This window comes from Pectobacterium sp. S5, assembly GCF_051707265.1.
Lineage (GTDB): Bacteria > Pseudomonadota > Gammaproteobacteria > Enterobacterales > Enterobacteriaceae > Pectobacterium > Pectobacterium polare.
Window position 1 is genome coordinate 575,864 of sequence record NZ_JAULSZ010000002.1, and the last position, 55,519, is coordinate 631,382.

General features: G+C 46.9%; 55 protein-coding genes, 5 tRNA genes and 3 pseudogenes (1 of these 63 only partly in view). 22 read left to right on the plus strand and 41 right to left on the minus strand.

Annotation, left to right across the window (positions count from 1 at the left end):
• From fliI to fliR, 10 genes are all read left to right on the plus strand, one after another.
• On the plus strand, positions 1 to 1,152 hold the 3' portion of the coding sequence (fliI, locus tag QWJ20_RS12195) for a flagellar protein export ATPase FliI (protein ID WP_095994902.1). The gene continues 219 nt to the left of window position 1, outside the view; only the last 1,152 of its 1,371 coding nucleotides appear in the window; the start codon falls outside the window, past its left edge; the stop codon is at positions 1,150 to 1,152.
• Between the two features lie 8 nt (positions 1,153 to 1,160).
• Positions 1,161 to 1,607: a flagellar export protein FliJ gene (gene fliJ, locus QWJ20_RS12200; protein WP_095699926.1), complete on the plus strand. Its 447-nt coding sequence runs from the start codon at positions 1,161 to 1,163 to the stop codon at positions 1,605 to 1,607.
• Complete coding sequence (locus tag QWJ20_RS12205; protein WP_433992640.1) at positions 1,604 to 2,899, plus strand: flagellar hook-length control protein FliK; 1,296 nt, start codon at positions 1,604 to 1,606, stop codon at positions 2,897 to 2,899. The genes fliJ and QWJ20_RS12205 overlap by 4 nt, the downstream gene beginning before the upstream one ends.
• A 155-nt stretch (positions 2,900 to 3,054) precedes the next feature.
• A complete protein-coding gene (gene fliL / locus QWJ20_RS12210; RefSeq protein ID WP_010279620.1) occupies positions 3,055 to 3,534 on the plus strand; it encodes a flagellar basal body-associated protein FliL in 480 nt (159 codons plus the stop codon).
• 5 nt (positions 3,535 to 3,539) lie between these two features.
• On the plus strand, positions 3,540 to 4,553 hold the full coding sequence (gene fliM / locus QWJ20_RS12215) for a flagellar motor switch protein FliM (protein WP_120358590.1): 1,014 nt from the start codon (positions 3,540 to 3,542) through the stop codon (positions 4,551 to 4,553).
• Positions 4,546 to 4,959, plus strand: coding sequence for a flagellar motor switch protein FliN (fliN, locus tag QWJ20_RS12220; protein ID WP_010279616.1), 414 nt, complete (start codon positions 4,546 to 4,548; stop codon positions 4,957 to 4,959). The genes fliM and fliN overlap by 8 nt, the downstream gene beginning before the upstream one ends.
• Complete coding sequence (fliO, locus tag QWJ20_RS12225; RefSeq protein ID WP_433992641.1) at positions 4,959 to 5,381, plus strand: flagellar biosynthetic protein FliO; 423 nt, start codon at positions 4,959 to 4,961, stop codon at positions 5,379 to 5,381. Before fliN ends, fliO begins: the two co-directional genes overlap by 1 nt.
• A 77-nt stretch (positions 5,382 to 5,458) precedes the next feature.
• Entirely contained in the window at positions 5,459 to 6,154 is a 696-nt protein-coding gene (gene fliP, locus QWJ20_RS12230) for a flagellar type III secretion system pore protein FliP (RefSeq protein ID WP_174870070.1), read from the plus strand.
• A 20-nt stretch (positions 6,155 to 6,174) separates the two neighbouring features.
• Positions 6,175 to 6,444, plus strand: coding sequence for a flagellar biosynthesis protein FliQ (fliQ, locus tag QWJ20_RS12235; protein ID WP_010279609.1), 270 nt, complete (start codon positions 6,175 to 6,177; stop codon positions 6,442 to 6,444).
• A 2-nt stretch (positions 6,445 to 6,446) separates the two neighbouring features.
• Positions 6,447 to 7,241, plus strand: a complete 795-nt coding sequence (gene fliR, locus QWJ20_RS12240) for a flagellar biosynthetic protein FliR (RefSeq protein WP_249681897.1) — start codon at positions 6,447 to 6,449, stop codon at positions 7,239 to 7,241.
• A gap of 373 nt (positions 7,242 to 7,614) precedes the next feature.
• Here the strand turns inward: fliR and flgL are convergent, their stop codons facing one another.
• From flgL to flgB, 11 genes are all read right to left on the minus strand, one after another.
• Positions 7,615 to 8,568 carry a flagellar hook-associated protein FlgL gene (gene flgL / locus QWJ20_RS12245; RefSeq protein WP_205556447.1) on the minus strand — a complete coding sequence of 318 codons (954 nt, stop codon included), beginning with the start codon at positions 8,566 to 8,568 and terminating at the stop codon, positions 7,615 to 7,617.
• Between the two features lie 31 nt (positions 8,569 to 8,599).
• Positions 8,600 to 10,294 carry a flagellar hook-associated protein FlgK gene (gene flgK, locus QWJ20_RS12250; protein WP_433992642.1) on the minus strand — a complete coding sequence of 565 codons (1,695 nt, stop codon included), beginning with the start codon at positions 10,292 to 10,294 and terminating at the stop codon, positions 8,600 to 8,602.
• 126 nt (positions 10,295 to 10,420) lie between these two features.
• Positions 10,421 to 11,383 (minus strand): flagellar assembly peptidoglycan hydrolase FlgJ, encoded by a 963-nt coding sequence (gene flgJ / locus QWJ20_RS12255; RefSeq protein ID WP_249681895.1) that lies wholly within the window; start codon positions 11,381 to 11,383, stop codon positions 10,421 to 10,423.
• Positions 11,383 to 12,492, minus strand: coding sequence for a flagellar basal body P-ring protein FlgI (locus tag QWJ20_RS12260; RefSeq protein WP_039485727.1), 1,110 nt, complete (start codon positions 12,490 to 12,492; stop codon positions 11,383 to 11,385). The genes flgJ and QWJ20_RS12260 overlap by 1 nt, the downstream gene beginning before the upstream one ends.
• Positions 12,493 to 12,508: 16 nt before the next feature.
• A complete protein-coding gene (gene flgH / locus QWJ20_RS12265; RefSeq protein ID WP_014915904.1) occupies positions 12,509 to 13,222 on the minus strand; it encodes a flagellar basal body L-ring protein FlgH in 714 nt (237 codons plus the stop codon).
• A gap of 180 nt (positions 13,223 to 13,402) precedes the next feature.
• Positions 13,403 to 14,185 (minus strand): flagellar basal-body rod protein FlgG, encoded by a 783-nt coding sequence (gene flgG, locus QWJ20_RS12270; protein WP_011093286.1) that lies wholly within the window; start codon positions 14,183 to 14,185, stop codon positions 13,403 to 13,405.
• A gap of 27 nt (positions 14,186 to 14,212) precedes the next feature.
• Positions 14,213 to 14,968, minus strand: a complete 756-nt coding sequence (locus QWJ20_RS12275) for a flagellar basal body rod protein FlgF (RefSeq protein ID WP_433992643.1) — start codon at positions 14,966 to 14,968, stop codon at positions 14,213 to 14,215.
• A 21-nt stretch (positions 14,969 to 14,989) separates the two neighbouring features.
• The gene (gene flgE / locus QWJ20_RS12280) at positions 14,990 to 16,255 is read right to left on the minus strand and encodes a flagellar hook protein FlgE (RefSeq protein ID WP_433992644.1); all 1,266 of its coding nucleotides are present in this window, start codon (positions 16,253 to 16,255) and stop codon (positions 14,990 to 14,992) included.
• Between the two features lie 74 nt (positions 16,256 to 16,329).
• Positions 16,330 to 17,013, minus strand: a complete 684-nt coding sequence (gene flgD, locus QWJ20_RS12285) for a flagellar hook assembly protein FlgD (RefSeq protein WP_010279557.1) — start codon at positions 17,011 to 17,013, stop codon at positions 16,330 to 16,332.
• A 15-nt stretch (positions 17,014 to 17,028) separates the two neighbouring features.
• Complete coding sequence (gene flgC / locus QWJ20_RS12290; RefSeq protein ID WP_010279553.1) at positions 17,029 to 17,433, minus strand: flagellar basal body rod protein FlgC; 405 nt, start codon at positions 17,431 to 17,433, stop codon at positions 17,029 to 17,031.
• 28 nt (positions 17,434 to 17,461) lie between these two features.
• Positions 17,462 to 17,878, minus strand: a complete 417-nt coding sequence (flgB, locus tag QWJ20_RS12295; RefSeq protein WP_205556442.1) for a flagellar basal body rod protein FlgB — start codon at positions 17,876 to 17,878, stop codon at positions 17,462 to 17,464.
• A gap of 165 nt (positions 17,879 to 18,043) precedes the next feature.
• Between flgB and flgA the strand changes: the two genes are divergently transcribed.
• The 3 genes from flgA (at position 18,044) to QWJ20_RS12310 (ending at position 19,593) form a co-directional block, all read left to right on the plus strand.
• The gene (gene flgA, locus QWJ20_RS12300) at positions 18,044 to 18,712 is read left to right on the plus strand and encodes a flagellar basal body P-ring formation chaperone FlgA (RefSeq protein ID WP_205556441.1); all 669 of its coding nucleotides are present in this window, start codon (positions 18,044 to 18,046) and stop codon (positions 18,710 to 18,712) included.
• A gap of 141 nt (positions 18,713 to 18,853) precedes the next feature.
• Positions 18,854 to 19,150, plus strand: a complete 297-nt coding sequence (gene flgM, locus QWJ20_RS12305; protein ID WP_010279542.1) for a flagellar biosynthesis anti-sigma factor FlgM — start codon at positions 18,854 to 18,856, stop codon at positions 19,148 to 19,150.
• A 5-nt stretch (positions 19,151 to 19,155) separates the two neighbouring features.
• Positions 19,156 to 19,593, plus strand: a complete 438-nt coding sequence (locus QWJ20_RS12310) for a flagella synthesis protein FlgN (RefSeq protein ID WP_205556440.1) — start codon at positions 19,156 to 19,158, stop codon at positions 19,591 to 19,593.
• Positions 19,594 to 19,648: 55 nt separating this feature from the next.
• Here the strand turns inward: QWJ20_RS12310 and QWJ20_RS12315 are convergent, their stop codons facing one another.
• The 15 genes from QWJ20_RS12315 to QWJ20_RS12385 all read right to left on the minus strand — a co-directional run bounded on the left by QWJ20_RS12315 (position 19,649) and on the right by QWJ20_RS12385 (position 36,206).
• On the minus strand, positions 19,649 to 20,056 hold the full coding sequence (locus tag QWJ20_RS12315) for a flagellar protein FlhE (RefSeq protein WP_433992668.1): 408 nt from the start codon (positions 20,054 to 20,056) through the stop codon (positions 19,649 to 19,651).
• Between the two features lie 8 nt (positions 20,057 to 20,064).
• Complete coding sequence (flhA, locus tag QWJ20_RS12320; RefSeq protein WP_205556438.1) at positions 20,065 to 22,149, minus strand: flagellar biosynthesis protein FlhA; 2,085 nt, start codon at positions 22,147 to 22,149, stop codon at positions 20,065 to 20,067.
• Positions 22,142 to 23,293 (minus strand): flagellar biosynthesis protein FlhB, encoded by a 1,152-nt coding sequence (gene flhB, locus QWJ20_RS12325; RefSeq protein WP_433992645.1) that lies wholly within the window; start codon positions 23,291 to 23,293, stop codon positions 22,142 to 22,144. The genes flhA and flhB overlap by 8 nt, the downstream gene beginning before the upstream one ends.
• A gap of 242 nt (positions 23,294 to 23,535) precedes the next feature.
• Positions 23,536 to 24,180, minus strand: a complete 645-nt coding sequence (cheZ, locus tag QWJ20_RS12330) for a protein phosphatase CheZ (RefSeq protein ID WP_010279523.1) — start codon at positions 24,178 to 24,180, stop codon at positions 23,536 to 23,538.
• 9 nt (positions 24,181 to 24,189) lie between these two features.
• A complete protein-coding gene (cheY, locus tag QWJ20_RS12335) occupies positions 24,190 to 24,579 on the minus strand; it encodes a chemotaxis response regulator CheY (protein ID WP_039485752.1) in 390 nt (129 codons plus the stop codon).
• A gap of 38 nt (positions 24,580 to 24,617) precedes the next feature.
• Positions 24,618 to 25,670 carry a protein-glutamate methylesterase/protein-glutamine glutaminase gene (locus QWJ20_RS12340; protein ID WP_095699943.1) on the minus strand — a complete coding sequence of 351 codons (1,053 nt, stop codon included), beginning with the start codon at positions 25,668 to 25,670 and terminating at the stop codon, positions 24,618 to 24,620.
• Positions 25,670 to 26,542, minus strand: a complete 873-nt coding sequence (gene cheR / locus QWJ20_RS12345; RefSeq protein ID WP_039485757.1) for a protein-glutamate O-methyltransferase CheR — start codon at positions 26,540 to 26,542, stop codon at positions 25,670 to 25,672. Before cheR ends, QWJ20_RS12340 begins: the two co-directional genes overlap by 1 nt.
• A 517-nt stretch (positions 26,543 to 27,059) precedes the next feature.
• Positions 27,060 to 28,745 carry a methyl-accepting chemotaxis protein gene (locus tag QWJ20_RS12350; RefSeq protein ID WP_433992646.1) on the minus strand — a complete coding sequence of 562 codons (1,686 nt, stop codon included), beginning with the start codon at positions 28,743 to 28,745 and terminating at the stop codon, positions 27,060 to 27,062.
• Between the two features lie 135 nt (positions 28,746 to 28,880).
• Positions 28,881 to 29,378, minus strand: a complete 498-nt coding sequence (cheW, locus tag QWJ20_RS12355; RefSeq protein ID WP_039359892.1) for a chemotaxis protein CheW — start codon at positions 29,376 to 29,378, stop codon at positions 28,881 to 28,883.
• A 31-nt stretch (positions 29,379 to 29,409) separates the two neighbouring features.
• Complete coding sequence (gene cheA, locus QWJ20_RS12360) at positions 29,410 to 31,410, minus strand: chemotaxis protein CheA (protein WP_433992647.1); 2,001 nt, start codon at positions 31,408 to 31,410, stop codon at positions 29,410 to 29,412.
• 39 nt (positions 31,411 to 31,449) lie between these two features.
• Positions 31,450 to 32,505: a flagellar motor protein MotB gene (gene motB, locus QWJ20_RS12365; protein ID WP_039485767.1), complete on the minus strand. Its 1,056-nt coding sequence runs from the start codon at positions 32,503 to 32,505 to the stop codon at positions 31,450 to 31,452.
• Positions 32,502 to 33,389: a flagellar motor stator protein MotA gene (gene motA / locus QWJ20_RS12370; RefSeq protein WP_039485770.1), complete on the minus strand. Its 888-nt coding sequence runs from the start codon at positions 33,387 to 33,389 to the stop codon at positions 32,502 to 32,504. The genes motB and motA overlap by 4 nt, the downstream gene beginning before the upstream one ends.
• Before the next feature lie 134 nt (positions 33,390 to 33,523).
• A complete protein-coding gene (flhC, locus tag QWJ20_RS12375) occupies positions 33,524 to 34,102 on the minus strand; it encodes a flagellar transcriptional regulator FlhC (RefSeq protein ID WP_005970730.1) in 579 nt (192 codons plus the stop codon).
• 3 nt (positions 34,103 to 34,105) lie between these two features.
• Positions 34,106 to 34,456 (minus strand): flagellar transcriptional regulator FlhD, encoded by a 351-nt coding sequence (gene flhD / locus QWJ20_RS12380; protein ID WP_010279486.1) that lies wholly within the window; start codon positions 34,454 to 34,456, stop codon positions 34,106 to 34,108.
• Positions 34,457 to 35,261: 805 nt separating this feature from the next.
• Entirely contained in the window at positions 35,262 to 36,206 is a 945-nt protein-coding gene (locus tag QWJ20_RS12385) for a DMT family transporter (protein ID WP_404826156.1), read from the minus strand.
• A gap of 309 nt (positions 36,207 to 36,515) precedes the next feature.
• Between QWJ20_RS12385 and QWJ20_RS12390 the strand changes: the two genes are divergently transcribed.
• Complete coding sequence (locus QWJ20_RS12390) at positions 36,516 to 38,231, plus strand: methyl-accepting chemotaxis protein (RefSeq protein WP_095994918.1); 1,716 nt, start codon at positions 36,516 to 36,518, stop codon at positions 38,229 to 38,231.
• A gap of 67 nt (positions 38,232 to 38,298) precedes the next feature.
• Here QWJ20_RS12390 and dsrB read toward each other — a convergent pair whose 3' ends face one another.
• On the minus strand, positions 38,299 to 38,502 hold the full coding sequence (dsrB, locus tag QWJ20_RS12395) for a protein DsrB (RefSeq protein WP_039485779.1): 204 nt from the start codon (positions 38,500 to 38,502) through the stop codon (positions 38,299 to 38,301).
• Between the two features lie 210 nt (positions 38,503 to 38,712).
• On the opposite strand from dsrB, the gene QWJ20_RS12400 reads away from it, so the two are divergent.
• The 3 genes from QWJ20_RS12400 to QWJ20_RS12410 all read left to right on the plus strand — a co-directional run bounded on the left by QWJ20_RS12400 (position 38,713) and on the right by QWJ20_RS12410 (position 41,197).
• On the plus strand, positions 38,713 to 40,128 hold the full coding sequence (locus QWJ20_RS12400) for a diguanylate cyclase (RefSeq protein ID WP_433992648.1): 1,416 nt from the start codon (positions 38,713 to 38,715) through the stop codon (positions 40,126 to 40,128).
• A 276-nt stretch (positions 40,129 to 40,404) separates the two neighbouring features.
• Positions 40,405 to 40,623, plus strand: coding sequence for a KTSC domain-containing protein (locus QWJ20_RS12405; protein WP_072012404.1), 219 nt, complete (start codon positions 40,405 to 40,407; stop codon positions 40,621 to 40,623).
• A gap of 217 nt (positions 40,624 to 40,840) precedes the next feature.
• Entirely contained in the window at positions 40,841 to 41,197 is a 357-nt protein-coding gene (locus QWJ20_RS12410; protein WP_226308743.1) for a hypothetical protein, read from the plus strand.
• Between the two features lie 54 nt (positions 41,198 to 41,251).
• Here the strand turns inward: QWJ20_RS12410 and QWJ20_RS12415 are convergent, their stop codons facing one another.
• Positions 41,252 to 42,151 carry a LysR family transcriptional regulator gene (locus QWJ20_RS12415; RefSeq protein ID WP_433992649.1) on the minus strand — a complete coding sequence of 300 codons (900 nt, stop codon included), beginning with the start codon at positions 42,149 to 42,151 and terminating at the stop codon, positions 41,252 to 41,254.
• 111 nt (positions 42,152 to 42,262) lie between these two features.
• Between QWJ20_RS12415 and blaCAR the strand changes: the two genes are divergently transcribed.
• Complete coding sequence (blaCAR, locus tag QWJ20_RS12420) at positions 42,263 to 43,276, plus strand: CAR family subclass B3 metallo-beta-lactamase (RefSeq protein WP_433992650.1); 1,014 nt, start codon at positions 42,263 to 42,265, stop codon at positions 43,274 to 43,276.
• Positions 43,277 to 43,753: 477 nt separating this feature from the next.
• Here blaCAR and QWJ20_RS12425 read toward each other — a convergent pair whose 3' ends face one another.
• From QWJ20_RS12425 to uvrY, 7 genes are all read right to left on the minus strand, one after another.
• Positions 43,754 to 44,410 (minus strand): hypothetical protein, encoded by a 657-nt coding sequence (locus tag QWJ20_RS12425; RefSeq protein WP_433992651.1) that lies wholly within the window; start codon positions 44,408 to 44,410, stop codon positions 43,754 to 43,756.
• Positions 44,411 to 44,478: 68 nt separating this feature from the next.
• A tRNA-Leu gene (locus QWJ20_RS12430) sits at positions 44,479 to 44,565 on the minus strand.
• An 8-nt stretch (positions 44,566 to 44,573) separates the two neighbouring features.
• Positions 44,574 to 44,647, minus strand: a tRNA-Cys gene (locus QWJ20_RS12435).
• Positions 44,648 to 44,698: 51 nt separating this feature from the next.
• Positions 44,699 to 44,774: transfer RNA gene (locus QWJ20_RS12440), tRNA-Gly, on the minus strand.
• A gap of 139 nt (positions 44,775 to 44,913) precedes the next feature.
• A complete protein-coding gene (gene pgsA, locus QWJ20_RS12445; protein ID WP_095699951.1) occupies positions 44,914 to 45,462 on the minus strand; it encodes a CDP-diacylglycerol--glycerol-3-phosphate 3-phosphatidyltransferase in 549 nt (182 codons plus the stop codon).
• Between the two features lie 58 nt (positions 45,463 to 45,520).
• Positions 45,521 to 47,353: an excinuclease ABC subunit UvrC gene (gene uvrC, locus QWJ20_RS12450; RefSeq protein WP_433992652.1), complete on the minus strand. Its 1,833-nt coding sequence runs from the start codon at positions 47,351 to 47,353 to the stop codon at positions 45,521 to 45,523.
• The gene (gene uvrY, locus QWJ20_RS12455) at positions 47,346 to 48,002 is read right to left on the minus strand and encodes a UvrY/SirA/GacA family response regulator transcription factor (protein WP_010279369.1); all 657 of its coding nucleotides are present in this window, start codon (positions 48,000 to 48,002) and stop codon (positions 47,346 to 47,348) included. Before uvrY ends, uvrC begins: the two co-directional genes overlap by 8 nt.
• Positions 48,003 to 48,645: 643 nt before the next feature.
• Here uvrY and QWJ20_RS12460 point away from each other — a divergent pair.
• Entirely contained in the window at positions 48,646 to 48,870 is a 225-nt protein-coding gene (locus QWJ20_RS12460; RefSeq protein WP_010279363.1) for a DUF2594 family protein, read from the plus strand.
• A gap of 93 nt (positions 48,871 to 48,963) precedes the next feature.
• On the opposite strand, the gene QWJ20_RS12465 is transcribed toward QWJ20_RS12460, so the two are convergent.
• The gene (locus QWJ20_RS12465; protein WP_014915937.1) at positions 48,964 to 49,251 is read right to left on the minus strand and encodes a hypothetical protein; all 288 of its coding nucleotides are present in this window, start codon (positions 49,249 to 49,251) and stop codon (positions 48,964 to 48,966) included.
• A gap of 467 nt (positions 49,252 to 49,718) precedes the next feature.
• Positions 49,719 to 49,794 (minus strand) — tRNA-Lys (locus tag QWJ20_RS12470).
• Positions 49,795 to 50,130: 336 nt separating this feature from the next.
• Here QWJ20_RS12470 and cycA point away from each other — a divergent pair.
• Positions 50,131 to 51,543, plus strand: coding sequence for a D-serine/D-alanine/glycine transporter (gene cycA, locus QWJ20_RS12475; protein ID WP_349718722.1), 1,413 nt, complete (start codon positions 50,131 to 50,133; stop codon positions 51,541 to 51,543).
• Between the two features lie 171 nt (positions 51,544 to 51,714).
• Here the strand turns inward: cycA and iraP are convergent, their stop codons facing one another.
• Together iraP and QWJ20_RS12485 are read right to left on the minus strand one after the other, a co-directional pair.
• Positions 51,715 to 51,981, minus strand: a complete 267-nt coding sequence (gene iraP / locus QWJ20_RS12480) for an anti-adapter protein IraP (protein ID WP_433992653.1) — start codon at positions 51,979 to 51,981, stop codon at positions 51,715 to 51,717.
• A 393-nt stretch (positions 51,982 to 52,374) separates the two neighbouring features.
• Positions 52,375 to 52,644 (minus strand): annotated as a pseudogene (locus QWJ20_RS12485) (LysR family transcriptional regulator); the annotation flags it as partial.
• A gap of 379 nt (positions 52,645 to 53,023) precedes the next feature.
• Between QWJ20_RS12485 and QWJ20_RS12490 the strand changes: the two are divergent.
• Positions 53,024 to 53,099: transfer RNA gene (locus QWJ20_RS12490), tRNA-Asn, on the plus strand.
• A gap of 179 nt (positions 53,100 to 53,278) precedes the next feature.
• Positions 53,279 to 54,358: pseudogene (locus tag QWJ20_RS12495) on the plus strand (tyrosine-type recombinase/integrase); the annotation flags it as partial.
• Between the two features lie 56 nt (positions 54,359 to 54,414).
• Here the strand turns inward: QWJ20_RS12495 and QWJ20_RS12500 are convergent.
• A pseudogene (locus QWJ20_RS12500) lies at positions 54,415 to 54,507 on the minus strand (hypothetical protein); the annotation flags it as partial.
• A 57-nt stretch (positions 54,508 to 54,564) separates the two neighbouring features.
• Positions 54,565 to 55,519 (minus strand): IS5 family transposase (locus QWJ20_RS12505; protein ID WP_433992654.1); only part of this gene is annotated, 955 nt, incomplete at its 5' end.

Consider the following 55,519-nt stretch of genomic DNA (forward strand, 5'->3'; position numbering starts at 1 on the left):
GGGCAAAAACTCTTTCTTATGCCGCTGGAAGAAGTTGAAGGTATTACCCCCGGAGCACGTGTCTACGCCCGCGTCGGCCAAGACAGCAGCAGCCAGGGGAAGCAATTACCATTAGGCCCTGAATTACTGGGCCGAGTACTGGATGGTAGCGCAAAACCGCTGGATGGTTTACCTGCGCCGGATACAGGCTATCGCGCAGCGCTGATTACGCCACCGTTTAACCCATTACAAAGAACGGCTATCGACAGTGTTCTGGATGTAGGTGTTCGAGCCATCAACGCATTGCTTACCGTGGGCAGGGGGCAGCGAATGGGTCTGTTTGCGGGTTCCGGGGTGGGTAAAAGTGTGCTGTTGGGTATGATGGCACGCTATACTCAGGCTGATGTCATCGTTGTTGGACTTATCGGTGAACGTGGCCGAGAAGTGAAAGACTTTATCGAGAATATCTTGGGCACGGAAGGACGAGCGCGCTCCGTCGTTATTGCCGCACCGGCTGATGTTTCTCCATTATTAAGGATGCAGGGTGCCGCGTATGCCACGCGTATTGCTGAAGATTTTCGCGATCGCGGGCATCACGTTCTGCTCATCATGGATTCGCTCACACGTTATGCCATGGCACAGCGTGAAATTGCTTTAGCGATTGGCGAACCGCCAGCAACCAAGGGTTATCCCCCTTCTGTCTTCGCTAAATTACCTGCGCTAGTAGAGCGCGCAGGAAATGGTATTCATGGAGGTGGTTCAGTCACCGCCTTCTATACTGTTCTAACAGAAGGTGACGATCAGCAGGATCCTATCGCTGACTCCGCTCGTGCCATCCTTGACGGGCATATCGTATTGTCACGTCAATTAGCTGAATCAGGCCATTATCCGGCAATTGATATTGAAGCATCGATTAGTCGTGCGATGACAGCGCTGATCGATGAAGGTCATTATGCTTCTGTAAGGCAGTTTAAACAGTTACTATCCAGCTACCAACGTAACCGTGATTTAGTCAGTGTTGGTGCCTACGCCGCAGGCAGCGACCCTATGCTTGATAAAGCAATTCGGCTTTACCCGCACCTGGAAGCCTTCTTGCAGCAGGGTATGTTTGAACAAAGTAACTATGAAGAGTCCTGCCAGGCGTTGCACACTATTTTCCCTCGTAACGAGTAGGAGAGCAGATGAAAACCCAGTCACCGCTGGTTACACTACGCGAACTGGCGCAGAAGGACGTTGAGAAAGCAGCAGGCCAGTTGGGTCAAGTGCGTCAGGCACATCAACAGGCCGAGCAGCAGCTCAATATGCTGTTAAACTATCAGGATGACTATCGTCAAAAATTGAACTCGACGATGTCCTCTGGTATGGCAAATAATAGCTGGCAAAATTATCAGCAGTTCATCCGAACGTTAGACGGTGCAATTGAGCAACACAGGCAACAGCTCTCGCAGTGGACATCACGTTTAGATTTAGCAATGAAGACTTGGCAAGAAAAACAGCAACGTTTGAACGCATTTGAAAAGCTGCAGGATCGCGAACTGACAAGACAGCTTGCCAAAGAGAACAAAATAGAACAAAAACAAATGGATGAATTTGCCCAACGGGCCTCACAGAGGAAAGCAGAATCATGAATCTGTCCGCGTTACCTATAGCTACCACTGCCAGTGATACAAGCGGTTCTTCCGCTTCGTTACTGACACAGGGTGAGCTGCCAAAAGATTTTGTTGATCTGTTGAGCAAACGCATATCACAAGTAGCCGATACTTCGGGTAAAAAAACGCTCGATAAAGTAGACGAAGAAGCCCTGCTAAGCGCGTTAGGGAAAGATAATGCTTCGCTGAGCCGTGACGATTTAAATGCCCTGCTTTCTTCCTTCAGTTCTCTTACGGGAGCAACGATTACAGCGGGTAAGCAAAATCCAGAAATTATAGGGCAGGCGAAGTTTAAGAATCTGGACAAAAAAGAGAGTGACAGCACGGCAAATGACACTATCGCCATGCAGGCACTGCTTGCCATGTTGCAGACAACGCCGCTTCCTACACAACCTGCCGCTGATAGTATTGCAGCAACTGCCGTAAATGCAGGGTTAATGATTCCAGGGCTTACTGACGCTAAACGCCAGAATGAGGCGTCCGCATCGTTACTAAGCAATACGGGTGAAAGTGCTAAAGGCACGCTGGCAAAATTGCTCGACACGTCAGTGATGCCAGATAAAGATGCAGGCATATCACGCGATCTGCATCATGCAGCCAAGCAAACCTCATCAGCAACAACCGAATCTGCGGATGAGGCTGCAAAGTTTGCGCTAACGACGCCAAACTCCCTTGCAGGCGATCGCAATGTGTCTGAATCAGTCTCTACGTTAGGCAACGGCGCGTCTCAAACAACGCCGCCTGTCGCACAGGCGATGCATATTCAACCGGCATCGGTGGGAACAACCACCCCAGCCCCTCAGGCAACTAACGCACAACTGAATGCACCATTTGGTTCACCGCAATGGCAAGATGCATTGGGCCAGCAAATCATTATGTTCAGCCGTAATGGTCAACAGACCGTAGAGTTACGTTTGAACCCACAGGAATTGGGCGCCCTGCACATCAGTCTAAAAATTGATGATAACCAAGCTCAAATTCATCTGGCTTCAGCAAGCGGTCAGGTTCGTTCAGCGCTGGAAGCTGCGCTGCCTCACCTGCGTAATGCGATGGCAGAGAGCGGAATTAACCTTGGCCAAAGCAGCGTAGGTAGTGATTCCTCTGCCTGGCAGCAGCAAATGGCGGGTAATAATAACGATGGCAACAACCGTGGCCCGTCTTACCAACAGCAATTTGGCCATTCATCAGACAGCACAAGTGAATTATTAGACGTACCAGAACAGTTGAGATCAATGGCATCATCGGTCAACGGCGTTGATATCTTTGCCTGAAAGTGAAGTAAACGAATAAGTTAGCACGATTTTCCCTGCCTATTCTCTGTATTGAACATTGCAATAGGCAGGATAATCATCGACATTACGCATTTATTTATTGTTGGTTTCATCCAGCAGTAAATATCGATAAGTAACGGGAACTATCTTTGGCTATGTCTGATATGCAAGTTCGACCAGGACGTAAACGGTCTATTTGGCTAATACTACTGATTATCGTTGCTCTCGCTGCAACTGGTGCTGCGGGCGCCGCCTGGTGGCTATTAAATCAGAAAAACGCAGCAACGGCTGAGCAGGAAGCACCGCCACCGCCAGAGCCTGTTTTCATGCCACTGGATACTTTTACCGTTAATCTCGTCAATGCAGATAATGACCCTGACCGCGTGTTGTATGTTGGATTCACGCTGCGTTTACCAGATGAAGCAACGCGTACACGGTTTACGAATTATCTGCCAGAAGTTCGCAGCAGACTGTTATTACTGCTTTCTCGTCAGGACGCGATTGCACTTGCCAATGAGCAAGGTAAACAGAAGCTGATAGAGCAAATTAAGCAAGTGCTAAGCCCACCATTAGTTCCTGGTCAACCTAACCAGGTCGTTACTGATGTTCTGTTCACGGCCTTTATACTGCGGTAACCATTATGGGCGATAGTATTCTTTCACAAGCAGAAATTGATGCATTATTAAACGGCGACAGCGGCGATAGTGACGCTGAAGCAAATGCGGCATCAAAAACGGATGGCGGCGTTAAGCCCTATGATCCGAATACTCAGCGACGCGTTATCCGTGAGCGTTTACAGGCGTTAGAGATCATTAATGAACGTTTTGCTCGCCAGTTCAGAATGTCATTATTTAACCTGTTACGCCGTAGCCCTGATATCACCGTAGGTGGAATCAAGATCCAGCCTTACCATGAGTTCGCCAGAAATCTTCCGGTACCGACGAACCTGAATCTGATTCACTTAAAACCGCTACGTGGTACTGCATTATTTGTATTTTCACCAAGCCTGGTATTTATCGCCGTAGATAACCTTTTTGGCGGTGATGGGCGCTTCCCGACGAAAGTTGAAGGACGTGAATTTACCCACACAGAGCAGCGCGTAGTTAAGCGTATGTTGCGCTTGGCTCTGGAAGCCTATGGCGAAGCCTGGAATGCGATTTACAAACTTGACATCGAATACGTACGTTCAGAAATGCAGGTCAAGTTTACCAACATCACGACGTCGCCCAACGATATTGTCGTAACGACACCGTTCCATGTTGAAATCGGCTCACTGACTGGCGAATTTAACATCTGTATTCCTTTTTCAATGATCGAGCCGCTGCGCGAACTGCTCGCGAACCCGCCATTGGAAAACTCTCGTCAGGAAGATCAGAGCTGGCGTGACACCCTAGCCAAGCAAGTACAGCATTCCGAATTGGAACTCGTTGCAAGCTTTGTTGATATTCCGCTGCGATTGTCCAAGATTCTGAAGCTGCAGCCCGGCGATGTGTTACCGATCGACAAACCTGACAAAATCGTTGCTCATGTTGACGGCGTGCCTGTGCTGACCAGCCAATATGGCACATTAAACGGGCAATACGCCCTACGTGTTGAACATTTGATTAACCCTATATTGAATTCTCTGGATAACGAGGAACAGCCCCATGAGTGACACCAAGAAACCGTCCGACGACAAGGAATCAGTGGACGATCTGTGGGCTGATGCATTTAACGAGCAGCAGGCTGCAGAAAAACCGGCCGCGACAACGGAAGGCATTTTTAAGTCTCTAGACGGTCATGATCCGCTGGGTGCCCTGCAAGATATCGATCTGATATTGGATATTCCTGTCAAACTCACCGTTGAGCTTGGCCGAACCAAAATGACGATAAAAGAGCTGCTGCGCCTGACCCAGGGGTCTGTTGTTGCACTTGATGGTTTAGCGGGTGAACCGTTGGATATCCTGATCAACGGCTATCTGATCGCTCAGGGTGAGGTTGTTGTTGTATCTGACAAGTACGGTGTCCGTATTACAGATATCATCACGCCATCCGAACGTATGCGCCGCCTGAGTCGTTAATGGCAACAGCCTCGATGTCATCCCCGGCCCCAGTAGCAAGTCAGCAATCAACACTTGTTACTGAGCCACCACTTACCGGCAGCATGTTACTGACACAGGTTGGTAGCGTGCTCGCTGGTATTTTATTATTTATTCTGCTGATTGCCTGGCTGGCTCGCAAACTCGGCTTTACTCCCCAAGCCAAGCAAAACAAGTTGCTAAAAGTGGTATCCAGTTGCCCTGTCGGGCAGCGTGAACGTGTCGTCATTGTAGAGGTTGATAATACCTGGCTGGTGTTAGGTGTTACGGCTCAGCAAATCACGCCGCTGCATACACTTCCGGCACAACCAACCAACGACAGTTCCTCCACTGGCGATACCAAGCCGGTAGATTTCAATCAACTGTTAAAGAAAGTTTTAAAGCGTCCGGAAAAATCGGAATGAGTGCCTTGCCTAATTATTTTCGTATCACCGCCCTGCTTCGCACACTGCGCTATGGTTTAGCCATCAGTTTATTATTCATGGCACCATCCGTATGGGCGCAGCTTCCCGGAATTGTGACGCAGCCGCTACCTAACGGTGGGCAGAGCTGGACGCTATCAGTACAAACGCTGGTTTTCCTCACGTCATTAACGTTTCTTCCTGCTGCATTGCTAATGATGACCAGCTTCACCCGTATCATCATTGTACTGAGTTTGTTACGTAATGCGCTGGGTACACCAACCGCACCACCGAATCAGGTATTGCTCGGGTTGACGCTTTTCCTGACATTTTTTGTCATGTCGCCAGTATTAAACCGCGTTTATGACGAAGCCTATCTTCCCTTCAGTCAGGATCAGATCAGCATGGAAGTCGCCATAGAACGTGGCGCGGAACCCGTGCGTGAGTTCATGCTGCGGCAGACCCGGGAAACCGATCTGGCGTTATTTACCCGACTGGCAGCAATTCCAGAGATTCAGGGGCCTGAAGCAGTACCTATGCGTGTACTTCTCCCCGCATTTGTGACAAGTGAGCTAAAAACCGCGTTCCAGATTGGTTTCACCGTGTTTATTCCTTTCCTTATCATCGACCTCGTTGTTGCCAGTGTATTGATGGCGCTGGGTATGATGATGGTTCCTCCGGCGACAATTTCGTTGCCTTTTAAACTCATGCTTTTCGTATTAGTCGATGGCTGGCAGCTGCTACTCGGTTCATTAGCCCAAAGTTTTTATAGTTAGACGAATAGAGGAATGGGACTATGACACCAGAATCGGTGATGGCGCTTGGCTATGAGGCAATGAAGGTAGCATTGGCGTTGGCGGCGCCTCCGTTGATGGCAGCACTGCTCAGCGGGCTGCTTATTAGTCTCTTACAGGCTGCCACTCAGATAAACGAAATGACGCTGTCGTTTATCCCTAAAATTCTAACGGTCTTCTTCACCTTAGTGATCGCTGGCCCTTGGATGTTAAACCTCATGCTGGACTATATGCGTACGCTATTCGGCCAGTTACCTAATATTATTGGGTAGGCATGCTGACGTTTAACAGTTGGGACATGGTGAATTGGGTCAGTCAGTTTTTCTGGCCTTTTGTCAGAATTCTCGCACTGATCAGCACCGCTCCTGTCTTTAACGAAAGAGCGATTGGCAATCGGGTAAAAATCGGTCTGGGCGTACTGATTACCCTACTCGTTGCGCCCTATTTGCCGTTAAACACCACGCCTATTTTTTCCGTCGCGGGCGTATGGCTGTTAATACAGCAAATTCTCATCGGTGTTACGCTCGGTCTGTCAATGCAGTTAGCATTTGCCGCTATTCGCCATGCCGGCGAACTCATTGGCTTACAAATGGGGCTTGCTTTTGCGACCTTCTTTGATCCCACTGGCGGCCCGAATATGCAGGTAGTCGCCCGCTTCCTGAATATTCTTGCAATCTTATTATTCTTAACATTTGATGGGCACCTCTGGATGATTTCGCTATTAGCAGATAGTTTCTATACTCTGCCAATCAGCGCCAATCCTATTAACAGCCATGCTTTTCTCGCTCTTGCTCGTGCCGGTGGACTGATTTTTATTAACGGATTGATGCTAGCGCTGCCAATCATAACTCTATTGCTAACCATTAACCTGGCATTAGGCATGCTTAACCGCGTCGCCCCCCAACTCTCAATATTTGTCGTTGGCTTTCCGATTACCCTCACAGTGGGAATTATGACGCTGGGTTTATTACTCCCACTCGTTCCCCCCTTTGCAGAGCATTTATTCAGCGAAGTATTCGACTTACTCGCTGATATTCTCACTCAGCTATCAAGTCCTAGCTCCCAATAGTAGAATTAAGAAATCCGTAGTGGTCGACGTTAGGCCAATACTGATATCGTGCGCGTATATTTATTCCTCACTTCAACATCCTATCGCGACTTGTCATATGGCTATGCAAAGCTGTAACTTTACCAAATCACGCGTAGGAAGTTGCGCCAGACATCGATGCACTAGAACAACCGATGTACTAAAACAATCTATGCTCTAAAGAAACAGGTGTTATATAAACGAGATGCCAGAGAGAAGTGGGGGACGATCGGAGGAATAAAAAATGGCATGTCATCCATTCAATATAATGAAGGGAGTGACACGCCTAAAAAATACGCCCGGTTTAAGCGTATTCAAACCGTAAAGTAGAATAGAAAAATATCGTCTATTTCTACTATCGCATCTGGAATAGCGACATTCCTTGCATATTCTGGAAAGCCGTATAAGAGGCCTGTAGAGAAGACTGCTGCATGATATAAGACGAAATTGCGTCATACCAATCAGTATCCTGCAGCTGCCCCAATGCAGTCTTATTGGCTACATCACGATCTTTACCAATAGCATCAAGGTTATCAATCTCATTGAGCTGAATACCCAACTCTGCACGAACGGCTGAAATATTATTAAAGGAATTTTTTAAACCACGGTTTGCCGTCTCTAATGCCGCTGCCACACTGGCTTTTGTTGCATCGTCAGCATCAGCAACAGGCGTTTCAAGCGCTTTAATTGCAATATCCAAAGTCTCAAATAAATCTGACTGGATACTACCATCCGGTTCTGCTTGAGCATCACCGGTTGTTCCATTGAACACCGCGGAACCAACATGGCTAACCGTCATATTTCGTGACGCATCTACGCGTTGTGAGATCGCCTGATTACCACCCAAATACTCAACGCCTGTGGCCCCATCAACAAAAGGAATTTTGTCGGTGTTATAACCAGCAAAAATATAATTACCGTTACCATCAGTGCTGTTAGCCATATTCAGCAATTCAGCTTTCATGCCACGCAGGGAAGTCGCGACCGACTTGCGATCGTCATCACTCAGAACACCACCGCCTTTGATTACTTCGGTCAACGCGCTGCTAATCGTGGTCGTGCTTTTGTCCAGAATAGACTCTTCCAGAGACATACTTTGCTTCGCAAATGTGCGAGCTAGCGTGTACTGACCATTCTCCGACTGGGCCTGGCCAAGCATAATCGCTCCCGCCGCAGCGATCGGGTCATCTGATGGATTTACGACACGTTTACCGGTTGACAGCTGCTCACCCGTTTTTTGCCACGTTGCCTGACCATTCATAATGCCTTGCATATTTTGCTGGTATATCATGCTGGTACTTAAGCGCATGGTATCAATTCCTCTTAATCAAATGGTCAAACTAGCTACGTGCGGCTAATAAAGCGTCGAATATGGATTGTGCTGTTTTGATGACCTGAGCATTTGCCATATAGTATTGCTGGTAACGCATCAGATCGCCGTATTCCTCATCCAAGTTCACACCGGATACAGACTGCTGCTCTGCCGTTAGTTGTTTAACAACGTTTTGCTGTGATGTGTTATTTATCTTCAGCGTACTGGTCTGGTTACCGATCATGCCCACCAAGCTCGCGTACGCGCCAGAAGCACTCGCTTTACCACCTACAATTTTTTCATTTTGTAGCGCAAGTAATGCCTTGGCATTGGTATTATCACCTACCCCACCAAACACGGGATTGCCGCTTCCATCCACAACCGGATTGCCAGCAGAATCAAGCTTAACGGATGCCGCAGCAATCTTATTAGGGTCAGAAATAGCAACGGACATATCGGTAATGACATCATTAACTGGTTTGAGCAAGAAACTGTCGTTCGTTGCTGGCGTACCCGAGATAGTCATCTTGATACCATCAAAATTCAGGCTGTTATCAGAGGTATCCACGGTTGCCGTAAATTTTGAGTTGTCAGATAAACGGGTAACTTGCCAGCTAGCGCCATCATATTTAACCGAATAATTGGCCGCTTGTACGTCTTTGGTATCAGTGTAAGACGGAGTCAATACGGCATTACCCCCGTTCTTGCTGTCATTTAGAACGACAGCCTTACCAAACGAAAAGAAATCGCCGCCTTTGACCCCATCGTGGTCAAAACCTTTTTGGTGCTGGGCATTAAATGCATCAGCAAACGCTAATGCTAACTGCCCTAACTGATTACGCGCCTCATCTAGCGTCTCGGAACGGAAAGAGATCAAACCACCTAATGAGCCACCGGTTAATGTACTCTCATTCAACGTGACAACATCGTTTGTCCGGTCTTTATATCCGATGGTGAGGCGAGATGGGTCGATGCTGGAACTAATTGCAACTAATTGATTGCTCGTACCTGCCTGAACCAGATTTGTACCGTTCTTTAATGCAACGTTATAGACGATTCCATCCTGAACAGTGACGTCAACGCCTACCAATTTATTGAGCTGATCGACAAGAAGATCGCGTTGATCGAGCAAATCGTTAGGCATAGTGCCACTATTTGCGCCCATTAGTTTCGTGATTTCGTTGTTTAACGAGGCGATCTGATCGGTATACGTATTAATTTGGCCAACAGTACTTTGAATCTGTGTATTCAGCCCGCTGTCCATGTCACGCAGGTATTTATCCGTGACCTTGAATTGGTTTACCAGCCCTTCAGCTTTGCCCAGTACAGTTTGACGAGTCGACGAATCACCCGCGTTACTGGTGAGGTTTTGCAGGTTAGAAAAGAAACCCTGTATGGTTGATGAAAGGCTCGTTGCGCTGCTAGCCAGCAGATTATCGATCTTAGAAATTTGCTCGTAGTAAGCAGAAACCGAGCTGCTTGTCGTTTGCGCAGAACGCAGCTGGTTGGTGATGAATTCATTGTACTGACGATTAATGCTAACAACATTAACACCGTTACCAATATACCCAGCGGATGTGCTGCTGCTAGTTGCTTGCTCAAGAATTGCATTTTGCCGACTATAGCCAGTAACAGCCTGATTACTAATGTTGTTACTCACGGTACTCAGCGCAACCTGTGCACCTTTTAAGCCACTCATCGCGGTGTTAATTAAATTGGACATAGGGTGTTGTTCCTTTTACACAGGCTTTTTTCGCCCTGCGCGATTAACCAAATGCTGAAAGCAGCAAATACGCTACATAAGTTAATTACTTTATCGGTCAGGAAGCGCAAATCTTGAATAAAAAAATTAAAATAGCCGACTCAAATCGTGAGTGTAAGCTTTCGCCACTTTCTCGCCAGAACTCTTCATTTGCTGGATCATGCTAACCAGTTTTTGGGCATATTGTGGGTCCGTTGCATAACCCGCCTTTTGTAACGCATGAGCCGCTTGCTCAGCCGTTCCGGCGTTCATCACTGCAGAATAGCGTGGGTTATTGGTCAACAATTTCACATAGTCACCAATAGCTTCAATATAGGAATCGTACACTCGGAAGCTGGCTTTTACTTTTTTGGCTACGCCTTGCTCATACTCTGTCGTCGTTATTTCTGTTGTCGGCCCATTCCAGCTACTGCCTGCTTTGATACCGAACAGATTATGACTTGGTCGCCCGTCCTCGGTAGGGATTTCGCGTTGCCCCCAGCCAGATTCAAGCGCAGCCTGGGCGATGATAAGGTGATGAGGTATACCGCTATGTTGGCTGGCAATCTGAGCAGGTAAGGAAATCTGAGACACAAAATTACTATTGGATAGCGGTAACGCTGAACCCGTAGTGGGCAATTTGGGCAGCGCTTTACGTACCATCTGTTCCACGGCCGCGATTGGCATGCTTTTAAGCACATCACCATCAAATGTTAATGGAACAGATGGAACAGCAGCTTTAGCTGCCGTGGCCTCTGGGGATTGTCGGGTCAATTGCTCAACCATAACATCCGCGAGCCCAAGCCCCTTGCCCTTAGTCGAGATCTCTTGAGCAATTTGCTGGTCATACATTGAGGTATACAGACGCGTCTGATCGCTGTTGAAAAGCCCATCCTGCGGAATCGCAGAACGCATGCTTTTCATCATCAATTGTACAAACACGCCTTCCATTTGTTGCGCAACCGCCCTGATACCCTCTTTGCTTTGAGGATTGCCTGAAACTTCACGCTTCAGCGTATTCAGGGACTGCGCATCATAAGCCGCGTTATTCAGCGTCTGCATATCACTCATCAGATAATTTCCAGTTTGGCACGCAAGCAGCCGGCACTTTGCATCGCCTGCAGAATAGACATCAGCTCCATCGGCGTTGCACCCAAGGAATTCAGTGCACGCACGACGTTGTTGAGGTTGGCGCTGGAATTGACACGCTGTAAAGCCCCACCCGCTTGCTGAACCGAAATCTCTGTTTGCGGCGTAACCACCGTCTGACCACCGCCAAATGGGGTATTAGGTTGGCTAACGTTGGCCTGCTGATTGATCGTCACAGAGAGGTTACCCTGAGCGATAGCACAGCTATCCAGCGTGACATCGCGGTTCATCACGACGGATCCGGTACGAGAATTAATAATCACCTTGGCATCCTGAATACCGACGTTGATTTCAATATTCTGGACATCGGCCAAAAAGCGAACCTGAGAACTGTTGCCATGCGGAGCAAGTACCTGAATAGTACGAGAATCCAGCGGAGTTGCTGTACCACCGTATCCAGAACGATTAATTGCATCGCTGACTTTCTGCGCCATCGAGAAGTCGTCGTTCTTCAGTTGCAGCATTATCGTATTTGATGTGCCAAACGTGCTTGGCAACTCCCTCTCGATGACGGCACCATTGCTGATTCGACCGCCAGCAAGTTGGTTAACCTGAACACTGCTTCCACCGGCAGAAGCACCAGCACCGCCAACCAAAACATTCCCCTGAGCGAGGGCATATACCTGGTTATCGACCCCTTTCAATGGGGTCATCAGCAACGTCCCGCCACGCAAGCTCTTCGCGTTACCGAGTGAAGACACCACGATATCAATATTTTGGCCTGTTCTGCCAAAAGGCGGAAGTTCCGCCGTTACCATCACCGCCGCCACATTCTTCAACTGCATGTTGGTACCGGCAGGAACAGTAATCCCTAACTGGGAAAGCATGTTAGTTAAGCTTTGCGTGGTAAACGGCGTCTGCATGGTCTGGTCACCAGAGCCGTCCAGACCAACAACTAAACCGTAACCAATTAACGCATTACCGCGTACGCCCTGGATATTCACCAGATCGCGAATTCTCTCTGCCGACGCAGGGGCAATATTCAGCGTCAGTAACGTCAGCAGTACAGTGAAAAATGATGCAATCCGCATGGCAGGCCTCTTAAGCTTAGAACGGAGAAACATTGAGGAAGAACCGCTGTAACCAGCCCATGTTTTGCGCTTCGTTAATATAGCCATTACCGACATATTCAATGCGCGCATCCGCAACCTGGGTTGATGGCACCGAGTTGTTACCACTAATGGTTCTCGGATTAACTACCCCAGAGAAACGGATAAACTCTGTTCCCTGATTAATTGCAATTTGTTTTTCGCCAACGACCTGCAGATTGCCATTAGCTAATACTTGACCAACCGTGACCGTAATCGTGCCACTGAAGGTGTTGTTCGCATTCGCACCGCCCTGCCCAGTGAAGTCATTCGTTCCTGTTGCATTCAGAGACGCACGATTATTACCCAACGGCCCGTCAAGATAACGCGGTACCACCGTTGCACCGAACGTTGACGAACCATTACGAGCAGCATTGGCTGACGAGCTTTTACTGGCGCTCACATTTTCCTGCAACACGATCGTCAATGTGTCGCCAATATTACGTGGGCGACGATCTTCAAACATTGGCTGATAGCCATAATTCATCGGCTGCACGGTTTGGAAGATAGAACCATTAGGACCCGCTAATACAGGCGATCCAGGCTGAGCAGTCGTAGGCCCAGTGACAACTTTATCATGCGGAATATAGGCGCAACCGTTAAGTGCTAACATCGCGATCAATGCCAACAGACGGTGTCGGCGGAGTGGTTTGATAACCGACTTTGCATTCATTATCACTGCGGATATCGCCTTAAATTAATCTATTTCACATATTCACGGGGTAAATCAAAACCATATTGGCCCACTCATCGGGTGCCTATGGTCATCATTACCCCGTTAAACACTGTCTGCATTGCTACTATCAGGCAACCAGAGCACCCGCTCTCGCTCCTGAAATTAGCGGGTCACCCATTACAGCTGAGTCAATTTCTGCAACATTTGGTCAGAAGAAGAAATTGCTTTACTGTTGATCTCATAGGCACGCTGAGTCTGAATCATCGATACCAATTCCTCTGCCACATTGACGTTGGAGGTTTCGACATATTTCTGATACAGCAGGCCCGCGCCATTCAAACCTGGGTTTGTTTCATTCGGCGCACCTGAACTCGCGGTTTCCAGATACAGGTTCTCACCCATGCTCTCAAGGCCGCTATCATTAATAAAGGTCGTCAGTGTCAGCTGGCCAATCTGGTTTGTTGCCGCCTGTCCCTGCACTTTAACGCTGACAATACCGTCACGACCAATATTCAGTTCGGTCGCATTCGCCGGAACAGTAATCGCGGGCTGAACCTGATAACCGCTAGACGTCACTAACTGACCGTTACCATCAAGCTGGAAGGCGCCGTCACGCGTATAAGCCGTTGTCCCATCAGGCAGCTGAACCTGAAAGAATCCCTGACCTTTAATCGCAACGTCTTTAGAGTTACCCGTTTCGGAAAAGGTCCCTTGAGTATGAATACGCTCTGTTGATACCGGACGAACACCTGTACCCAGCTGCAAGCCGGACGGTAGCATGGTTTGCTCTGAAGATTGAGCACCAGGCTGACGAATTGTTTGATACATCAAGTCTTCAAATACCGCACGCTGACGCTTGAAACCATTGGTGCTGACGTTTGCCAAGTTATTGGAAATAACGTCCATATTGGTTTGCTGAGCATTCAAACCGGTTTTTGCAATCCACAAAGAACGGATCATTTATTCACTCCTGTGCGCACTCGGCGCTTAACCCATTGCTAATATCTGATTAGCGCGTTGTGCATTATCGTCGACGCTGCTAATGATTTTCATCTGCATTTCAAAGCGACGAGCATTGGCAATCATATCGACCATAGTATCGACCGTGTTCACATTACTGCCCTCGATCACACCTGGCATAATACGCACGGAAGGATCGTTTTGCAGAACATTACCACGTTGTTGCTGAGCCTGCTGCGTCAAGCGGAATAATCCGTCATCAGACCGCTCAACTTCTTGTCCGGTAGCCTTAACAAGCTTCAAACGCCCCAACTGGGCAATCGTATTCGGCGGATCCCCAGCGTTAAGTGCAGAAATTGTACCATCAGCAGAAATGCTGATCTGAGCCTGCGGAGGAATGTCAATCGGTCCACCGTCGCCCATCACAACACGCCCCTGAATAGTCAACTGCCCATCAGCGTTGATCTCCATATTACCATTACGGGTGTACGCTTCACCGCCATCAGCCGTTTGCACTGCCAGCCAACTCTCTTTCGGTAAAGCGACATCCATTGCACGGCCAGTATAATTCATCACGCCTTCAGTCATATCAGCGCCAGGCGTTGAAGCGACAACCAGCGTTCGGGTGGGCAGTGTCAACCCATTTACCGGTACAGCACGCAGTGCAGAAAGCTGTGCCCGGAAACCCGGCGTTGAGGCGTTAGCCAAGTTGTTCGCAGTAATTGCCTGCTTTTCCAATGACTGACTCGCGCCACCCATTGCCGTATAAATCGCGTGATCCATGCAATGTCCCCGTTAGGATAATTAACGCAGGCTAACCAGCGTTTGCAGAATGGAATCCTGCGTTTTGATGGTTTGCGCATTCGACTGATAGTTACGCTGCGCAACAATCATGTTGACCAACTCTTTACTCAGGTCAACGTTTGAACTTTCGGTAGACTTGCCGATCAGTTTACCCAGACTTCCGGTACCTGCCAGACCAACAACAGCCTGACCAGAGCTCGCAGTTTCAGACCAGGCGTTATCCCCTTCTGGTGATAAACCTTCTGGGTTAGCAAAGCTAGCCAGCAGGATCTGACCCAGCGCCTGCTTCTGACCGTTGCTGTAGCTGCCTTCGATCGTGCCGTCGTCATTGATAGCAAAACCGGTCAGCGATCCCGGGCCGAAACCGTTCTGGGTTGGGCTCTTGTAGCTATACTCTGTGTTTTGCTGCACGCTACCAGTGAAGTCGAGGCTATATGTCCCCGTTGCTGCACCATTGGTGCCTACAAGGTTTATTGTGAATCCAGGAACTGTTGTCGTAGTCGGCGTCGTTGCAGGAGGAACCGGGGGTGTTGTTACGGTCTGAGACAACAAAGCACCATTCGCCCCAAAATTCATCGTCCCAGCATTTTGATACGAGGCTGGAGTGACAGGAGTGATTGAGTCATCCTTAGCATACGTCTGCCACGTATTATCCGCTGTTTTAACAAAATACAGCGTAAAGTTATGCACGTTACCCTGACTGTCATAGGTTGTTAGTGCGGTCTTACTATTATAAGTGCCTTCTGCGCCAGGATTGGTAGCCCAGGCCGTTGTTGGAACAGCATCTGAAGATTTCAGGTTAGCTTTAATCGATGCGGTGGTTGTTGCGTTCGCCAGCATGTCCCCATCAGGAACAGTCAACGGGACTGGGTCGGCACCCGTTTGAATGACTGGTGGTGTACCTGCAACCGGGTAACCCGTCAGTTGCATACCTTGCGCGTTGACGATATTACGACCGTTCAGCATGAACTGACCATTACGGCTGTAATAAGTCGAACCGTTGGTGTCCTGCAGACGGTAAAAACCACCGCCGCTAATCGCAATATCCAGGTCTCGTGAGGACGAAGTTACCGTACCATTACCAAAATCCTGCAATACCGATGCAACCTTCACACCCATACCGACTTTAGAACCCGCAAACATATCCGCAAATGTGACGGTCCCGGATTTAAAACCCACTGTCGCTGAGTTAGCGATGTTATTACCAATAACATCCAGGTTATTAGATGCCGCGTTTAAACCACTGACCGCCTGAGAAAAACCCATGTCGCTCTCCAGAGAATTGATTAAGTCATATTCCAGATAGTGAATTTCACTGGAATAACATGAAATTTACACCGTTACAGAATCTGCCGGACATCGTCCATGGTAGCTCTGCCGCGCAGCCCTAAATCCAGTAATGCACCGTTCTCGCCGCGAACGACACTATTTACAACCGCATAGCTCAGTGGCTGAACAACTTGCTGTGCGCCACCAGTACTGGCAGCAACAGTGAAGGTATAAGCCCCATCAGGCGCAACCGTGCCATCAGAAAGTTTACTATCCCAGTTGAATGAGTGAACCCCAGCAGAAAGCGTGCCCAGTTCGATCGTACGAACAGCTTTACCTGTCGCATCATTAACGGTGACGGTAACAACCTCTGCTGCTTTTTCCAGTTCCACGCCAAAGGGGGTACTGGTTTCTTTACCAACAAGAATGTCTTTTCCAGGGATCATGACACTGTGACCAATCAGCGTTGTTGCCTGCATGGATTGGTTGTTATTGATCTGACCAGAGATGGAACCCAATGTGGTATTCAACTTTTCAATACCGCTGACCGTATTAAGCTGAGCAAGTTGGCTGACCAACTGATCGTTGCTCATCGGGTTCGTCGGATCCTGATTCTTCAACTGCGCAACCAGAAGGGTCAGAAACTGATTCTGTAGATCAGCGCTGCTGTTCTTCTCTACCGCCGTTGTCGACGAAGTACTCGACGTGCTCTGTGTTCTCGTTGCCGAGGACGTATCATTAATTGTTACAGACACTATTTCGTCTCCCGATTATTGCCCGATCGTTAACGTCTTCAGCATCATCGATTTTGTTGTATTCAACACTTCGACGTTTGCCTGATAACTGCGCGATGCAGAAATGGTGTTTACCATCTCAGCCACTGGGTCAACATTCGGCATGCGAACGTATCCCTGCCCATCAGCTAGCGGATTGCCCGGTTCGTAAACCAGACGAGCAGGTGATGGATCTTCAATAACATTGGAAACGCGTACGCCCCCCGTAGACTGCCCCGGAGCGGCATTCACTTCGAATACCACCTGCTTGGCGCGATAAGGCTCGCCATCAGGGCCCGTTACGCTGTCTGCGTTAGCCAAGTTACTGGCGCTCACATTCAGACGCTGAGATTGCGCAGAAAGCGCTGAGCCTGAAATTTCGAATATATTTAATAACGACATGAATCTTTACCTTCCTATCGCGCTACGATCATGAACCTGACTGCAGGACCGTCATCATGCCTTTAATCTGTCCACCCAGAACGGTCAGGCTGGATTGATATTTCAGGCTATTATCGGCAAAATTAGTGCGTTCGCGGTCCATATCGACCGTATTGCCATCCAACGCAGGTTGATCGGGTACGCGATAGAGCAAATCAAGTTCCGGCGGCTGAAAATTCTGTGCCGGTATATGCCGTACAGATGTGGTCTTCAGCGCGATACCCGTACCGTTCACCCGCCCTTGCTCCATCGTTTTACTGAGCTGGCTGGCAAAATCGATATCCCTGGCCTGATAGCCTGGCGTATCCGCATTGGCAATATTCGCGGCCAGAATTTCCTGCCGCTGGGCACGCAAGTTCAACGCTTCCTGCTGAAACCGCAACGAGGCGTCTAATTTATCAAGCATGCTCCCTCCGCAAGTTAGAATTTGGAGTGAGTAGGATAATTCTCATGATGGCTATGCCATCGAACGAATAGACACCAAATGCAGCGCTATTTATTGCCTTAACCTCACGCTGACATCGTTACACTTAATGCCCGATATAATCAGGATCAGGAGAGCCGAGCAGGAATGAAAACAATACATTATTACCTCTATCTGGCGGCGTCCTGTTTTTTCACCCTTTGTGCCCCTGTCAATGCGAACGACCTTCCTGCACAGATCAATCAATTTTTTGCCTCACGCTTTCAGGGAAGCACGAATACCGTAAACGTTGTGGTAAAATCGCCAGAGTCGCAATGGCCACAGTGCGAAGCGCCCCAAATCACGCTGCCCGGAAATACGAAAATGTGGGGTAATGTGAGCCTGTCCATACGTTGCGGGCAACAGCGTCGCTTCATTCAAACCGAAGTTCAGGTAACAGGGAATTATGTCACCAGTGCTCGACCTATAAATCGTGGAACCACGCTGACGGAAAAAGACATTCGTTTGACAAAAGGCAGGCTCGATTTATTACCGTTGCGCCCTATACTGACGTTACCTAGCGCACAGGGCGCAGTCCTTTTGCGCGATCTCACACCTGGTCAGGTTATTACCGCCTCCATGATCAGGCGTGCCTGGGTCGTAAAGGCAGGTCAGTCAGTGCAGATTATCGCCCAAGGGGAAGGCTTCACAATTAATGGCGAAGGAAAAGCCATGAACAACGCGGCAGCCGGGCAAGCGGTTAGAGTCAGAACGGCAAATGGACAAATAGTCAGCGGAATCACAAACGAAGATGGGATTATTCTGATCTCACAGTAATTAATTAAAGATTTGCTCACGTTTGCCGATGATAGTTACAGAGTCATTACTGATGACGTTTTAAAATTGAACACCAATGTGATGATAATTCTGTAACACATTGATGATTAACCATTTATCCTCAAATCAGAGGGATGTATTATGAGTATTGATCGCACCCAGTCACTGAAGCCGGTCAGTCAAGTTCAGCAACGCGAATCTGGCGATGTCGCTAAAGCTAAACGTAAACAAGCTGAAGCTCAGTCTGAAGTTAGCGCAACACAGGTAAAACTGAGCGACGCGCAAGCAAAATTGATGCAACCGGGTACGCAGGACATAGACATGAATCGCGTTGAAACCTTAAAGCAGGCAATTCGTGATGGCTCACTTAAAATTGATGCCGGAAAAATCGCGGATGCGTTGCTTAAAGAGACGCAGGATTTTTTAGCAGGTAATTAATATTTATGGAAAATCTACAATCGATTTTGGATCAACTGCTGAGCAACCTACGTGAGCTCGATGTTGTTATGTCCGAAGAGCAAACACTGCTTTGCGCTGGCCATATTAATAGCATCGCACTACAACAGGTAACAGAGAATAAAACGTCTTTGCTGGCGACGATGCAGCATTTGGAAACGCAGCGCCATAAAACTGAATCGACTCTTAAGTTGCAAGCGCCTTATGACGGTATTGAAAAGCTAGCGACTTACTGGCAGCAAGTGCAAGAGTTAACCAGACGTTTGAATGATCAGAATCAGCACAATGGCCTTCTGCTTAGCCGGCATATTGCCTACACGAATGAAGCCATCAATATATTGAAGCCCCGCCATGGCCAAGGATTGTATGGTCCAGATGGTCAGTCGAAAGGCGTGACAGTTGGCGGTAGGAAAATTGCATTCTAAAAGTCTCTGCGCTTTGGGCAGAGACTTTTTATTATCTAAACAACCACTTAGAAAACTACTTATAGTTTACTGCAATATCGATTGTACGCACGCTGAACGAATGATTAATACGTCCACTCCCTTCAATGTAGTAGACAAAACGAAACTCATTATTAGCCGCTAATCCGTCAAATGCTCGAGTTTGCCCGTCACCACTTCCGTCTAAGTCAACACAGCGCTGCGGCGATTGTGAACACAGTTTCACAACAAGCCCTACTGGTATCGCGGAATCAATTACGTGCCGCCAATATATTGTCGTAATCGTTTCATCTGGATTAACGGCTATATTAGGAGCAAAAGCTGACGTCGTAACCATTTCACCACGATGATCAAGTTTTATTCCCGGCATGCTTCCGTTCCAACTACCTGGCGTCGCGATGGCACAGAGCGGGAATGCCAGCACGACTGCAGCCAGAGAATGCATCATATTCCTCACTTCTGAGCTTCCCCTATCACTGATGTCATGCGAATCTGGCGATGATCGCTGATTTCTAAATTAGACAGTACGGCCATGTTTGGCAGACTACGATGTAGGAATCGGGCAAGCAAAGCGCGCAAAGCATGGTTCACAAGCAGCACCGGCGGAGCACCCAACATTTCCTGTCGCTGTAGTGCTTGTTTCGCCTGTTCAAGCAGACGATCGGCAAGTCCCGGTTCTAGGCCACCGCCGCCTTGAAGCGCCTGTAACAGAAGGCGCTCCAACGACCCTTCCAGACCGATAACCTGAAGTTCGCTGTCTCCTGGGAACCACTGCTGGGTAATCGCACGTCCCAGAGCAACCCTAACCACTGTGGTGAGTTCATAAGGATCTGGCTGCACTGGCGCATGTTCAGCCAATGTCTCCATGATGGTACGCATATCCCTAATCGAAACTCTCTCACTAAGTAGATTTTGCAAAACCTTATGCAAGGTCGTTAACGTCACTACGCCCGGAATGAAATCTTCTGTCAGCTTTGGCATTTCCTGCGCAACGCGGTCCATCAGTTGCTGAGCTTCCTGTCGTCCAAACAGTTCACTGGCGTGTAATGCAATTAAGTGATTCAGGTGCGTTGCCACCACGGTACTTGCCTCTACGACCGTGAACCCTTGAGCTTGGGCCTGATCTTTCAGGGCATTATCAATCCAGACCGCTGGTAACCCAAACGCAGGATCCTGCGTGATATCGCCAGATAAAGAACCAACCGCATTGCCCGGATTGATCGCCATCCAACGACCGGGATGAGCCTCACCGCTACCCACCTCGACACCTTTCATCAGTATGCGATAGCTGGCAGGCTGAAGTTCCAAATTATCCCGGATATGAACCACCGGCGGTAAATATCCCATTTCCTGAGCAAACTTCTTCCTGATACTACGAATCCTGCCCAGCAGCTCGCCATCTTGCTGCGCATCAACCATTGGGATTAATCGATAACCAACTTCCATACCCAGCGGGTCTTCAAGCTGTACGTCAGACCAACTGGCTTCAATAACCTGATGCTTCTCCATTGATGCTGCTATAGGTTGCATCACGGGTTCTTTCTGCTGTTCTCCACGCATCCACCAAGCAAGTCCTAACAACGATGCGGTAAATAACAGAAAGACAAAGTTGGGCATTCCAGGAACCATCCCAATAAGCCCAATAACCGCCGCACTCAGCACCATCACTCGTGGGTTATTGAATAGCTGGGTGACCATCTGCTGGCCAACGTCCTGATCGGTACTCACGCGAGTAACAATTACACCCGCGGCGGTAGAGATAATCAGAGCAGGAATCTGGGCAACCAAGCCATCACCGATGGTAAGCAGCGTATAGCTTTCTGCGGCCTGCCCTACCGGCATGTTGTGCTGTACAACACCGACGATCAATCCACCAACAATGTTGATGACCATGATAATCAGTCCCGCGACAGCGTCACCGCGCACAAACTTACTGGCACCGTCCATTGAGCCGTAGAAATCTGACTCCTGAGTGACTTCAGCCCGGCGCTTTTTCGCTTCTTCTTCACCAATGATCCCAGCATTAAGATCGGCGTCGATCGCCATCTGTTTACCTGGCATACCATCCAACACAAAGCGGGCACCGACTTCAGCGATACGTCCGGCACCTTTGGTGATAACCATGAAGTTGATTAAGACAAGGATGATAAAGACCACGATACCAATGGCAAAATTTCCGCCTACCAGAAAGTGACCAAATGCTTCAACAACTTTACCTGCGGCAGCCGTCCCTGTATGTCCTTCCAGCAAAATGATACGGGTAGAAGCGACGTTGAGCGAAAGACGCAATAAGGTAGAAAACAGCAAAATCGTAGGGAACGCAGCAAACTCCAGCGTCCGCTGCGTAAACATCGCAACCAGCAATACCATGATGGACAGTGCAATGTTAAAGGTAAATAACAGATCCAGAATGAATGGCGGCAGCGGCAATACCATCATGGAAAGTATCAGCAGGATCAGTATTGGTCCGGCTAATATTTGCCATTGGGTACCTTTCATATTACTCGGTAAACGAAGCAAAGAGGCCAAATTAGCCATCAGTAGTATTCTCTTTAGCAAAATCCAGTGCATCCGGCACTGGTAGATGTTTCGGTTTTCTAGGAATTAATCCACCTTCCCGCTTCCAGCGTTTCAGTTGATAAACCCAGGCTAAGACTTCTGCAACGGCGGCATACAGCGCGGCTGGAATATGCTGCCCGACCTCTGAATGACGAAATAGCGCTCGCGCCAATGGTGGTGCTTCTAAAATAGGAACGCGATGTTCGGTCCCCAACTCACGAATACGTAACGCGATCTCACCAGCCCCTTTAGCCAACACTCTCGGTGCATTCATTTTTTTCTCATCATAGCGTAATGCTACCGCATAATGCGTCGGGTTAGTGACTATCACATCGGCTTTAGGGACATCAGCCATCATTCTACGCTGAGCAATTGCTCTCTGCTGCTGACGAATACGGCCTTTAACATGAGGGTCACCTTCGTTCTGTTTATGCTCATCACGAATTTCCTGCTTACTCATTCGTAACTTTTTGATGTGGCTCCACACTTGCCAGAACACATCAAAAGCGACCATGGGAATGAGCCCCATAATAATAAGGAAACCACACATCACGGCCAGTTCCAGCGCATCCCCCATCGCCGCAATCGGCGCTTCGGATACCAGATGCAATATCTTCGGCCAGTTATGAATCAAGAACAAGGTACTAATGATCCCGACCATGACTGATTTCAATATTGCCTTGAAGAGCTCAGCCAGTGATTGAGCGGAAAATAATCGTTTCAGCCCAGAAATAGGATCTAATTTTTTGAAGTCAACTTTTAATGACTTAGTACTAAAGAGTACCCCACCCAGCAGCATCGGCGCAGACAGCGCAACCAACACAGCCCCTAGCATGATTGGTATCAACGCCGATACTGCCTGACGCAGTAATGAGCCAGCATGCCGTAGCATTTGGGTGTCATCACCAATCGTTGCATAATCAAAATTTAACGACTGTGAGACAATTCTGGCCAATCGGCCAGCCATGGCTTCGCCTCCCATCCACAAAATAGCCAAACCTGCGACCATCATCAGAACAGAAGTCAGCTCTCGAGATCGCGGGATTTGCCCTTCTTCTCGTGCCTTTTCCTCTTTTTGGGGAGTGGGGGCTTCTGTTTTTTCTAGATCGCTATCTTCAGCCACGATGTGTTCCTGTTACGACTTTCAGGATAGGAATTTGCTGCCTAGCATGACAAATACGAGAAAGTTTTATGGCTGGAACAACGAGAAAAACCGACGCTTCTTTAACGAATAGTAAGGATGCACAGGCGGGAAAATCGAGTTTAGCTATTTATGGCCATAAATACTGGCCATAAATAACCGGGCGATGGTGTTCATCATTCTTTCAAAAAAGGGAATCGTTCCCTTTTTTGAAGCAAGATTCATTAGAACCCAAGGCTATCCAGAAGGTCATCAACCTGATCCTGATTGGCAACGATACCTGCTGCACCTTTATCCAACTGAGGTCCGTTCAGCAGACCATCATTTGCACGCTTAGGCGCGTCTGGTTTTTCTGGGATATTTTCCAGCAATACCATCAGCAGTTGTTTTTCAATCTCCTGGACAACATCCATCATACGCTTGATTACCTGACCAGTAAGGTCCTGGAAATCCTGCGCCATCATAATTTCCAACAGTTGGGCGTTGGTAAACGAGGTATGCTGTGGTACATCTTCAAGATAGCTACGCGTATCCGTCACTAATTCGCGCGCATCAGCCAGCTCGATTGGATTTTCAAACCATTCATCCCAACGAGTTTTCAGAGATTTGGCATCAGCTTCTAGTTGGTTTTGACGTGGCTGTGCAGCTTCTACGCAGTTCAGAGCACGCTCTGCCGCTTGCGCAGTCATCTGGACAACATAGTCAAGACGATCGCGGGCATCAGGAATTGCCTCTGCTGCTTCTGCTATCGCATTATCCAGACCCAGCTCTTTCAAACTGTCACGCAGCATACGAGTCAATTGGCCGATACGCGAAATGATCTCGGTTGCTGAAGCTGTGTCGTTCACGGACGGCATATGTGGCGTCATAAGATCCCCTTACATACCCAATTTTTCGAAAATCTTACTCAGTTTTTCTTCAAGGGTAGCTGCAGTAAATGGTTTAACTACATAGCCGCTAGCACCTGCTTGTGCCGCAGCGATAATGTTCTCTTTCTTAGCTTCTGCCGTTACCATCAGCACGGGAAGGCTGGAAAGCGCGCCGTCAGCACGAATAGTCTGTAATAGCTCCAGTCCATCCATGTTGGGCATATTCCAGTCAGAAATGACGAAATCAAAAGTACTGGAGCGAAGCTTGTTCAGTGCATCAGCACCATCCTCTGCCTCTTCTACGTTATTAAAGCCCAGTTCCTTCAGCAGGTTACGGACAATTCGGCGCATCGTCGAAAAATCATCCACTACCAAAAATCTGAGTTCTTTATCGGCCATACCTACTCCTAAAATATTTATTGCTCACCGAGAGCTGCTTATATACGTAATGCCTGTCCGGCAGAGATTTGTGCCAACATACGCTGGCTCACCTGGTGCAAATCCACCACTTCATCGACGCCACCCATCGCAATCGCTTCGCGTGGCATCCCGAAAACCACACAACTTGCTTCATTCTGGGCCAGAGTATAAGCACCAGCCTGATGGAGTTCCAACATGCCGGCCGCCCCATCATTCCCCATTCCAGTAAGGATTACCCCTACAGCATTTCGCCCGGCGTATTGCGCAACCGAACGGAATAACACATCAACTGATGGACGATGCCGATTGACGGGGGGCCCATCATTTAAACGTACTTGATAGTTTGCCCCACTACGCGCCAGTTCAAGATGGCGTGCTCCTGGAGCAATATAGGCGTGACCAGGAAGAACACGTTCACCATCCTCTGCTTCTTTCACCGTAATCTGGCATAACTTGTTCAAACGCTCGGCAAAAGACTTCGTAAAGCCCGGTGGCATATGCTGTGTGATCAGTAATGCAGGGCTTGTCGGCGGCAGGGGCTGTAATACATGCCGTATCGCTTCCGTTCCCCCTGTCGATGCACCAATCGCGATCAATTTCTCACTACTGAGCAACGGCATATGCTGAATAATTCTTGTCGGTTCTGCCGCTGCACTACGTTGCGGAAGTCGCGCCTTCGCTGCCATGCGAATTTTTTCCGCAATCAGTTCGCTGTATGCCAGCATTCCCTCACGGATACCTAACTGCGGTTTGGTGACAAAATCAATCGCACCAAGCTCCAGCGCGCGAAGCGTAATCTCTGAGCCTTTTCCCGTCAGTGACGACACCATGACAACAGGCATCGGGCGCAAGCGCATAAGCTTCTCAAGAAAATCCAGCCCGTCCATGCGAGGCATTTCAACATCCAGTGTTAATACCTGGGGATTGAATTTTTTAATCAAATCACGAGCAACTAATGGATCTGGCGCAGTTGCAACAACTTCCATATCAGGATGGCTATTGATTATTTCAGTCATGATCTGGCGCATTAGGGCAGAATCATCAACGCATAATACTCTTATCTTGCTCATTATCTTTCCTTAGCCAGCCCATATACAGTTTGCCCACGCAAATAGAATTCACGACTAATCTGGCTGAAATTCTCTGAATGCCCGGCAAATAACAATCCACCCGGTTTAAGCATCGGGACGAATCGACGAAGAATACGCTCTTGAGTTTCTTTATCGAAGTAAATCATTATATTACGACAAAAAATAGCATCGAATGGTGCAGGAACGGACCAATCGGGCGCAAGCAGATTGAGTTGTTGGAAATGCACCATTGATGCAAGCTCAGGGCGTACACGAACCAAACCACTATGTGGTCCGGTGCCGCGCAAAAAAAACCGCTGTAGTTGTTGTGGAGAAAGAGAGCGCAATTCTTCTTGCCGATAGATGCCAGCCGTTGCCTTTTCTAACACCTGAGTATCAATATCACTGGCCCATACCTGACACCCACTCGCCTTATTCCCTAAAACCTCAGCAAGTGTCATTGCCAATGAATAAGGTTCTTCTCCTGTAGAAGCCGCCGTACTCCAGATGGTGTAGCCATTTGGACGTTTTCTGACATGCTCGGCCAATATAGGAAAATGGTGGGCTTCACGGAAAAATGCCGTCAGGTTAGTGGTTAATGCATTAACAAAGGCTTGCCACTCGGCGCTGTTAAGATCTGACTCCAGTAATGCTAAATACTGGCCGAAATCATTGATTCCGAGCAAACGGAGACGTCTAACCAAACGGTTATAAACCATTTCACGTTTGTGGTCGGCAAGAACAATGCCGGCACGCTGGTATATTAGTTGACTGATTCGACGGAAATGGGTATCCGACAACGGCAACCTGTCAACCATCTGCGTCAGGATAGAGGCAGATTCAGGGCGATTTTGCGACGGTGTGCTTTTCATATCAAATCGCTCGAATAGTGTTTTTTGCTATGGTTTTTTTCAATCTGAACTTTCCTTTACAGCTAACGCAGGTTTTTATTGTCATTCGTCAATTACTCATCGCATTACGATTAAAACTGACACTGTATTGGTAATACACACTGCAAGTTCTGCAAACTGAACCGGTCAGCATGTTCGTTCTACCAAAGCCACATGCTGTCGGGTGGCGTTGTCCCTCTCATCACAGCTGTGCTACCTGCTTTATTCTTTGGCTTTAATACCAAAGCCAACCTCACCCCATCATATCCATAACATACGTTACAGATTGAACAATATCATGAATTACCCTGCTTCAAAGCACCAGGTGCTGTATCACTTACAACCCCCAAGAGTGCACTGATCGATTACTCGCATGTTCATTTTTTAAATTATGGCGAGTAAACCATCACCCAGCCACCTACATGTAAGCGGCTGGGGATTAGCTCAGTAACAATATCCCTACAGCTTGGGTTATTTATAGCTTATACGACGGTTTTGATCAGAACGTTTCCCAATTATCATTTGGTGAACCTTCTTTCGCTTTCTTACCACCATTCGCTGATGAAGCCAACAATGCAGGTTTTTGACCCGCTGTCGCCGGTGTCGTCCTTCTAAACGAACCGGTATCTTCAGACAGACGGAATACAGCAACCGCCTGATTCAGCACTTTCACTTGTTCTTCCAAAGCAACCGCTGCGGTCGCAGACTCTTCAACCAAGGAGGCGTTTTGCTGCGTCACACGATCCATCTCAGTAACAGCCTGACCAACCTGATCGATACCTTTGCTCTGCTCATCAGAAGCAGAGGCAATTTCGCCCATGATATCCGTTACACGAGTGACTGCACTGACGATTTCTCCCATCGTCTCGCCCGCACTTTCAACCAGTACAGAACCTTCATCAACTCGGCTTACAGAATCTTCAATCAAACTTTTAATTTCTTTCGCAGCTTGAGCACTACGCTGTGCCAAATTACGAACTTCACCAGCAACAACCGCAAACCCACGGCCTTGCTCGCCTGCTCTGGCTGCTTCAACCGCCGCATTCAATGCAAGAATGTTGGTTTGGAAAGCAATACCATCAATCACACTAGTAATATCGGCAATCTTTTGCGAACTTCCAGCAATATTGTGCATGGTTTTGACGACATTATCGACGACCTTGCCGCCCTTCTGCGCCGTCTCTGATGCACTCAGTGCCAACTGACTGGCCTGACGAGCATTTTCCGCATTCTGTTTAACTGTTGCGGTCAACTGTTCCATACTTGCTGCCGTTTCTTCTAGTGAAGCAGCCTGTTGCTCAGTACGCGAAGAAAGATCGTTATTTCCAGCACTAATTTCTGTAGCACCGGTATAAATGGCATCAGCACCTTGTCGAACCGCACTAACCGTTGAAACAAACTCACTTTGCATATGGCGGATACTGTCAGCCAGAATGCCCATTTCATTGCTGCTGTGAAAGTGAGTGGTTTTTGTCAGATCGCCTTTCGCAATATGACGAATGTGCTCAACAATACTATTTAGCGGCCTTATTAATAGCTGTTGAATACCAATCCAGGAAATCAGCGCTAACGCAAAAACCAACACGATAATGAAGCCAAGGATCCAGAGCGCCGAATCGTAAGCTGCATCATTTTTAGCTATACCAGCCTGATAAAGTTTATCGCTTTCAGCTTTATAGGCGTAATACGCTTTTTCAAAGTTGTCCTGAAAACTCTGTGTTGGCTGCTCAACAAACTTCTTAAATTCCCCTGCATTCAAAAACTGAATTAATTCAGTTAATGCGCCATTCAGAGCCACATAATTTTCTTTTACGCTCCGAGTAACATTTTCATCCTGATGCGCATCCTGCGGCACTTTCTCATAACGAGAGAAAAAATCGTTTGCGACAGACAGTTGCCTTTGAGCAGAGACCAGAAGCTCTTTACCGCCAGCACCGGCGCCCGTACCGCTTGCATCAAGTGCAAAACGCGTACCCGCACGGTTAAGTGTATTACGGGTCTGTAATAAATATGACCATGCTGAATCCAGTTCGGAACGCTTTTGGTTAATCACCTGCGTTGAACTGAAGATATCCTTATCATTTTTTAATGCACTAAAGAATAAACCACCAGAAATAAGCTGAAGTGCCCCAAACAACACGAGTACAAGCATCAAACCTGTAACAACTTTTATACGGTTAAACATATAACGCCTTTTGAGTAGACCAACCACCGATGATATCGGCACTATTCTGGATATCTTTACGAATTTCTGAACTGACAAGGATACAGCTAAGGAAGGTTTTCGGGGCCACTTTCGTAGCCCCTGAAGGCCGATGTATTAGGCTTTCAAAACGCTATCAACCAGCGCCATTTCTTCGCTGCTCAACAGTTTTTCGATATCAACCAAAATCAGCATTCTCTCGCCCAGAGAGCCTAAACCAGTCAGGTACTCTGTTGACAGTGTTACAGCAAACTCCGGCGCAGGACGAATTTGGTCTGTAGTCAATGACAACACATCAGACACGCCATCTACGACAATACCGACAACACGCTGGCCAAGGTTCAGAACAATAACAACCGTGTTGTCGTCGTATTCAACATCCTGCTTGGCAAATTTAATGCGCAAGTCAACGATCGGTACAATGACACCGCGTAGGTTGGTGACACCTTTAATGAAGGAAGGTGTGTTGGCAATACGCGTTACCTGGTCATAACCGCGAATTTCTTGTACTTTTAAAATATCAACGCCGTACTCTTCGTCACCCAGCGTAAAAATCAGGAATTCCTGTCCTACTGTTTCGCCAGTTAATTTCGTGACGCTTGCAAGTCCAGTCATGTTTTCCACCCTTTATTAACAATCTGTTTTATTAAGCAGCAGTTTCAACCGCACGCTTTTCACGATTAAGCGCTTGTAACGCTGAAACATCCACAATCAGCGCAACACTGCCATCACCAAGGATGGTAGCGGCTGAAACGCCTGGTACCTTGCGATAATTACTTTCCAGATTTTTGACGACGACCTGATGTTGACCAATCAACTGATCGACCAACAAGGCATAACGTCGACCCGCACTTTGCAGGATAACGACAATACCCTGAGTAGCATCCGTCTTAGCGCCATCCACATCAAAGATATGGAACAGTTCAACGAGAGGTAAATATTCACCACGAACCTGCAATACTCGCTCTCCGCCGGCTAACGGGTACAGGTCTTCGGACTGCGGCTGCAAGGATTCCATCACGGCGTTAAGCGGGAGAATAAAGACTTCTTTGTTAACTTTAACGGACATGCCATCGAGGATAGCAAGTGTTAATGGCAACAGGATTCTGATCGTCGTGCCTTTTCCAGCCTGGAAGTGGATTTCAACATGACCACCCATTTCCTGGATATTCCGCTTCACCACGTCCATGCCGACGCCACGACCAGAGACGTCCGTGACTTTCTCAGCGGTTGAGAAGCCTGGAGCAAAGATCAGCATGCCCACTTCTTCATCAGACATCGAGTCACTTACTGCTAGCCCTTGAGACAAGGCTTTAGCCAGAATTCTCTCGCGGTTGAGCCCAGCTCCATCGTCGATAACTTCAATACAGATGTTACCACCCTGATGTTCCGCAGAAAGCGTCAGGTTACCAACAGCAGCTTTACCTGCAGCAACGCGTTTATCTGGAGATTCGATACCGTGATCGAGGCTGTTACGCACCAAGTGTGTCAGAGGATCGATAATACGTTCGATCAAACTCTTATCCAGCTCAGTCGAGCTCCCCATCAGCGTTAGTTCGACCTGCTTATCCAATTTCGCAGCCAGATCACGAACCAATCGAGGGAAACGACTAAATACATATTCCATCGGCATCATACGGATGGACATAACCGATTCTTGCAGGTCGCGGGCGTTGCGTTCCAACTGACCCATACTATTGAGCAGGTCGCCGTGCGCCACAGGATCGAGTTCGCTTGAGCGTTGTGCCAGCATGGATTGCGTAATCACTAACTCACCGACGAGGTTGATAAGCTGGTCAACCTTCTCAACCGCTACACGAATACTGGTATCACCGGTTTTTGCTTTATTTTTTCCATTTTCCGGTGCAGCTTGCGGTTTTGCAGCAACTGGTGCAGACGGCGCAACTGGAGCAGCGACGGCGACAGGTGCTTCAACAACAGCCAATGTTTCTACGACTTCAGCGACGGCAGGTTTGCTGGCGACGGCAGACTTGAAGCTGATTTGCTCTGGCTCAAGAACAAAACACAGCACCGCACTAATATCGTCTTCACTTTCAGACGTCACTAATGTCACTTCTACGCTAGTGTCAGTCTGGTGCGGATCTTTAACCGTCCCCAGATTACCAAGCTCTTCCAGCATCTGAGGTATTTCCTGAGACTTCAGGCCGGTTAATGCGATACGCATTTCACCTTTACCATTAGATGCTGGGCTAGCAGAGTGCTGTGTTACAGCCGACGCATCAGATTGGGCTGCGTCACCATCGGCTTTAGACTCCAGAGCAAGCTGGCGCAAGGCCTGACAGATATACTCAAAGCTTTCAGCATTGGGTTCCTGTGCGGTTTTATAAGCGTCCAACTGATCCTGCATAATGTCTTTTGTTTCCAGAAACAGGTTGATGATATCAGTGCTAAGACGCATTTCGCCACGTCTTGCCCCATCGAGTAAGTTTTCTAACAGGTGCGTAGTTTCCTGCAATGCTTTAAAGCCGAATGTGCCAGCCCCTCCTTTTATGGAGTGCGCAGCACGGAAAATCGCATTCAATTGCTCGGTGTCGGGTTCTGACGGATCCAACAACAATAAGTGTTGTTCCATATCTGCCAGTAATTCATCTGCTTCATCAAAGAACGTTTGATAGAAAGCACTCATGTCCATGCTCACGTGGTCACCTCTGCTGTGAATCGCGGCTTATTGAGAAGGCGTCGCCTGGCTATCGGGCGCAGCAGGCAACGCGGTGGTTGGCTGTTGACGCTCTGGAGCAGGAACTCCATTAGTTGGTTGTGGCGATGCCCCACCACTTCCACTCGTATTGTTGTTATCACTATTTTCGGCAGCCGGAGTGGTAGGTTTAGGCTTATCCAACTCCATATTTTGTAAATTTTCCACCTTGTCTATATTTACAGCAGAGCTTTCTGCATTTTCTTCTTCAATATCCTTTTGAGCTTGTCTGCTCAATACCAGCAAACTGATACGTCGGTTAATCGCATCGCTTCCACCTGCCGCCTGTTTGAGGCTCATTGTCGCAGCCATGCCCACAACGCGCAAAACTTTTCCATCAGACAAGCCCCCAAAAATAAGCTCTCGGCGTGATGCATTGGCACGATCTGCGGACAATTCCCAGTTACTATAACCACGCTCCCCTGTCGTATACTGAACATCATCGGTATGACCGGAAATACTCAGCTTATTGGGGAAATCGTTCATGATAGGCGCTATCGCACGCAGGATATCTCGCATATAGGGCTCAACCTGCGCGCTCCCGGTTTTAAACATGGGGCGATTTTGACTATCGATGATTTGGATACGTAACCCTTCCTCAATCATTTCAATTAACAGATGTGGACGGAGTGCACGTAAGCGAGGATCGGCTTCAATTAACTGATCAAGGCGTTCACGTAATCTATTGAGTCGAACCTGATCCAGCTTCTTTTCTACGTTATCTGTCTTGATGGCCTTTTTCACTTCACCATCTTGCTGGGTGGGATCATTCCCCCCACCCGGAATCGGGCTGGAACTGTCGCTTGATTTAGAGCCAGAAGTTAATGCAACTTTTAGCGGGGTACGAAAATACTCTGCGATTTGGGCGAGCTGCATTGGCGTAGAAATCGCGATAAGCCACATTACAAGAAACAATGCCATCATTGCTGTCATAAAGTCAGCGTAGGCAATCTTCCAGGAGCCACCATGGTGGCCCCCATGTCCAGACTTACGCTTTTTGCGAATAATGGGATGCTGATGTTTCATGCGTTACTGTCCGACGCTTGCTGAGTCGGCGATTTCACACGACGAATGTGCTCTTCCAATTCGGTAAAGGAAGGACGCTCCGTTGAGTACAGCGTTTTACGACCGAATTCAACGGCAATTTGTGGAGCGTAGCCATTAAGGCTCGACAATAATGTGATTTTAATGCACTGCAGTACTTTGATTTTTTCTGCATTTTTCTGACGCAGTAACGCGGCTAATGGGGAGACAAAGCCGTAAGCAAGTAGAATACCCAGGAAGGTACCCACCATGGCGTGAGCGATCATCATACCCAACTCAGCAGCAGGCCGGTCAACATAGGCCAGTGAGTGAACAACCCCCATAACGGCAGCGACGATACCAAATGCAGGAAGACCGTCACCCATCATCGTCAAGCTGGACGCGGGTACTTCGCTTTCATGTTCAATTGTCTCGATCTCTTCATCCATCAGCGTTTCAATCTCAAACGCATTCATGTTACCGCTGACCATCAAACGCAAATAATCGGTAATAAACTCAACGACGGTATTGTCAGCAAGAATATTCGGATAGCTCGAGAAGATTTCACTCTCCCGAGGATTATCAATATCAAACTCCAGGGAAAGCATGCCTTGCTGGCGAGATTTGGCCATCACTCGAAAGAGTAAGGCCATGAGGTCCATATACAATGCTTTATTGTACTTGGAACTTTTGACCAAAAGAGGTAGTGCACGTAGTGTTGCTTTTATCGCCTTTCCATTGTTACCAACGATGAAAGCACCTACCGCCGCACCACCGATGATCAGCAGCTCCGAAGGTTGATAAAGCGCACCCAAGGCCCCACCGACCATGAGATAACCGCCGAGTATCGAGGCCACAATTACGATATAACCCAATATAACCAGCACAAGAAATCCTTATAATAAAAAAGGTGGGCGGAAAGAGAGATAAAACTGCGGAGCCGTAGCCAGGACGTTCTAGAGGAAGAAATCTATCACCGCCTTCACAACACACAGTGATAGATTCACAAATCGCTACAGGCTCAGACTGCGTGTTTTACCTGTTCATCCAGCAGTTGAGGTATTATATCGGCAAGATTTTGCGAAAGTTTACGCCTTTTTACCGCTCTGGAAGGGGGTTGGCACAAACTACAAACAAAACTGTTTTTAGGTTGATGAGCGTGGGTAATGAACATCCCTTTGCAGCAATTGCATGACGATAGTTGCAGCATACCGCTGTCAACAAACCGGACTAATGTCCAGGCACGCGTCAATGCCAACAGTGGAGAATCGCTCTGCGGCGCACACTGTTCCAGGTAAAGTCGATAAGATTTAATAACCGCTTCAACACCGCTGCACTGCCCATTCTTGATTAAAAAGCTGTAAGCGTTGTAGAACATTGATGAATGAATATTCTGTTCCCAGGTCATAAACCAATCCGTTGAAAAAGGTAGCATTCCCTTTGGCGGCGGACTTCCTCTAAGTTCTTTGTACAGTTTAATCAAACGTCCGCGACTTAACTGAGTTTCACTTTCCAGCATCTGTAAACGAGCACCGAGCGAAATGAGCTCCATCGCCAATTGGATGTCTTTCGCCTCCTGAACAATACTTTTCTCCGCCATTACTTATGCCCTTTTCTTAGGCAGGTTTTCTTCTTTCGAAGTTAACTGTTGTAATAAGTTACTCGACAACAAAATCCCCGTATGAATTTGCTGTAAATCATCCACACGTGATTCCTGAGTCAAGACTTTGATTGTATTGTGATCGTTAAAGCGGAAATGGCATATCAGTTGGTTAGTTTCTGCCAATTTCACCATCTGCGGTAAAGTCAGTTGCATCAAGATATCTGCCATCTCGTCATTGATTCCCAGACGAAACATTGCAGAAGCTTTTTCATCATTAATTAAGCGTTGCGCCAGTAACAAATAAGACAGATTAATGTCATAAATGTGTTTGAGTAATTCAGAGGTACCCATATTTCCCATCCCGACAGGCTATGTTTAAAACATAAGTTAGGTGATAGACCATATCGCCCAGTTCGAAAATCACTCTCCATTGATGGCATAAAAAACTATCGGTGCCAGATACTGCGAGTTACTACTTTATCATTTCTTATTCGGGCAATCGTTACTTGCCAACTTTACGCATCACGCTGCGAATCCGTTCATCCGTTGCTTTCTAGTTCCACCCTGAAGATTTGCTTCAACCAAAGCATAGGATTAATCCTAAAACAGCGCAACTGTACCGCCTAATCCGTAGCACATACAACGCGACTGAAGAATGATTTTGGCCATTATGTGACACAGATCACACAAATGAAAGCATTATGAGCTAAACCCTGTCTGGTCTGATCACTTTTATGCCTATTTTCCCGCCAAAATCGCACACTAAACGTTACAAAAAAGAGCATTGAAAATAATAAAAAAGAAACAATTTGCTTGCTATATAAATGATAGATATACAAAAAATCCCTTGAGCCCAGAACACACTCCTTTATGTAAGTTTATACCTTTCACGAAAAACTTACACTTTTTACCCAAAAAACTCTTAACCTCATGTTATGAAGCAATATTTATCTATCCCTATCAGAATACAAACCAATGGCAACAAAGCAATCGAACTACTAGCAAAAGGTAGATAAAGAGTTAGCTCATTGATATTAAATAAATTAGTGATTTTCTGGGATTGAGTGCAGGCACTGCAGCATGAAGTGGTTCGCTGCTTCAACGAGCTCAAACATCACGCTACAAACAGTGCCTTCAGGACGATAGATGCGTTGGATCACAGAGGCGTTTTCCGATCGCTTTTCACAATTCGGTTAACCAGCCAAATACCTGAACATACCAGGACAAGTGCAAAGAAATATTTCCACTCCAGAATGCTTTCATTAAGAAACAGTGCTGACAACAGCGTACCAGAGACAGGGATAAGGAAATTAAATGGTGCGACCATACCGACCCGATTATATTTCAGCAATTGGCTCCATAATGAAAAAGCGACTGAAGAAAGCAAAATAAGGTAACCTAGCATCAGCACCGCTTTCCAATCAGGTATGATGAGTGTCCCGCCGGTACAGTATCCGGATATGGTCAAAATAATCCCGCCAATAGCCAGTTGATAACCTGTCATAACGGTTGGATCCATCGTTTGTGATATTCGCTTACCATATATAGTCGATGCAGACAAAATAAATGCGGCAATAACAACGAATCCATCACCTAACAGCGTAAAACCAATGTTCATTCCGTTGCTGTTGATATTAACGACCATCACACCGACGAAACCTAATATGCAACCAATTAGTTTATTGATATTTAATTTATCATTTTGGTATAGATAATGAGCTAGCAGTACGCTGAAAAAAGTACTGGTTGCATTCATGATCGAACCTTTAACGCCGGTGGTATAAGCCAGACCGATATAGAAAAAAACATACTGCAGCGATGTCTGGAATATTCCCAGGGTAGTTAACTGAACTAACTGCCCACGCTGAAAGCGCCCGATAGAGCGTCCGCTTAACACAGCAAGTGCCAAGAGCAACAGCCCAGCAAACGCGAACCGGTAGCCTGCAAAAACGAGTTTTCCAGGAATATCATTATCTGCAATGTGAAACAGCTCATAGCCATTTTTAATTGCCGGATAAGCACTTCCCCAGAGCAAACAGCATAATGTGGCGATAAAAAAAACAACTTTTTTATCAGAAAAAAAATGCGTACGCTTTTCCAAGAAAAATCCCTCCGAAGATAGACTCGCCATAATAGCGTTGAACCTCAGACAAATAAAGTTAGGAGGTAGACTCTTTATTTTTTATTATCAATCTGTATGATTTCGCATCACGTATTTCTCTTTTCTTTTTAAAGAGTTAAAAACGTGATCGGGATCGCATCGAATTTGATTAAGGTTTCTCAATATATGCCGATTATCTTTTACATTGGTTGTTTAGCTAATGAATTGTCATTAATGTAGACACTAAAACCTAAACGCCAATGCCGCAGCGAGTGGCATGGTAAATCATAAATTCCTGAGAATGAGCGAATGGATATGAAAATAACGTCAAGGTCTGAGCAGCACGCCGAGGCCGGCATGCTGAGCAATTTACGGCTAGTTCCCTTATTCATCATTATTCTGGGTGGTATCATGCTGTTATTTGCAGCATCTATCGGCACATCCAGCTATTTTCTACAAAGCAGCAATCAGTCATTAGACGACGTCACACAAGAAATCGATACCCGAATGGGGATCTCAAACAGTTCCAACCACCTTCGCACCGCACGTCTGCTGCTCATTCAGGCCGCAGCGGCTGCTCGTATTGGTGATTCGCAGGTCTTCAACGACAACCTGAAACAGGCTGAACAGCGTCTGGAACAATCAAAAAAAGCCTTCACTGTTTATGAACAACGCCCGGTTAAAACACCTCAAGATATGGCGTTGGACGGCGATCTGCGTAAGTCCTATGACGCGTACGTCAACCAAGGTCTTATGCTGATGCTCACCGCGGCAAAACAAGGCTTGTTTGAAGAGGTTATCACTCTCGAATCCGAAGAAACCCGGGTTTTAGATTTGGCCTATAACAAATTTTTGCTAGAGGCTGTCGCTTACCGCACACAAAGAGCGAAAGACTTAAACGAAACCGCGCATAAAAATGCACTGCTTGGATATTCGTTGATGGGCGGCAGTTTTGCGCTGGCCACCATTTTAACGCTTCTGACGTTCTTCCTGCTGCGCGGGATCCTCATCAAACCAATAAATCAATTGGTCCTGAGAATTCAGCGCATTGCGCAAGGTGATTTGACTCAAATGTCGGACCGTTATGGCAGGAATGAAATTGGCACGCTAGCCAGCAACGTTCAACAAATGCAGTCTTCTCTGGTCACGACCGTCACTACCGTTCGGGAAAGCGCAGACTCTATTTACCAAGGTTCAACGGAGATTTCATCCGGTAACACCGACCTTTCTTCGCGAACCGAACAGCAAGCCGCAGCACTTGAACAGACTGCGGCAAGCATGGAGCAATTAACCGCAACCGTGAAGCAAAACTCAGAAAATGCGCACCATGCCAGCCAGCTCGCGGCAAATGCTTCAGGAAAAGCCAAGCAAGGCGGTGAGATCGTTGCAAACGTTGTGAACACGATGAACAGTATTTCAGGTAGCTCAAAGAAAATATCCGAGATTACCAGCGTTATTAACAGCATTGCTTTCCAAACGAATATTCTCGCACTCAATGCGGCGGTTGAAGCAGCTAGAGCGGGAGAGCAAGGTCGCGGTTTTGCCGTCGTAGCAAGTGAAGTTCGCAGCCTCGCACAGCGCAGTGCTCAAGCCGCAAAAGAGATAGAAACGCTGATTTCTGAATCGGTAAATCTGGTCAGCAGTGGTTCTGTTCTGGTTGATAACGCGGGTCAAACGATGAAAGAGATCGTCGATGCCGTCACTAACGTCACCGACATCATGGGTGAGATTGCTTCTGCTTCTGACGAACAAAGCCGGGGAATTACTCAGGTCGGTCAGGCGATATCTGAAATGGACAGCGTGACACAGCAGAATGCTTCGCTCGTTCAGGAAGCCAGCGCTGCCGCCGCATCGCTAGAGGAGCAAGCTGCATTGCTTACCCGTGCAGTTGCGACATTTAAGTTATCCAGCCATTTATCAAATTCAGCGCCTGCTCGGCCGAACGCTCTCGCCGCCAAGGGCCGTTCATCACTCGCCCTCCCCCGTCAGGCTAATACAGAAAACGGTAACTGGGAAACGTTCTAATACTGATATCAAAGCCACTGCGAGCATTGTTCACTCGGACAATGCTCGTATACTGCGGCGTTCCCCTTTACTCTTTTTCTGGCAAGATCTTTGGCTCAACAAACGTACCGTCTCTGCTATCAACCTCATTGAAAAACCAGATACCAGCTGGGTAATCTTTTAATGCAACTAAATACATTATCCCTTCCTGAAACGTTTCTACAGCAAGAATCGTCCCTTCCCGCCGCGTCTTTCCATCGGTTTTAACCGTAACCAGATCATTAACTTTCATAAATTTATCTCAAAATAGCTTCTAACATCAAAAAAACAGCATTATCATTTACAACTACGGTAGGAATAGTACCTGTATGAAATGATTAATTTTATTTGTTTTTAACAACGCCATATTGACCCTCTCTGTCATTACATATCAATTATTCAGGCAAAAAATTGATCGTTTCTATCCTAGTACATCAGACATATTCGCAAAAGAGATTAAAAGTTGAACGAACTATTGAACGTTAATGAACAGAGAGATAACGGTGAGTCAGACTACAATCAAGTCATAGCATCAGAATGGATGCAACTGATAGCCACAACCTCACAGAAATCTTTTAATCTACTGCGAACCCTCGCCGATCAGAAAGCCTCCGACTTTGCTGACGCGTTCTACTCCTACATGCTCAAAGATCAAGAAGCCTCCCTATTTCTTTCCAGTCAGCAAGTCCACGATCGACTCCATGGATCGATGAGCAAATGGATAGTGGACATTTTAACGAATACGGGAGATCGTCTGGCTGACCTGATTAACCACCAAAAGAAAATAGGTCAGATTCATGCGCGTATTGGTATTCCCGTCGATCTCGTTGAGCGCGGAGCTCGGCGTCTAAAATGGCACCTTTATGAAGACATCGCACGGGTGGCAGAGGATAAAACGCTATGCTTTGATGCCATGCGTTTTGCCTCTATCTCTATGGATATCGCCATAGAGATAATGAGCAAAACCTATTCACAATCGCACGATCTGGCAGCCAAAAATGAAGAGTCCTATCGGCTATTTTCTATTCTGGAAAATGCCAGTATGGAGAGAGAGCGCCAAAATGCATCGCTGCTAAATTGGGAAAATGCCTTTATTTTTAGTGTTGCCACTGGTACGCCTCTTTCCAGCATCCAGGACCTGAGTGATTCGGAGTTTGGCCTGTGGTTTAACCATAAGGGGAAATCCAGTTTCAGTAATATTCAGGGGATACGCACTATCGCCTCCATCATGACAGAAACGGATGACTACATTCGCGGCCATAGTACTACCGCACTACTGACACAACAGGATTACGCCCCGCTACTTAAAACGGTCAGAAGCAAAATTTATAAAATAAATATGCTGCTGGGATCGCTATTTGATGAAGTCCAAAAATTGGAAAGCGGTAAGGATACGTTGACCCTTCTGTTAAACCGTCGCTTCCTGCCAACCATTCTTAGACATGAAATATCGCTGGCAATGCACTCAAACACCTCGCTCAGCATCGCCATGATTGATATTGACCATTTTAAAACCGTGAATGACACCTATGGCCATGCCGCTGGTGATAGCATCCTGAAAAGGATTGCAGAAGTGCTATATGAGAGCACGAGGAACAGCGACTATGTTTTCCGCTACGGCGGGGAAGAATTTATGATCGTGCTTATTGAAACGCCTAAAGTCGCCGCCTACACCATCATCGAGCGGCTGAGAAAGAAAATCCAGGATCACCCTATTTATCTTCAAAACGGTGAAAGCGTTACAATGACCATAAGCGCAGGCATCGCCGTCTATAGCGGTCATCCAGATTATGAATGCCTGATAAAGGCAGCAGATGATGCGCTCTATCAGGCCAAGGCCAACGGCAGAAACAGGATTGAATACGCGCCGGAAGAATAATCATTTTAGCTTGTTGCAAGCCTGCACTTCAGCTCACAGCCGAAAAGAATAGCTCGCTATTCATCATCGCAGGTTTGCATCATTCCCCTAGCCAAACAGATGAATTGCCCTCCATTGAACAAATTCATAGCATGAAAACGATAAACCAACGATTTTACTAACCAACCCGCCAAAAATTTGATACATATTCAATAAATAAGCATGATCGTCGACAATATGTCATGCAGTGAATCTTTTTATAGTTTGATCTTATTTTGCACAAGGGAGGAACGAACATTGCAGCGACAGCAGGTATCATCGTCACGAATTTATTCCATTGGGTACGATCCAAAGACGCACAACCTTGAGATAGAATTTAATAATAAAGATATCTATCAATATGTTAGCGTGCCTGAATCTATCTATAAAAAATTTATTTCTGACGCTGTCGTCTCTAAAGGTCGTTTCTTTGATGGCGTGATAAAAGATAAGTTTTTATGCCGAAAAATCAGATAGATAAAAATTCACCGATAGTAATATCGGTATTTGTCGCCGTTCCTTAACGGCGATGAAAACATCGCTTTATGCCACATCAACTTGCCACTTAATCCTCCAACCGCCTTCCAAAATCACAGCTAATCATGTGAATTAAACATATATCCAGATGGTATCTCCTCGATAGCCCCCTTCAGACTGTGTGAGTATCTATACTATCTAACTAAGGAGAGTTCATATGATCGCATCGGATATTCAGGGGGCTAATCTGTTATTTGCCCAGACCAGTAAGCACGCTATTGCGCCAAGTGAAGATACGTTCAAAATGGCACTTGAGAAAGCAAAGGATAGCGGGCAAATCTCCAGACACGAACCCAGTGCTAAAGTTGAGCCTCAACGCTCGAAAGCAGCACAGGAGTTTATGGATTGGGTCTCCATGTCTCATGAAGAAAGATTATTCTTCTCCGTACTCGCCTCCATGGGAATATCCAAGGAGCAATACGAGGCAATGCCAGCAGAAGAACGCATGGCGTTAGATCTCAAAGTACAAGAACGTATAAAAGAAATGGCGGAACAAGGTCAACAGCTCGCGTAATGACAACAAACACGCCTGTTACAGAGATATGGTTAGCCTCTTAGCGCCATAAATCTAGCCGCTCGACAAGTCATTAAGCAAAAAATCCAGTAACGTACGTGTGCTGGTGGGTAAGTATTTGCGTGAACAATATAACGCATAGACCCCCAACTCTGGCAATGCGTAGTCTGTCAGAACGCGAACCAGTGCGCCGGTACGAAGGTAAGGATCCGTCGTAAAAGCGGGTAAATGAACGATGCCCTCACCCGCAAGCGCGGCATGCAGAAGCACCATGCTATCATTCGCTGCAAAGTTGCCCGTAACGCCCACTTCATCCATTACCAGACCTACACCGTTAGCCGATGGGGCTTGGAAGCGCCAGACACGACCAAAACGCGTGTGGTACAAGCAGTTGTGTTGCCTGAGATCGTCTGGCCGTTGGGGCGTTCCGTTGCGTGCCAGATAGTCGGGCGCTGCGCAAACGACCGAAGCACAGCGGGTCAGCTGGCGTGAAATCACCGTCGGATCGAGTTTGTCACCGACATGAATAGCCAGATCAATACGCTGTTCCACCAGATTTATTGACGTATCCTTTAACACCATCTCAATGGAAACTTTGGGATATTGGGCAGAGTAGCGCCTCAGTGCATCGGCTAGATAGGATTGGCCAAATGAAATACTGCTAGCAACCCGGATCAAGCCATTAGGCTCTTGGCTTTTACTCTCAAGGGCAGCGCCAATATCATCATTCAACGCTAAAATTTGTCGACAATAGGACAAAATCTCGCTCCCTGCACTCGTCAATCCCAAACTGCGACTGGAGCGATGCAATAGACGAACGCCAAATGCTTTCTCCAATGACGCGATATAGCGCGTAGCCATGGCTCGCGAGATATCCAGCTTGTTCGCTGCGGCAGTTAGGCTCCCTAACTCAACCACATCCACAAATACCTGCATGGCAACAAAGCGGTCCATAAACCCTCATATTGTTCGAAATATGCAACGTTAGTTTGCATTACCTCGTATTTATTCGTCCGAATTTAGCAACTATAGTCTGGGCTTTATTATCTAGACAAGAGATAAAAAATGAAGAACCAACGTCTTACACCTCTGGCTACTTTCTTACTTTTATTCAATATGGCTGCTACGGCTCACTCGCTCCCCTCACCGGATGCAGAAATAACTAGCACGGCCAACCCCACACTGACAGGATGCGGTCCATCATCAACCATCAACCAACTTTTCAGCCAATTTGGAAGCAGCGGCAAAATGCCTGCGGAACTTGGACGTTGGCTGAATGATACAAAGGCACAGACTGTCGAACCCTACCAAGCCTTTGACAATGTTTATTATGTCGGCATTTGCTGGGTCTCAGCCTGGCTTATCAAAACCAGTGAGGGCCCGGTACTGATTGATACGCTGTATGGTGAATTTACGGACCAACTGATCGAGAATATTAAGAAAATCGGCGTCGACCCGGCAGAGATCAGAATGGTACTGCTGACACACGGGCATTTTGATCATGTAGGTGGCGTTTCTAAACTCAAGGCGCTAACCAATGCACGTTTTGTCATGTCGGAGGAAGGCTGGAAGGAAGCACAGTTGGATGCAAAAAGTACACAGGGAAAACCTGACACGTGGACGATACCTGCTCCTGCTGCCACAGATATTTTGGTGAAAGATGGTAGCGCGTTGACCGTCGGTGATACGACATTTCACGCCTACATGACACCCGGTCACACTTGGGGAACCACATCTTATGTATTCGATGTCAAAGAGGAAAATAACACTTACCGCGCAATTACCATTGGTGGATTAGGGCTAAACGCTATCGATAGTCCACAGCAGGTTGAAGCCTATATTCGAAGCATAGATCGCATCAAAGCGATGGTAGAAGATACCAAACACCCCATTACAGTTCATCTCACCGCACATCCTTTTAGTAACGGTCAAATTGAAGTGCAAGATCAGCTAAAAGTACGTCAGCCTGACCAGCCTCACCCTATGGTGGATGCAAAAGGACTACTTGAACAGCTAGCTATGCTCCGCGCTAGTGCTGTAGAAAGACTCGCGGCTGAACAAGCTAAGATTAAAAAGTAAACGCCCCGATGAAGTTCACTAAATAAATGAGGATCCATAAACACAGCCTTGGGTTTCCAGCTCAGGGCATATTTATATCAACTGTCATTTATGCCATTAAAATCGTGGTAATACGGGACAACAGCCCCACCTAAGCAGGGCCAGATAGAGTAATAATTATTACGACCATTTTTTTCTGAAGTTCTCGTCGTTTTGTACGTATCGTAGAGAGTCCAGTATTAGCCCAGATATTCTTAATATATCCTCTGGGTTTTGTTTGATGGGTTGTCATGGCGATAAAATACCCAAAGGGCCGGGCACTGCTTTACTAACATGACACACATTGATGAATCACTGAAAAAAAATCCGCACCTGGCGCAGGTGTTCCACCAATATCGTTCCCAGTCACAAGGGTGAAAATCAGTTGGATTTAGCTCTATAAATCATTAAGCGCCAGAAACTAAAGGTTAGTAATGGCGCTTAACTTAACTACTGGTACTAATGCAGAAGTTCAGGAAATTTTTTTTCGACCATGGAAAAGGCATTAGAACACTGTTTTTTCAGCACAACATAGTCAACTAAGCATCTATCAACTTTTTTATCTTGCCCTACAGAATAAGTGCTATCAACCAGCGAGGATACAGGATCCAAGTGAATCGCCTTTGACATTTGACTGCTAAAATCCATCATGTCAGATAATAATTGAGTCGAACAATGTTCTGCCCCTTTTATCATTAACTCACTCAAGTCACTGTTGCAGTATAATGGTGCATTCAGAAAGGCGAATGTCAATTCTTGGCGAACTTCGATGTAGCGATGGTCAAACATCTTGCTTCCAGCAAAAACTCCAATCACGCCTAATGCCGTACATAAACCAAACCACAATGAATTCATGTTGAGTTCAAGTCTCCCCAACATGAATGAAATCGTTATTCCCCAAGATATTCCGGTACCGGTCAACAAACTCCCTAAACCGCTCCATATATTTCCGGCAATAAAGTACATAATTGCAGCATAGATGCCACAACACAAAGGAGTAAGGCAGCATAAGCCTTTTAAGTAACACTTAATTTTATCTAAAGAATTAATGCCCATTATCACTACTCCTTCTGAAGGCTGCTGCCATTTTGCTGCCACTTGCCTTTTTTCAGACACAAAAAAACCGCCTTTCGGCGGTCTACGACATTGCACATAAGTGCTTGTTTTAATTCGTGTTAAATCAATGGTGCCCGGGGCGGGACTTGAACCCGCACAGCGCGAACGCCGAGGGATTTTAAATCCCTTGTGTCTACCGATTTCACCACCCGGGCATAAATATTGGAGGCGCGTTCCGGAGTCGAACCGGACTAGACGGATTTGCAATCCGCTACATAACCGCTTTGTTAACGCGCCAAAATATTCAGGTCTTAGTGACCAACATCCGCAATTGCCGATGTTTTAAATTGGAGCGGGAAACGAGACTCGAACTCGCGACCCCGACCTTGGCAAGGTCGTGCTCTACCAACTGAGCTATTCCCGCAACACAGAACTCACTGATTATCTTAACTTCTTACAAACCAGCGTTGCTGTTGATGCGGTGCATTCTACTGACATGACGCAGTGAGTCAATAAAATTATCAAGTAGCCGTGTTCGTTTGCTGGTTTTTGCGGCGCTTCGATCAAGGTTCAAGCAGATCGTGTCGCGCAGCATTCAAATATTGAAACATGGACCAGAAAGTCAGTACGGCGGCGATGTACAACGCCACAACACCAATGCCTTCAACAATGCTTTCTGGGCGCCATAGCAAAGCAAAAAGCGCCATCATCTGAGCCGTGGTTTTAACCTTCCCTATCCACGACACGGCAACGCTACTTCTCTTACCAATTTCAGCCATCCACTCGCGCAATGCTGAAATGATGATTTCCCGCGCGATCATTGTCGCTGCAGGCAGCGTAATCCACCAAGAATGATAGTATTCCGCAACCAGCACCAACGCGACAGCCACCATCACTTTATCCGCAACAGGATCGAGGAAGGCACCAAAACGCGTGGTCTGTTTCCAGCGGCGGGCGAGGAAACCATCAAACCAATCCGTAACGGCAGCAAACACGAAAATCAACGCGCAGAGCAGCGGTGCCCAGACGAATGGAAGATAAAACGCCAGCACGAAAAACGGAATAAGAGCAACACGAAACAGGGTAAGCAACGTCGGTATATTAAATTGCATAGCGCTTAGGTAACTATCTGGCTGGAGTGGATACTAAGAGTATGTTGCAACATTGTCCCTAGTGTTTCAATGCATGGAAGATTTTTTCTGCCAATGCATGCGAAATTCCTGGAACATTTGCAATCTCCTCAATACTGGCATTCATCAAAGGTTGCAGCCCTCCCATGTATTTCAACAGGGTTTGACGACGTTTAGGGCCGACACCTTCGATAAGCTCCAGCGTACTGGTATTTCTTACTTTTGCTCTCTTCTTACGATGTCCGCCAATGGCATGGTCATGCGAATCATCGCGAATATGCTGGATAACGTGCAACGCGGGAGAATCAGGCGGTAGTGCCATACCCTCGCCCGTCGACTCAAAAAACAGCGTTTCCAGTCCGGCTTTACGATCGCTGCCTTTCGCGACACCAAGTAACAGCGGCTTGTTTTTATCCCATGATACTTGCAACGAGTCAAACACGGCCTGAGCCTGACCGAGCTGCCCTTTTCCGCCATCGATAACAATCACATCCGGTATTTTGCTGTCATCCAGCGTTTTACCATACCGACGTCGGAGGACTTGCGCCATGGCGGCATAATCATCGCCTGGCGTAATGCCACTGATATTATAGCGGCGATATTCCGAACGTAACGGGCCGTTGGCATCAAATACTACGCAGGATGCCACAGTCTGTTCCCCCATAGTATGACTGATGTCAAAACACTCCATTCGGTGGATTTCTGGCAACTGCAAGACGTTAGCTAACGCAGCCAAACGCTGGTGAATGGTGGACTGCTGAGACAGTTTTGTGACCAGCGCCGTGGCAGCATTTGTCCGCGCTAATTTTAAATAACGAGCACGATCGCCGCGAGGTTTCGTCTGAATCTGTACTTTTCTTCCCGCGACCGTTGTCAGAGATTCCGTCAGCAAATCTTTATCGGGCAGAGTGAAGTCGAGCAGAATTTCAGTAGGAAGCGTTCGGCCTAAGCTTCCTTGCAAATAGAATTGTCCGACAAACGTCTGCACGACTTCCCCCAACTCCGTACCGCCAGGTACTTTGGGGAAATAGCTGCGGCTGCCAAGCACTTTTCCCTGTCGGATGAACAGGACATAGACGCAGGCCATGCCCGCATCAAAGGCAACACTGATAACATCCAGATCGTCGCCGTCGCCGGAAACAAATTGTTTTTCCGTCACCCGCCGAACCGCCTGGATCTGATCGCGTATCCGGGCTGCATCTTCAAAATGCAGATCGCGACTGGCCGCTTCCATCCGGGAAATGAGTTGATTCAGTACTTGCTGATCTTTGCCAGACAAAAACAGGCGAACATAGTCAACCTGCTGTTGATAATCCTCTTCGCTCACCAAACCGCTAACGCAAGGCCCGAGGCAGCGACCAATTTGATATTGCAGGCAGGGGCGAGAGCGATTGCGATAGACGCTATTTTCACACTGGCGCACCGGAAATAGTTTTTGCAGCAAGATTAGCGTTTCACGTACGGCATTGCCGTTAGGAAACGGGCCGAAGTATTCACCTTTTGCATGCTTAGCGCCGCGGTGAACAGCTAGACGTGGATGAGCATCACCGCTCAGGAAAATCATGGGATAGGATTTATCGTCGCGCAACAAGACGTTATAACGCGGCTGATAAAGCTTGATGTAGTTGTGTTCCAGCAGTAAGGCTTCAGTTTCTGTGTGCGTGATCGTGACATCAATATGCTTGATGCTTTTGACTAATGCCTCGGTTTTACGGCTGGCGACATGGCTGCGGAAATAACTGGCAAGTCGTTTTTTTAAGTCTTTTGCCTTACCGACGTAGATGACCGTATTACCGGCGTCATACATCCGGTAGACACCAGGCTGGCTCGTTACCGTTTTTAAAAATGCCGAAGCATCGAAACTCTCACTCACTACTTAACAATGTCTCCGCGGTAAAAAGCCCATGCTTGATAGCCAGATGGGTCAGCTCTACGTCGCCGTTGATATTCAGCTTGCTGAACATACGGTAGCGATAGCTGTTCACTGTTTTAGGGCTAAGATTGAGCTGATCTGAAATTTCAGTCACTTTCTGTCCCTTCGTTATCATTAGCATAATCTGTAATTCGCGTTCAGACAAACACTCAAGCGGCGCATCCGTCTGCGGCTCCAACTGACTTAATGCCATCTGTTGAGCAATATCAGAAGCAATATACCGTTTACCTGCATGTACTGCGCGAATGGCGGAGATCACTTCCTGAGGGGCGGCAGCTTTACTCACATATCCCGCGGCACCGGCCTGCATCACTTTAGCGGGCAACGGATTTTCAGTATAAATAGTGAGCATGATGACTTTTATATCTGGCGTAAAACGGAGGATCTTGCGCGTTGCTTCAAGCCCACCGATGCCCGGCATGCTCATGTCCATCAGGACAACATCCACATCATTGCTTCGGCACCATTTGACGGCATCTTCACCGCAGCATGCCTCACCAACCACTTTCAGACCTTTGATATCGTCAAGAATGCGTCGTATCCCTGCCCGCACCAGTTCATGGTCATCAACAAGAAAAACGCTAATCAAAGAATAATTCTCCAAAAAAGGGAGTAACACTTACATAAAAAGTTGCTTGCAGGTGATACTACGTTGGTTTCAAAAAATAATGAACACAGACTTATATGAATATCTATTTTAAAATATGCCGAGAAGGAATAAAGCGCATTCCCGATCATAACAATATATCGTTAACCTGATGGTGTATGCTGATCACATTCTTAACATTTCAAATACGCCACACAGTATAAACACTTCACTGGCACAAAATGTATAAAAAGCAAGGCAAATCAAATGGCATGCAATTGGCTTTACATCTTGATTGTCAATAAAAAGTCACTATTGTAATCAGGATGTGATTAGAAATTTTATCATCGTCTGCCACTGTATTATACAAATAATATATTCAGTGAAAAACGTCCATAGTGAACATCATATGTATTAAACGAAACACATCTATAGCCTTTACCACAAAAAAACATCCAAAATATAGACGCTATTTATATAAGTTAAATGCATAAAAAACAGTCACTAAAATGGCTTTATCCGCGAATAATATCAACCCACAATATGCTTTATGTTATACTCCCGCCCATCTGGTTTTGCCTGTCGCGTCAGCGGTAACGCCCGCAGCAGGCGAAGGAAAACATCTTTTTCTTGTTGAGGAGAAAACATGAGCAACGCAGATTTTTCTACTGCTGCATCCGCTGAAACACTGGCCCACGAGGTTACCTGCCTGAAGGCTATGGTTACGCTGTTATTAAAAGCAATCGGCCAGGCAGATGCCGGTAAAGTTATCATCAATATGGAAAGATATATTGCTCAATTGGAAGATGCCGAGCAAGCCGCTGTTTTTGATAACACGATTAAACAAATCAAAACCAGCTACCGTAAATAGCACTATTTGCTACACCGCCATCTTAATAATTTGATCTGGCGGTGTAGTAGTATTTAGTATTGCCTTCCTAATTTAAAAAATAGAGACGCTAGTCTATTTATTTCCGATACTGATGAGTTTCAAAAGCAGCGCCTCTTCTTTCTTTTTATAAAGCGTTAATTCCATCACCAACGCTTTATCCAGGAACTGCTTTCTGGAAAGTGCTTTTCTTTCATCAACCAGTTCCCTCAGCTCGGTGAAGCATTCATTTATTTTGTACTCTTTTGAGCTTTCCGTACAAATTATCTCATGGATTGCCTGGCTCAGTTCAGACAATGAGATAACCGATTTTGGATCCTGGTGACTTTTTTCTATGACAGCCAGTAATTTTTCGAATCCCATATGAACCTCCGAAATCAAGCAGAAACTTGCTTATGGCTAACCAGGAAACTCCAGCAACTTCTAAACGCCGCCCCAGTGGATATGAACACAACCCTGTGCAAACAACTCGTCACATCATAAACGATCTGTCAACGATTCCATCGGTTAAGCATAGCACCTTCTCGCCACTCTTCAGGACGTATGAGGCACATTATCGCCATCAAAAGTGATAACGTTCAGCGATATCATCAACCATCTTATCTATCCACTTGGCGTTAACGCGTCATATGAATAAAAACATGCTAGGAAATATCACATTTATTAAGTAAAGGAGATCGTGATGAGAGTGAGAAGAATAAATGAAAAAGAGTATAAATTAATGCAGAAAATACGATTAACGTTAAAAATAAATATAATTAAAAAGAAACTAACCAAAGAAAACAAAATAATAACAAATTGAAATAAAAACCGTAAGTCATTGAAATTGTTGGTGGGTCGTGCAGGGTTCGAACCTGCGACCAATTGATTAAGAGTCAACTGCTCTACCGACTGAGCTAACGACCCAACGGGGAGGATTATTCTCCTCCCCGGCGCGCCTGTCAAACACTTCATATTAATTTTTTATGCGTGATAATAGCATTGTTAGCGATTAGTAATTTTGTTAACCTGCCCAGACTATTTATCTCTGCTTCTCATCGTTTTATATCCTCTTCATTTTAGGGCGGAAAACATACAGCATCACCTTACATCATTATCTGCCCTCTTTATGCCTGGCTATCTCAGACATCCGCTGTAATAAGTACTGCGGTTGCGCTATCTTATATGTTTAGATTTTCGCAAACGAGAGCCGCCAAAGAGCTCAAAAAAACATCACAGACAGAAACAGGAAAGTGTACTTACATGGTCGAACAATCAAAAGAAGCCGCAGACCTTGCCTCTGAACAGGGAGAAGGACTGCAACGGAATCTGACTAATCGTCATATCCAGCTCATCGCCATCGGCGGAGCGATCGGTACTGGGTTATTCATGGGTTCGGGCAAAACAATCAGCATGGCGGGTCCTTCGATCATCTTCGTTTATATGATCATTGGCTTTATGCTGTTTTTTGTCATGCGCGCAATGGGGGAACTATTACTCTCCAACCTCAACTATAAGTCATTCAGCGATTTCGCTGCTGACCTCCTTGGGCCATGGGCGGGTTTCTTTACCGGCTGGACTTATTGGTTCTGCTGGGTCGTAACCGGGATCGCCGATGTCGTAGCCATTAGTGCCTACTCGCAGTTCTGGTTCCCTGATTTATCGCAGTGGGTCTCTTCGCTGCTTTGCGTTCTGCTATTACTGACGCTAAATCTGGCAACAGTGAAGCTGTTTGGCGAGATGGAATTCTGGTTCGCGATGATCAAAATTGTCGCTATCGTTGCGTTAATCGTGGTCGGTGTCGCGCTGGTCATGATGCAATTCTCTTCCCCATCAGGAAACGTCGCCTCCTTTACCAACCTCTGGAATGACGGTGGCATGTTCCCTAAAGGGATAAGCGGTTTCTTCGCCGGATTCCAGATCGCCGTATTCGCATTTGTCGGTATTGAGCTGGTCGGTACCACTGCCGCTGAAACTAAAAATCCGAAAGTCGTGCTGCCCCGCGCAATTAACGCCATCCCGATTCGCATCATCATGTTTTATGTTTTTGCATTAGTCATGATTATGTCCGTCACTCCTTGGGGTGCAATTACGGCGGATCGCAGTCCTTTCGTGGAAATGTTCGTACTGGTTGGCCTACCTGCAGCCGCCAGTATGATCAACTTTGTTGTCCTGACGTCAGCGGCATCCTCAGCCAATAGCGGCGTATTCTCCACCAGCCGCATGCTCTTTGGCCTGGCGAAACAAGGTGATGCGCCGAAAAGTTTCGGTAGGCTCTCTAAACGCGCGGTTCCTTCGACTGGGTTGATGTTTTCCTGCATTTGTTTGCTTTCGGGCGTGGTGCTGATCTACCTGATTCCGAACGTGATGACGGTCTTTACGCTGGTGACCACCGTCTCCGCGATTTTATTCATGTTCATCTGGAGCATCATCCTGTGCTCTTACCTGACATACCGTAAAAAGCGCCCTCAGCTACATGCCGAGTCATCCTATAAAATGCCGTTGGGTATTTTCATGTGCTGGATATGCCTGGCCTTTTTCGCATTTGTTATTGTACTGTTAACATTACAGCCAGATACACGGCAGGCGCTTATTGTCACGCCGCTGTGGTTTATTGTTCTGGCTATTGCTTATCAGTTTATTCGTCGGAAGAAGCAGGCTGTTGATGTGAAGTAAAAGGTATAAACGCAAGAAAGGCGCGGACAAACGTCGGCGCCTTCAATTTTTTTCGGCAAAATCACGCATAGCACAAGTATTCTCTATTATTGGATATAAACAGTTCTCAATTGGATATACGAAAATTAATATGCGAACAATTAATGTCGTCACCATTGATATATAAGAAAGTTATTCCCGTAATGAAACGGTTGTCATTCGATTGATGTTTTTTGCCAATAGTTCGAAAGCTAAGCAATTATGGTCATCCTTCCGCTGTGAAGCATCAGCAACCACACCTTCTATTTTTCTGTTTAACTCATTGATTTTACTGTCATCAAGTGTTGAAACAATAGCGAAAATAAGCATCTCTAACGATTCAATCTTCGCATTAAGCGCTTTTTCTCCAACTTCTTTTTCTGCCAACTTTATTAAAAGATGAGAGAGGATATTATTCATTTGAACTCCTTAATCAAAAAAATAACCGTCATACACCCATAAGGCAACACCTGTTCTTGGTGCACAGGATTAGAGAAAACATAACGAAGATTAATGTAACACTGTGAATGGCCTGACCGCTAGTGTCTATTACCATTTTAAGGAAATCATATTCACACGGCAGCAATAAAATGAAGTTGCAGATAAATAAACCAAATAAATAAAAAAACTAAAAAACCATTTTATTTTTAAGAGCAAAAATCTCTGTTTTGAGGAAGATCGATAATGCTATGAATTGTGATGATCTTCACAAAATAAATAAGAAAGAGCATCGTTTTGATAGAACATCTGACACAAAGTCTGATTAGTAGCCAGCCATCGGGAAATGGCTGGCTCTATGGCTAACGCTTAGGCACTCATTGATTGCCGTGCGCCACTCACCGCATCCTTTGCCTGTTCGCACTGTGACAATATCGTCTGTGCATGAGAATAAAGAATTTTCCCCGCCTCAGTGGGCGTCACACCACGCCGACTCCGTACCAGCAGCTGTTTTTCGAGTTCACTCTCCAGCGTCGCGACCTGCTGGCTCAGCGCCGGTTGTGCAATATGCAACAACTCAGCAGCCTGTGTCAGGCTACCGATATCAACGATTTTCACAAAATACTTGAGCCGTCTAAGATTCATGTCTGCCTCCTGAGTAGTTACCCTAAAGAGGTAGCAAAAAGCGCGCCATATTATGTTTCTATGCCTAAGAAAAAGTGATACCTCATTGATAAGACACAGGTAAAATAAGGAAAAGCAATGATTCTGCTAACCAACACCCCCGATTTTGTCTGGGAAACCTGCCATCAAGCCAATGCCAACCTGCACCATCTTAAAGCAGTCCCTGCTATTTTAGAGTGCAAGCCTGCCCGTTAATCAGCGCATTTTATTGCTTTCCAGTGCTCAACTTGAGCAATAATTTCAATATGTTGGTTATTAGTTCGGCAATCAAACGCACCAAGCGATAACAGCCTTTGACAAGCTGAAACACTCCCGCTATTATCCGTCGCACTTAACCGATTCCTCTGTAGTTCAGTCGGTAGAACGGCGGACTGTTAATCCGTATGTCACTGGTTCGAGTCCAGTCAGAGGAGCCAATTTAAAGAAAGCAGACGTTCACTGACGTCTGCTTTTTTGCTTTATATCAATTGGTTATCCCCTTCTTCATGTTCGCCCTCGTTCACTAAAAAACACTCGAAGCCATACCCTTTTGCTGGTAAAAATACGGGTAAAGCTGGTTCGATTTCGTTTTTACCAGCAATCGGAGGGAACCGTCATGTCACTTACTGATACTAAAGTAAAAAATGCCAAACCTTCAGAAAAGGCGGTAAAGCTCACTGACGGGTTCGGCCTCTACTTGCTGGTACATCCCAACGGTTCCAAATACTGGCAGTTAGGCTATCGCTTTGAAGGGAAACAGAAGGTGTTTTCCATCGGCGTCTACCCTGCTGTTTCACTGGCTGATGCAAGACAACACCGGAATGAAGCGAAAAAGCTGTTAGCAGCGGGAATCGACCCCAGCGCTAAAAAGCAGGCTGACAACAAAATCATTCAAGAGAAGCGTAACAATACCCGCGCTTTCAGAACCGTCGCCAAAAGCTGGTTTGCCACCAAAACCACATGGTCGGAAGATTATCAGCGTTCTGTCTGGATACGACTGGAAACCTATCTGTTTCCTGACATAGGTGAAAAAGATATTGCTGAACTGGATACCGGCGATCTGCTGGTTCCCATCAAAAAGATAGAAAAGCTGGGTTATCTGGAAATTGCTATGCGGGTGAAACAGTACGCCACAGCCATCATGCGCTATGCCGTCCAGCAAAAGATGATCCGTTTCAATCCTGCCTATGATTTAGAAGGTCCGGTTCAGAAGCCCCAGACCGAACACCGCCCCGCTATTGAACTGGAAGAGATACCTACCCTACTGGAACGTATTGAATCTTATAAAGGCCGTAGCAGACTGACCCAATTGGCGATAAAACTCAATCTACTAATCTTTATCCGTTCCAGTGAACTCCGCTTTGCCCGATGGTCAGAGATCGATTTCAAAAGCACTTTGTGGGTTATCCCTGAACAACGTGAAGCCATTGAAGGGATAAAGCATTCTGGCCGTGGTGCAAAAATGCGCAGGAAACATTATGTTCCTCTATGCGATCAAGCACTGGCAATTTTGGAAGAGCTTAAAGACCTCACCTATGACGTTAACGGTGATGACGGCTTTATCCTGACTGGCTGTTATGATGCGATGAAGCCGATGAGTGAAAACACCATCAACAAGGCACTGCGCAAAATGGGCTATGACACCAAAACCGATCTGTGTGGTCATGGTTTCCGAACGCTGGCGTGTAGTGCCTTGAGGCTTTGTTGAATAAATAAGATTCCGTGCGTACGTCCCTGTAGCTGGCTGGATTTTCAGGCAATACGCACGCTTTCTGGCATACCGGCCTTCGTCATTTTGTTCAGTGCTCGTACCATGGCCAGAGCCTCTGCAACCTGGCCATCGTAGNGGCTTTGTTGAATAAATAAGATTCCGTGCGTACGTCCCTGTAGCTGGCTGGATTTTCAGGCAATACGCACGCTTTCTGGCATACCGGCCTTCGTCATTTTGTTCAGTGCTCGTACCATGGCCAGAGCCTCTGCAACCTGGCCATCGTAGTCTCGCAGTGTCAGTGAACCTCCGAACAGCTGTTTTACCCGATACATGGCTGTTTCAGCTATAGAGCGACGGTTATATTCCGTTGTCCATTTCCACCGTGCATTGCTTCCGCTCAGCCGCTGATTAGCAACGGCACGGTTGCGGTCCGCATACTCATCAGGCCAGTAACCCGCTCCCTTCCGGGGAGGAATGAGGGCGCTGATTTTCTTACGGCGCAGTTCATCGTGACATAACCGGGTATCGTAAGCGCCATCGGCGGCGGCTGACCTGATTTTCCGGTGGGTCTGCCGGATTAACCCGGGGAAGGCTTCTGAGTCTGTAACGTTGTTAAGCGACAGGTCAGCGCAGATGATTTCATGTGTTTTGCTGTCAACGGCCAGATGCAGCTTCCGCCAGATACGGCGGCGTTCTTTGCCGTGTTTTTTGACTTTCCATTCGCCTTCACCGAAGACCTTCAGTCCGGTGGAATCAATCACCAGATGCGCGATTTCACCCCGGGTGACCGTTTTAAAATTGACATTGACCGACTTTGCCCGCTTGCTGACACAGGTGTAATCCGGACTGCGCAGCGGAACGTCCATCAGGGTAAAAATGGAATCAATGAAGCCCTGTGCAGCCCGCAGGTGCAACCGGAATACGCGTTTAATCATCAGAACGGTAGTGATAGCAAGGTCAGAATAGCGCTGTGGTCTTCCGCGTGCTGAAGGCAGGGATGTGTCATGCCACGACTTAATCGCCTCATCATCCAGCCAGAAAGTCATGGAGCCACGGTTGATTAGAGCTTTGTTATAGATGTGCCAGTTGGTGATTCTGAACTTCTGCTTTGCCACGGGACTGCCTGCGTTGTCAGGGAATGCGTGC

What these genes read in the sequence shown, in the direction of transcription:
- fliP (WP_174870070.1), top strand. Translation starts at nt 5,459, where the DNA reads ATGGCACCATCCGTATGGGCGCAGCTTCCCGGAATTGTGACGCAGCCG.
- QWJ20_RS12275 (WP_433992643.1), bottom strand. Translation starts at nt 14,968, where the DNA reads ATGGATCACGCGATTTATACGGCAATGGGTGGCGCGAGTCAGTCATTG.
- fliN (WP_010279616.1), top strand. Translation starts at nt 4,546, where the DNA reads ATGAGTGACACCAAGAAACCGTCCGACGACAAGGAATCAGTGGACGAT.
- QWJ20_RS12315 (WP_433992668.1), bottom strand. Translation starts at nt 20,056, where the DNA reads ATGCATTCTCTGGCTGCAGTCGTGCTGGCATTCCCGCTCTGTGCCATC.
- flgB (WP_205556442.1), bottom strand. Translation starts at nt 17,878, where the DNA reads ATGCTTGATAAATTAGACGCCTCGTTGCGGTTTCAGCAGGAAGCGTTG.
- fliR (WP_249681897.1), top strand. Translation starts at nt 6,447, where the DNA reads ATGCTGACGTTTAACAGTTGGGACATGGTGAATTGGGTCAGTCAGTTT.
- flgJ (WP_249681895.1), bottom strand. Translation starts at nt 11,383, where the DNA reads ATGAGTGATATGCAGACGCTGAATAACGCGGCTTATGATGCGCAGTCC.
- flhA (WP_205556438.1), bottom strand. Translation starts at nt 22,149, where the DNA reads ATGGCTAATTTGGCCTCTTTGCTTCGTTTACCGAGTAATATGAAAGGT.
- flgH (WP_014915904.1), bottom strand. Translation starts at nt 13,222, where the DNA reads ATGAATGCAAAGTCGGTTATCAAACCACTCCGCCGACACCGTCTGTTG.
- QWJ20_RS12260 (WP_039485727.1), bottom strand. Translation starts at nt 12,492, where the DNA reads ATGCGGATTGCATCATTTTTCACTGTACTGCTGACGTTACTGACGCTG.
- fliL (WP_010279620.1), top strand. Translation starts at nt 3,055, where the DNA reads ATGTCTGATATGCAAGTTCGACCAGGACGTAAACGGTCTATTTGGCTA.
- fliJ (WP_095699926.1), top strand. Translation starts at nt 1,161, where the DNA reads ATGAAAACCCAGTCACCGCTGGTTACACTACGCGAACTGGCGCAGAAG.
- QWJ20_RS12415 (WP_433992649.1), bottom strand. Translation starts at nt 42,151, where the DNA reads ATGGACCGCTTTGTTGCCATGCAGGTATTTGTGGATGTGGTTGAGTTA.
- fliO (WP_433992641.1), top strand. Translation starts at nt 4,959, where the DNA reads ATGGCAACAGCCTCGATGTCATCCCCGGCCCCAGTAGCAAGTCAGCAA.
- QWJ20_RS12390 (WP_095994918.1), top strand. Translation starts at nt 36,516, where the DNA reads ATGGATATGAAAATAACGTCAAGGTCTGAGCAGCACGCCGAGGCCGGC.
- QWJ20_RS12205 (WP_433992640.1), top strand. Translation starts at nt 1,604, where the DNA reads ATGAATCTGTCCGCGTTACCTATAGCTACCACTGCCAGTGATACAAGC.
- fliQ (WP_010279609.1), top strand. Translation starts at nt 6,175, where the DNA reads ATGACACCAGAATCGGTGATGGCGCTTGGCTATGAGGCAATGAAGGTA.
- cheA (WP_433992647.1), bottom strand. Translation starts at nt 31,410, where the DNA reads ATGAGTGCTTTCTATCAAACGTTCTTTGATGAAGCAGATGAATTACTG.
- flgK (WP_433992642.1), bottom strand. Translation starts at nt 10,294, where the DNA reads ATGTCCAATTTAATTAACACCGCGATGAGTGGCTTAAAAGGTGCACAG.
- fliM (WP_120358590.1), top strand. Translation starts at nt 3,540, where the DNA reads ATGGGCGATAGTATTCTTTCACAAGCAGAAATTGATGCATTATTAAAC.
- flgA (WP_205556441.1), top strand. Translation starts at nt 18,044, where the DNA reads ATGAAAACAATACATTATTACCTCTATCTGGCGGCGTCCTGTTTTTTC.
- QWJ20_RS12340 (WP_095699943.1), bottom strand. Translation starts at nt 25,670, where the DNA reads ATGAGCAAGATAAGAGTATTATGCGTTGATGATTCTGCCCTAATGCGC.
- cheW (WP_039359892.1), bottom strand. Translation starts at nt 29,378, where the DNA reads ATGACTGGACTTGCAAGCGTCACGAAATTAACTGGCGAAACAGTAGGA.
- QWJ20_RS12310 (WP_205556440.1), top strand. Translation starts at nt 19,156, where the DNA reads ATGGAAAATCTACAATCGATTTTGGATCAACTGCTGAGCAACCTACGT.
- dsrB (WP_039485779.1), bottom strand. Translation starts at nt 38,502, where the DNA reads ATGAAAGTTAATGATCTGGTTACGGTTAAAACCGATGGAAAGACGCGG.
- flgL (WP_205556447.1), bottom strand. Translation starts at nt 8,568, where the DNA reads ATGCGCTTAAGTACCAGCATGATATACCAGCAAAATATGCAAGGCATT.
- blaCAR (WP_433992650.1), top strand. Translation starts at nt 42,263, where the DNA reads ATGAAGAACCAACGTCTTACACCTCTGGCTACTTTCTTACTTTTATTC.
- iraP (WP_433992653.1), bottom strand. Translation starts at nt 51,981, where the DNA reads ATGAATAATATCCTCTCTCATCTTTTAATAAAGTTGGCAGAAAAAGAA.
- cheR (WP_039485757.1), bottom strand. Translation starts at nt 26,542, where the DNA reads ATGAAAAGCACACCGTCGCAAAATCGCCCTGAATCTGCCTCTATCCTG.
- motB (WP_039485767.1), bottom strand. Translation starts at nt 32,505, where the DNA reads ATGAAACATCAGCATCCCATTATTCGCAAAAAGCGTAAGTCTGGACAT.
- flhC (WP_005970730.1), bottom strand. Translation starts at nt 34,102, where the DNA reads ATGGCGGAGAAAAGTATTGTTCAGGAGGCGAAAGACATCCAATTGGCG.
- pgsA (WP_095699951.1), bottom strand. Translation starts at nt 45,462, where the DNA reads ATGCAATTTAATATACCGACGTTGCTTACCCTGTTTCGTGTTGCTCTT.
- flhD (WP_010279486.1), bottom strand. Translation starts at nt 34,456, where the DNA reads ATGGGTACCTCTGAATTACTCAAACACATTTATGACATTAATCTGTCT.
- flgG (WP_011093286.1), bottom strand. Translation starts at nt 14,185, where the DNA reads ATGATCCGTTCTTTGTGGATTGCAAAAACCGGTTTGAATGCTCAGCAA.
- QWJ20_RS12465 (WP_014915937.1), bottom strand. Translation starts at nt 49,251, where the DNA reads ATGGGATTCGAAAAATTACTGGCTGTCATAGAAAAAAGTCACCAGGAT.
- QWJ20_RS12410 (WP_226308743.1), top strand. Translation starts at nt 40,841, where the DNA reads ATGATCGCATCGGATATTCAGGGGGCTAATCTGTTATTTGCCCAGACC.
- flgE (WP_433992644.1), bottom strand. Translation starts at nt 16,255, where the DNA reads ATGGGTTTTTCTCAGGCGGTCAGTGGTTTAAACGCGGCATCTAATAAC.
- cheZ (WP_010279523.1), bottom strand. Translation starts at nt 24,180, where the DNA reads ATGACGCCACATATGCCGTCCGTGAACGACACAGCTTCAGCAACCGAG.
- flgC (WP_010279553.1), bottom strand. Translation starts at nt 17,433, where the DNA reads ATGTCGTTATTAAATATATTCGAAATTTCAGGCTCAGCGCTTTCTGCG.
- QWJ20_RS12350 (WP_433992646.1), bottom strand. Translation starts at nt 28,745, where the DNA reads ATGTTTAACCGTATAAAAGTTGTTACAGGTTTGATGCTTGTACTCGTG.
- cycA (WP_349718722.1), top strand. Translation starts at nt 50,131, where the DNA reads ATGGTCGAACAATCAAAAGAAGCCGCAGACCTTGCCTCTGAACAGGGA.
- cheY (WP_039485752.1), bottom strand. Translation starts at nt 24,579, where the DNA reads ATGGCCGATAAAGAACTCAGATTTTTGGTAGTGGATGATTTTTCGACG.
- flgM (WP_010279542.1), top strand. Translation starts at nt 18,854, where the DNA reads ATGAGTATTGATCGCACCCAGTCACTGAAGCCGGTCAGTCAAGTTCAG.
- QWJ20_RS12460 (WP_010279363.1), top strand. Translation starts at nt 48,646, where the DNA reads ATGAGCAACGCAGATTTTTCTACTGCTGCATCCGCTGAAACACTGGCC.